Below are 57,671 nucleotides of genomic sequence, written 5' to 3'. Positions count from 1 at the left end.
TTCCCCCGCAAGGAGGCGCTGCGGCCCGACGTCCTCGCCGAGGAGATCGCGGCGAGGCGGTGGCCCGGGATGTCCACCGTCGACGTCACCCCGCTGCTCTGCCCGGGTGACGGGGAGCGCTGCCCCGCCGTGCTCGACGGCGTGGTGCTCTACCGCGACGACGCGCACATCACCGACCACCTCGCCGAACGGCTGGCGCCGCGCGTCGAGCGCGACCTTGAGGACCTCGACCTGATCCCCACGGTCCTGTGAGGGTGCTCGCCGCCCTCACCACTGTGATCGTCCTGCTCGCCGGGTGCTCGGGGCCCGGCGGGCAGGGGGCGGGAGGGTTCGACGAGATCTTCCGGGACGACTTCGACGGCGCCGCGGGCACTCCGGTGGCCGTCGAGCGGTGGGTGCACGACGTCGGGACGTGTTATCCGGGCTGTCCCGCCCCTCAGTGGGGCACCGGCGAGATCGAGACCATGACCGACTCGGTGGACAACGTGGCGCTGGACGGCAAGGGCAACCTCGCCATCACCCCGCGCCTGCGCGACGGCGCGTGGACGTCGGGGCGCATCGCGACCCGCCGGTCCAACTTCCGCTACCCACCTGGCGGCACGATGCGGGTCGAGGCGCGCATCGCGCTACCGGCTGTGACCAGGGGGGACGGCGCGGGTTACTGGCCGGCGTTCTGGATGCTGGGCGAACGGCTCCGCGACGGCTACACGGGCTGGCCGGGCGTCGGGGAGATCGACATCCTGGAGGCGGTCAACGGGTTGCCGCAGATCTACGGCGCGATGCACTGCGGGGTCTTCCCCGGCGGCCCGTGCGGCGAGCCGATGGGGCTCACCTCGCCTGGGCAGGCGTGTGAAAGCTGCCACGGGACGTTCCACACCTACGCGGTGGAGGTGAGCGCGGCCGAGGTGCGCTGGTATCTCGACGGCAGGCACTTCTTCACCGTGGCGTCTACCCGGGTCGATCCGCACACGTGGCGGGAGGCGGTGGACCACGGCTTCTTCCTGATCCTCAACGTGGCGATCGGCGGCGGCTATCCGGCGGCGTACGGCGGAGGCCCGAACGCCGGCACCGTGCCCGGCCGGCCGATGCTGGTGGACTACGTGAGCGTGCGGGTCAAATCCACTGCTTAGTATCGCTCTGTTCAACAAGCAGCCCAAAAAGTAACTCACTGCAATTGCCCATATCTCCTATGGATATCCCTCCAAATCATGTCTATCATCAGGGTGCACAACAAATCACCGAACACCGAAAGGAGATAATTAATGGGCCGCGTCAGGAAGTTCGGCGCTTCGGCGGCCGTAGTGGTCGCGATCACCGCCGCGACCACCCTGATGTCACCGATCGCCTCAGCTCAGGCGCCGGTTTGCAGCACCGGCGCGCAGTACGGCACATATGGCGGCTCCGGCTGGGCGCGATGCAGCGGCACCGGAGTTACGCAAACGCGTGTGGTGCTCTTCTGCCAGCAGAGTAACGGCAGCTACACCACTCATTACGGGCCTTGGGTCGAAAACAGCGTCAGATCATTCGCCTGGTGCAGCAGTAGTGCATTCCCGATTTCGGTCGGGTACCAGACGCAGTGACGGGCGGCACTCCCCTCCGGCCGTGATGAAGCGTTTTCGCCCACTCTGAAAGAGACGGCCGGGCGCCCGCACGAAAAGCCACACCAAAAGCCTTTCCGCCGTCACCCGTCCGATGAATGCAGCGGAGCACCGTGACGGCGTCGCCCGCTGCCGGGTGGCCCCACCACTAGGGGGGGTCACCCGGACAGCCCCCTGATCGGTGCGAACGAGCACGCCATGCCGCACATCGGAACGGCCGGCTCCAGCTCGCCACACGATCGTTATCGAAACAGATGTTTTCTCGCCCCACCTCACACCCGCCGGGCAGGCGATCGGGGCAGAATCGACATCATGCAGCCGGAGAAGTACGAGCGCCTCGAGGCCGATGAGGTGCAGGCCGCCTTCGCGGCGAACAGGTCCCTTGGCCACACGTTCGAAGAACAGATCGCCGAAGGGCTCGTCGACCGAATCAACTCGGTGATCGACGCCCGACTCGCCACGCAGAAGGCGCGGCAGGCGCCGCTGGACTGGGCTCAGATGACCCTGGGCATCGTGTCGATCGTGTTGACCATCCCCATGCTGGCGATCGTCCAGGACGAGGGGGTCCTGGTGGTGTTCGCGGTGCTCGGCCTGATCGCCGTCGTCAACCTGGCCTACGCGCTGACCCGTGCGCTCCACAACCGCCGCGACTGAGCGGGCGACGCCGCACATCCAGGCTGTGCCGTACGGCTCTCGCCCAGGTGGGCGGCGCCGTACCGTATGGGAGTCGCTTGGCACGCCATCGCGTCAGGAGTGCACCGTGACGGGCAGGCGGCGTGTGCGCACCGCGCCGCGTACGGCTGCCGCGAGCTGAGCGTATTCCGCCGCGCGGGCCGAGCTCGCGCGATAGGCCAGGCCGATGGTGCGCCTCGGGGCGGGGCTCGCGAAACGGCGCAGGCCGAGGCGTATCTTCCTGCCGGTCTCCACCGGCACGGCCGACTCGGGCACGAGGGTGACGCCGAGGCCACCCGCCACCAGTTGCATGAGGGTCGGCAGACTCGTGGCGTATGTCGCGGCGGTGGCCTTGGCCCCGACTTCGCGGCACACGTCGATGGCCTGCTCGCGCAGGCAGTGCCCCTGGTTGAGCAGCACGATGTCGAGGTCTTTGAGCACATCGCGGGAGATCGGGTCGGTGCCGCCCGCCAGCGGGTGGTCGCCCGGCAGCGCCAGCAGGAACTCCTCGTCGTAGACCGGGACCTCCACCAGGCCGCCCGAATCGGTCGGCAGCGCGAGCAGCACCATGTCGAGCCTGCCCTCGCGCACCTCCTCCAAAATGGTCTCGGTCTTGGCCTCGTGGACCATCAGCCGCAGCCGGGGGAAACGGCGGGCGAACATCGGAAGAAGCGCGGGCAAAAGATAAGGCGCCACGGTGGGAATCACGCCGAGCTGGGCGGTGCCGGTGAAAGGCTGGCGCGAGTGGGCCACCTCGTGCATGAGGTCGTCGACAGACGCGAGCACCCGGGCCGCCCGCACCGCGACACGCTCACCCTCCGGAGTCAGCAGCACCTTCCTCGTCGTGCGTTCGAGAAGCCGGGTGCCGAGGATCTCCTCCAGTGCCGACACCGCGCTGGACAGGGCGGGCTGGCTCATCTTCAGGGTCGCCGCGGCCTCCCGGAAGTGGAGATGGTCGGCGACCGCGAGAAAAGCCCGCAGTTGAGAGAGGGTGGGGGTGGGGTCATTGATAAGGATCACCTCTCAGATTGGTTCGACTACTCGATTTCTCGAATCAATGCCTGATCAGGCAGTCTAGGGGTCCGACAACGACGTCTTGCAAGGAGATCCATGCTCACCGTTGGTGACCGTTTCCCGGCCTATGAGCTCACCGCCTGCGTCGCGCTCGACGCCGACAATGCCTTCGCCACCATCGACCACAAGACCTACGAAGGAAAGTGGAGAGTCCTGTTCGCCTGGCCCAAGGACTTCACCTTCGTCTGTCCCACCGAGATCGCGGAGTTCGGCAGGCTCAACGGCGAGTTCGCCGACCGCGACGCGCAGGTGCTCGGCTGGTCGGTCGACTCGGAATACGTGCACCACGCGTGGCGCAAGGACCACCCGGACCTCCGCGACCTGCCCTTCCCGATGCTCTCGGACATCAAACGGGAGCTGTCCGAGGCCGCCGGGGTGCTCGGCGAGGACGGCGTCGCCCGCCGCGCCACCTTCATCGTCGACCCGGGCAACGAGATTCAGTTCTCGATGGTGACCGCCGGGTCGGTCGGCCGCAACGTCAAGGAGGTCCTGCGGGTCCTCGACGCCCTCCAGTCCGACGAGCTGTGCCCGTGCAACTGGAACAAGGGCGAGAGCGGCCTCGACGCCAAGGCGCTGATGGCCCAGTGAGCGTCGACGCGCTCAAGGAGGCCCTCCCGGCCTACGCCAAGGACATCAAGCTCAACCTGGGCTCGGTCACGACGACGTCGTCCCTGACCGACCAGCAGCTCTGGGGCACGGTCCTGGCGTGCGCCCTCGCCACCAGGTCACGCCAGGTCATCGCCGAACTGTCGGCCGAGGCCGCCGGCCACCTGTCGCCCGAGGCGTTCACCGCTGCCAAGGCCGCCGCCGCGATCATGGCGATGAACAACGTCTACTACCGGTCGACGCACCTCATCGGCGACGAGACCTACACCACGATTCCCGCGCGGCTGCGCATGACGGTCATCGGCAACCCCGGTGTCGACAAGCTCGACTTCGAGGTGTGGAGCCTGGCCGTGTCCGCGATCAACGGGTGCGGGCGCTGCCTGGAGTCCCACGAGCAGGTGCTCCGCAAGTCGGGCATGCCACGCGAGCAGATCCAGGAGGCCCTGCGCATCGCCGCCGTCGTCAACGCGGTGGCCGTCACGCTTGAGGGCGAGGCGGCACTGGCGACCGTGTGAAGTTCGCAGGTTGAAGGGGCGCCGCGATGTCGCGGCGCCCCTTCAATGTGTCTTACGACCGGTACGGCACAGCTCTTACGACCGGTACGGCACAGCCGGTCGCCCCTTGCTCGCCGCCCGGCGCGTATGGGCGGCCTCGGTCACCGTTGACGTCTTGGGGACCATGCGTCGCAGCGCGGCGAGTTCGACCGGCCCAACGGCGCGGGGCCGACCGAGGCGCTTGGTGCCCGGCAGCATCCGCCCCCCTCGGCCTGGGGCACGCGCGGAACCGCGCGTGCCCCAGTAGATCAAGTTCGGCGAATCGGTCTCATGGGCGGGCCTGGTCACCGGCTTCTACAAGTAAAGAAGCTCAGCAGCCCGAATCTGCCGTAATCCGGTCGCACTCGCTGTGGTACGCGTGCAGTGAGTTCAGCAGATCCGGAAAACGAATGCTGCCTGATCGTTCGCCGCGTTCCCGACATAAGCGATTGGTCCAGGATTGTAGTTGGTGAAGAGGTAAAGGTAGGATATGTCGTAGTAGTGGACCGAGCTGGTAGTGCTGTTGTCGACCGAGGATACGCGGTAATTCCAGCCATAGTCTCCGAGATACTGCTGGCCGCAGTCCGAGAGCCTGCCTCGCGGGTAGCCGAAATTGATGTGCTCGTAGAAGCAGAACCAGCCGGACGGGCAGTCAGGGACGCCGAGGGCACGCTGCCCGGGAAGAGCATAGGTCACTACGAACTTACCGTTGTCATATGAGACCTCGTTGCGGCTCGTCTGTTTGCCCCCTGGGGCGATCTTCAGCTGAAGTGCGATCTGTTCCCGCAACTCTGCATCCGAGCGGGCCTGCCGGCTCAGGAGGGACGGCAGGTCCGTTGAGCTGGTCGATGCCGAGGACGTGGCCACTGGGGCAGGAGCAGGGGCCATCGATGGAGCCGTTGCCGCTGTGGCCGGCGCCGCGAACGCGACCGCCGCTGCGGCGATGAGTGCCATACCCGCCGATAGGGCGATACGCGCGACTTGCTTACCGAGCTGCATTTACAAAGCGTCCCTTCCGTAAGAATGATCCGCATCTTCTCTGCGCGAATTCCGGTCGATACCTCACCGGACCGGCCGTCGCCGTATGTCAGTAGATGTTCCAGCGCTGGTTCCAGTCACCGTGGCACTGCCAGACCTGGAGCATGTTGCCGTCGGTGTAGCTGTAGTTCGGGACGTCGAGGCAGAGTCCGCTCCGCTGATTGACGAGCGAGACCCAGTTGTTCCCGGCCACGACCGGCCTTGCTATCCAGCGCTGGTTTGTGGCGCCGGTGCAGGTCCATTGCTGCACGCGGGTGCCGTTACCGATCGTTCCGTCAATGGCCATGTCGAGGCACTTGCCGCTGTGCCGGCTGGTCAATTGGTAGACGCCCAGGGAATTCGAGGTTCCCGTCCGCTCGATGGTCCAGTACTGCTGGGCGTAGCCGTTCCTCTGCCATATCTGAACCCGGGCTCCGTTCGCCTGGGAACCGTCCCTCACGTCCAGCACCTTCGTGCCGGTCGCACCGTTCGGCCTCTGCACGCTGACCCAGGTGGTGATAAACGCTGCGCCCGCATTTGCGGGGTTGAAAAACCCGCCGGCTAACACGACGATGCCGGCAATTGCGATCGCGAAGAGCTTCTTGGTGCGCATCGGTCTCCTATTCCTCTGCGGACGTCGGGGTATCCGGCCTGGCGCCGATTCGGCAGCCGCGCGATTACCTTCGTTCAATATCGAGCCATTGCAAGACCTGCTGGAGTAAGGCATTCCAGTCACGAACGCTGCTGGCGGTGGTCGCAGAAGTGCACTGCACGTTGCCCCCAAAGGCCTGCCCGGGCCATCCAGCGAGGCAGATACAGCCGGGATTGGTTAGACGGCGCCAGCGATGGCTACCGTCATAGCCGAGAGCCCATAAAAACGCTTCACTCCTCTAAATCCCCGCGAATCAGATGATTCCGGATTTGGTCACATATGTCGTTGACAATGAGCGCCACGTGCTTGACTTTGCCTGCCAAGCGGCACAGCTCCAAGGAACGCGTTGATCGGCAGGCAGGCCGGGACGGACCCGGCAGTCATGCAGAGCACAGGAGCCCGGCCCGCCTCTCTGCGACGCGTGTCACAAGACCGCCCGGCGACTCGACGACTGTGCGAGGGGCTCGGCCGAACTGGGGCCGGGAAGGACCCCGGAGGGCCATGCCGCCCGCAACGTGCCCCTTGACGAGAATCTCGATTTTTGAAATAAGCAGGGCGTAGACGCGTTTTGTCCATCATCCAGTGCAACAACGAAAGTGCCCTGCCGGGCTTCATCATGTCCGGCCCCGCTACGTCGCGGTTAAGGGGATCCACCTTGCATACGGTGATTTCGACGGAAGATGTCGCGCCGCCCGATGGGCTGGCCTACCTCCGGGAGGCGGCACTACGTGAGATCGTGCCGACGGAACTTTACGGCGACAGGAACACCGGTTTCTGGGGAAAGATAGCCGTAGGAGACCTAGGCGTGGTGACCATAGAGCGGACGGCCACAGGCAGTACGGCTCGCCGGGGAGTGTCTCGCGGTGCCGAGCTGATCCGCCGTTCGGATCCGGAGCTCTATCATGTGGTGTTCCACGAGCGCGCCTCCACAATGCTGATGTGCGATCAGCGTCAGACCCGATTCCGTCCCGGGGATATCTGCTTGGGCAACAGCTCGGTCCCCTATGAGGCATGGTGGGAATCAGGCGTCGGCCGTTATCTGGCGCTTCATATCCCGCGAAAGCTGCTCCCCGCCGCGCCGGCCGTTACCCGCGACCTCTTCGGAGCCCGCCTGTCCGGGCGCAGCGGGGTCGGCGCGCTGCTGCGGAGTTTCGCCACTCAGACCGCCCGCGATCTCAGCGGCTATACGCCGTCTGATGCCATCCGCGTGTCGACCATGCTGGTCGACCTGACGGCGGCTCTCATCGCCCACGAAATGGAGACGACGGACGCGCTGCCGACGGAGTCCGGCCGGCAGGTTCTGTACCTGCAGATCCAGGGATTCATTCAACAGCGGCTCGGGGAACCGGGCCTGGCACCGGCGATGATCGCCGAAGCACATCACATCTCCGTCCGCACCTTGCACAGGCTCTTCGAAGCCAGAGGGTGCACCGTCATGGACTGGATTCGCACACGTCGCCTGGATCGCTGCCGACATGACCTGGCCGACCCTGCCCTGGCTGATCGGCCCATCCGCGCCATCGCCGCCCGTTGGGGCTTCGCCGTACAACCGCACTTTTCTCGTGCGTTCCAGTCCGCGTACGGCATGTCCCCCTCCGAGTATCGGCGCTTCTTCTTCCCTCGCCATGGAGTTCTCTCCCAAGGCAGGGCCCCTGAGTCGGACTGAGGAGTCTCATCCCAGGACGGGCTCGGGATGCATGTACCTAGAGGGAAGTCCGTGCAAGCCCATAAATCCCCAGCACGGGGTCTGGACCTTTGGTGTCTACGAGTGGACGCCCGCCCGACTCGGCGATCGACCCACCCGCCGTCAAAGCGTTCCCTTCCATCGCGGGCTACCGGCCACTTTCCGCCAAGACCGGTGCGTGGCCTCAGGACTCCGAGGTGACCGTGCGAGTGCCAGCCGACCGGACGATCGGCACCGATGCGCTCTGCGCGGGCGCCCTGGCCTCGCGCCTCAGCTACACCGTGCTGATCCACGGACGGGACGCAGGCATACGCAGCAGCTGCGCGGTCTGGAACAAGGGTTCCTTTCCCATGGCCATCAGACTCCACAAGATCCCGGCGGGGAAGAATGCTCGTATCACCATCCGCTGGTCCATCTCGGGGCCGACGGGCAACCGCCCCGTCCGCTGATCGGTGGGGTTCTGGGAGAAGACCAAGTAGAGGGCGGCCGATGTTCGCCGTCTGCCTCGGCCGACCTCAAGTGAGGTCGGCCAACCCCTTCAACGCGAGGACAGCGAGATCCGTACGGCACAGCTACCCCTGAGCTCCTGCATGCAAGGCAGGCCTCGCGGGCCCCGGAACAAGATGGGCACCGGCTCTCACCTGTGCATACAGTCCATATTGATCTGTAGCCATCCGCCCATGTCCATGGCCGTTGTCACTCACGTAGTCACTCAAGAACCCATTCCATACCAGCCTGTGGCGAGGCTCGCTCTTCCATCGCGCAGCGTGTGAGGGTGTGAGGGCTTCGCCGTCACGGCCGAGGGCGCCTGGAAGTGGTGGCTCGCGCCGCCCTCGTACGAGAGTGGCGCCATGTGGGACATGGAACCACCCGAGGACGGGAACTTCAGCTCTCCGTCGTTCGATGAGATCGTCGCCGCTGGCGAGAACGACGATCTCAAAGCGATCAGGCAGATCGACCACAGGGTTTGGTGGAATGCGGGAATGATCGGCTCTTGGAGAGCTGAGAGTGAACGAATCTCGGAACGGCTTTGTCAGGACGGCGAAGCCAAGCGGACTTCTGGCGATCATGAGGCAGAGGGCGAGAGGTAGCCGCCGCCTTAAGAGGCTCTGGGATAAGGCCGTCGGAGATCTCCGTCGAGACCACCAAGGGACGTCTCTCCGGAGAGGAGAACAGCCTTTGAAGTGGAGCCGGCCAAAGGGTTCGGCCCTCGGCAGGGAACCACATCAGGTGGATCAGCAGCTGACGGAGTATACCGCTGAGAGGGCACCCAAACTGCTGGGCGTGTGCTCGGAGCGCTGTCCGGGGTTCACACACGGGCCGTACTCCCACCAGGAGAAGCCACCAACATGGGGGTTGGCGAAGGTGAACCAGACGGCGACGCGGTGCTGTCTGGTGCCGTAGTCGCAGTAGGACCAGGAGCGGACGCTCGGCGTGTAATCCGTGCCGCTCGAGCAGGCGTAGGGATCGGCCTGTGCGGGCGAGGCCCCGCCCAGAAGGGCGGCGATGGTGAAGAGGGTTCCGGCGAGCAAGGTGGCGGCGTGCTTTCTCATGCGCATCTGCTGACCTCCAGCGGGTCGACTTACTGCGGACAGGCGGTCCCGGGATGGTGAACTGTTAAGAAAGCTTCCTAAAAAGGACTATAGACGGGCATCCCCCGCCGTCAAGCCCGACGTTTCCCGCCGCCCTTTCCCTTGAGCTCCCGGCGGCCCGTGCGTTCCGCCCCCCGGCTCAAGGACAGAGAGCGAGCGAACAGCCACAGCAGTCTCGTGGCCGCGCGAAACTGCTGCACTAGATCAAAAAAGGCCTCCAGGGTCCCCGAGCGGGCGCTTGCGGTGAAGCTGCCTAAGGCATCGACCCCTTTGGCTCTTGGTACGGCAGGCCTCTATGGCGGCGCACGCTTGAGGCGGCAAAGCCTTCCAGACCCTCGGCCCCACCTGCTGGCGAGCACTGGATTAGGTGTGAGAAACCCGGTCGGTCGAAAGTACGGCAGAGACAGCGGTAACAGGTCCTTCGGTCGAAGTCGGCACCGAGAATCAAGCCGCAAGATCAACCCATGCCACATGACAACACCCTCCCCGCACGGAAAAAGCTGGCCACCGTCGCAGGGCTGCTCGCCCTCATGGCCTCCACCTTCTCGGCGCCGGCCCCCGCCGCGGCGGCCGGCACGCCCTTCCTGCCCAAGCCGACCGGCCCCCACCAGGTCGGCACGACATCCCTGCACCTGACCGACACCTCCCGCCCCGACCCGTGGGTGCCCACGGCCAAGGCGAGGGAGCTCATGGTGTCCCTGTGGTACCCGACGGCGGCACGTGAAGGGCGGCGTGCGCCGTACGTCACGCCCAAGGAGTCGGAGCTGCTTTTGAAAGGGGCGCGGATAAAGGAACTGGAGAAAATACCGACAGACGCGCTGAGCCGGACACGGACGAACGCCTTCATCGACGCCAAACCGGCGGGACGCCCGCGCAGTCTGCCGCTTGTGGTGATGTCGCCCGGCTTCACCTGGCTTCGCAGTTCGCTCACAGGGCTGGCCGAGGACCTGGCGAGCAGAGGGTACGTGGTGGCGAGCATCGACCACACCTACGAGAACTTCGCCACCACCTTCCCCGGCAGGCGGGTCGCCACCTGTGCCGCCTGCGAGATCGAACCCGATGACAACGCCGGCGCCGACGACTTCGGCCAGAAGGTGATCCGGAACCGCGCGGTCGACGTCTCCTTCGTGCTCGACCAGCTGACCGGTGCCGGCCCTAAATGGAAGGGCGCTTCTCTGATCAACCCGGCCCGAATCGCGATGGCGGGCCAGTCCATCGGAGGGGCCGCCGCCCCGGAGACCATGCTGAAGGACTCCCGGGTGCGCGCCGGGATCAACATGGACGGCAGCATGTTCCTCCCGATCCCCAAACCCGGACTTGGGCGACCGTTCATGATGATGGGCGCCCCCGCGGGCGACAGCACGTGGAAACGCGACTGGGAGCAGCTGACCGGGTGGAAGCGCTGGCTGGTGGTGAAGGGTGCGCTGCACCCGTCCTTCACCGACTACGACATGCTGATCCAGCAACTCGGTGTGAACCTCGGCGGCGACCTGAAGGGAACCCGCTCGCTGGACATCACCCGCAAGTACGTCGGAGCCTTCCTCAGCCTTCACCTCCACGGAAAGCCGCAGCGCTTGCTCGAAAAGCCCTCCCCGCGCTACCCCGAGGTGCAATTCTGCTCGTCCGCGAATAGCTGCCGATGAGCCGGGGTCGTGGTTCTCCGCGAGAGTAACGGGCGCTCCTGAGCAGGGGACGGCGTGCCGGCCGCCGTCCCCTGTGGTCAGCGTGCAGGTCAGTTGGCAGGTGCCTGGAAGTAGCCCTTCGGCACCACGTGGCGCCAGAGTTCCGTGCCCTGCGCGTCGCGGCCGATGAGTGTCGCCGCCTTGTCGCGGTCGAAGTTCTTGGCGAAGGCGCCGGAGAAGACCTTCACCTGCTCCCCCCACGGGTCGTCGAGCGCGGGCGCGAACACAGCTTTGCCGCCCTGCTTCAACTCCACGAGGACCGTCTCCTTCGCCGCCACGCCCGACCAGTTCGGCCCGGACGCCGGTATCAACGCCGGACTCTTAAGCGTGCTCTCCCGGAGAGACCAGAGCGGCAGGCTGAGCGTTGCGCAGAGGTGCCCGGCGGTGACCACCGCCGGGCACTTTTCAAGCACGAGACAGGCGTACGGCGAACGCACCCGGTGGCCTTGCTTCCAGGCTGACCGGCCCCAGGATGAGCCGGACGCGGGGCCTCCACGTCGGCCTGCGGGGGCATTGCCGTACGGCGAAGCCACCCGGCGGTCGTGACCGCGGGTGGCCCGGTGAGCACGCTCAGGCAAAGGGCGAGGTGGCCACCGGGACCCGCTCGACGCGGATGGAGACCACCTCCTCCCGAGGCACGACCACCTCGTATGCCCCGTGGTCCACCATCCAATAACCAAGCGCCTCCGCCTTCACCCCGTTGTGGCCGGTGTAGGCGATGTGGAGCCCGTCGTCGTCCTCGTCGAGGACGACGCACGGCTCGCCGCCGAAGGCGCCGATGGTGCGCACCATGACGAGCCAGGACAGCTCCGAGCGGGTCACCTTACGGCGCCAATAGCCGGAGGCGGCCTCGAAGCCCTTGCGCTCCTCCTCGCTGAACAGCACGACGTCGTCGGGGCCGGGGCCCAGTGCCGCGGGGTGGTTCATGCCTTCGAAGTGGGCCACGAAGCCGGACGCTACGGGGGTGATCTGCTCGCTCATGCGGGTCGCCAGGTCAGCCCGTCGTAGACGGCGAAAACACTCTCGCCGCCCTCGGTGATGTGCACGATTTCGGCTCCGGCGGGGATCGGGATGGGGGTGGTGTGGAACTGGGGCACCACATGCTCGCGCGAGGTGGTGAACCCGTTTCCGGCGAACGGCGGCTGGTCGTTCCAGTCGCCGCCCATGTGCGGGCCGTAGGGCACCGAGTAGGTGTCGACGTCACGCGCCTGCCAGCGCAGCAGATAGAGCTCGGGCACCCCCTCGCTCAGCTCGGACCCCTCAAACCCCAGGTCGAGGCCGCTGACCAGGTAGCGCGGCGAGTCCAGTGGCGCGCAATCCTCAACACGGTAGACGTAGCCGGAGATCACTGTGCGCTTGCCGGAGAGATAGGGGACGAGCAGGCGAGGTGGAATGGCCTTCTGCATCAACGGTCTGCGCCCTGGCTCGATCACGGCCCTTATTTTACGGGCTTGGCGACTCCCAATACGCGGTGTTCAAGGCTGGGGAGCACCACGCGTGTGGTCGCCGTCACCTCTTGGTCGATCTTGGCCACGTGGATCGCGGGGGCGGGGCCGAGATCGACCCGGACGACCCCGAGCGGATCGACGATCATGCTGCGGCCGATGCCGAACGTGTCGCTCGCGGCGAGGTTGGGGGCCTGGCCGACGGCGGCGGTCCACATGGTGTTCTCGATCGCGCGGGCACGCACGAGCGTGGCCCAGTGCTCCTCCTTCATCGGCCCCGCCCCCCAGGCCGCGATCACCGCGAACAGCTCGGCCCCCTCGTCGACCAGAGCCCTGGTCAGCTCGGGGAACCGTACGTCGTAACAGGTGATCAACCCGACCCGCAGCCCGGCGACCTCGACCACGGTCGGGGTGCCGCCGGGGGCCACGAGTTCCGACTCACGGGCGCCGAACGAGTCGAACAGGTGGATCTTGCGGTAGGCCGCGATCCGCGTGCCGGCCTCGTCGAGGACGACGGCGGTGTTGTAGACGAGCGAGTCGGGGCCCGTCTCGAAGATGCCGACGATCACCGCGACGCCCGCGGCCCGGGCGGCGTCGGCCACACCCGTCACGAACGGGCCGTCAAGCGGCTGGGCCAGCTCGGTCACGCGCTTGCCGTACCTCGTCAGGGTGGCCTCGGGGAAGATCGCGAGTTCGGCGCCCGAGGCTCTGGCCGCCACCAGTGCCTCCCTCACACGGTCGAGGTTGGCGGCGGGATCGACGTCGACGGGAATCTGGCACAGCGCGATGCTCGTCATCCGTCCACTTTAAGGGGCCTCTGTACGCGGACGCCGGTTGGGGATCACCTCCCACCACGTCAGGCAGCGCCACACCCATTCGAGTGGACCGTAGTGATATCTCCGCAACCACCACGGGCTGTACACCATGAACACCACGATGAGCGCGCCGGCGAGGGCGAACACCGACATTCGCGTCGTATCGGCGGCGAGCACCGGCGTCAGCAGCAGGAAGACCGGAGTCGCGGTCAGGTAATGCGTGAAGGCCATCCGCCCGACGGGTGCGAGCAGCCGGGACACCGCCTTGACCCTGCGCACGAGCAGGAAGATGCCGAGCGCGTAGGTGACGGCTCCGAGCAGCGCGACCACGGGATTGGTCACGCGATACCAGGTGTCGCCGAATATGTCGTACCACGTGTTCCACGACACCAGGAGGAGCAGCGCCGAGGCCGCGGCACCCACCACGAACACCGGTAAAGCCCACCTCGGGCTCGGCGGGCGCTCGGCGAACGCCATCCCGAGCAGGAACAACCCGGGCATCAGCCAGATCCCGGCGCTGAAGTAGAGGCCGGCCAGCAGCGCTCCCACCCCGGCGTACGGCAGAGCCCGGCCGGGCAGGAACGTCGCGGGCACCAGAACGACAATCGCCGCCACTCCGTAGAAGAACAGGACCTCCCCCGGATTGAAGTAGGCGTGCACGCCGCCCACGGCGGCCAGCGCGCCGAAGCGGCGCAGAAGCACGAGACGGGGTTGCGGCGTCCGCCGCGTGGCCGAACGGAAGAAGAGGGCGAAGCTGATGCCGAAAAGGAAGGCGAAGATCGGGTAGAACCTGCCTTCGAGCACGTTCATCACGAACGGATCCACGCCGGGCACGTTGAACTCCGACTCCCCGCTCGCGTGTTGCCAGATGTTGACCAAGGTGATCCCGCAGAGAGCGAACCCGCGCACCGCGTCGAGCTCGTGGATCCGCGACACGGCGATCTGCGGGATGTCCTGTGCGGGGTTCACCGGAAATCGGGGGGTGAGTGGGACATGGCCTGACGCTAGTGGACGGCTAGGCTGCCCGCGTGAGTGACTTCACCGCTTCGCCCCAGCCGCAGGCCGACCCGCTGATCGCCCGCATGCGCGAGTTCGGCACGACGGTGTTCGCCGAGATGACGGCTCTCGCCGTACGCACCGGGTCGATCAACCTCGGGCAGGGTTTCCCCGACACCGACGGGCCGGCCGCCATGCTGGAGGCCGCCGTGGCGGCGATCCGGTCGGGTGCGAACCAATATCCGCCCGGCCACGGGGTGCCCGTGTTGCGGGAGGCGGTCGCCGAGCACCGGGAGAAGCATTACGGGCTGGTCTACGATCCGGACCACGAGGTCTATGTGACGGTCGGTGCGACCGAGGCGATCTCTGCGACCCTGCTTGCCCTGGTCGAGCGGGGCGACGAGGTGGTGCTTTTCGAGCCTTACTACGACTCCTACGCCGCCGTCATCACGCTGGCGGGAGCCGTACGGCGGGCCGTGCCGTTGCGGCTCACCGATGGACGTTTCACCTTCGACCCCGACGAACTCCGCGCCGCCATCGGTCCCCGCACCCGCGCGATCATCGTCAACTCACCCCACAACCCCACCGGCACCATCTTCAACCGCGACGAACTCTCCCTCATCGCCGACCTGTGCCTCCGGCACGACCTCATCGCCGTGACCGACGAGGTCTACGAGCACCTCACGTTCGACGGCGTCGAGCACATCCCGCTCGCGACCCTGCCCGGCATGCGCGACCGCACCGTGATGATCTCCTCGGCGGGCAAGACCTTCTCCGTCACCGGCTGGAAGACCGGCTGGATCTGCGCCCCCGCACCGCTGGTCGCCGCCGTGCGCACGGTCAAGCAGTTCCTCACCTTCACGATGGGCGCCCCCTGGCAACTCGCCGCGGCGTACGGCTTGCGCCACGAACTCGCCTGGGTCACCACCTTGCGCGACTCCCTGGCCGCCAAACGCGACCGCCTCATCACCGGCCTCACCCAGGCCGGCTTCGAGGTGGTCCGCCCTTCAGGCACCTATTTCGTGCAGACCGACATCCGCCCCCTGGGCTTCACCGACGGCCTCGACCTGGCCCGCACCCTCCCCTCCCTCGCAGGCGTGGTCGCCATCCCCACCCAGGTCTTCTACGACAACCCCGCCTACGGCAAGCACTACGTCCGCTTCGCCTTCTGCAAGAAGGACGAGGTCATCGACGAGGCGGTCCGCCGCTTGGCGGGGCTGGAAAAACGCACTGACACCAGGCCGTGACGCACTGTAGTCTTCATCCCGGGGGTGGTATCACGGTGATACCACCTTCACCTAGGATGGGGGCATGGCCATGACTCTGCGTTTGAGCGATGAGCAGACCGAAGCCCTTCGCCGTCGAGCGGAGAAGGAGGGGCGCAGCATGCAACAGGTCGCGCTCAACGCGATCGATGACTATCTGGCGCGATTGGCCGATGACGATCTCACCGATGAGTTGGCGGCCAAAGGGGCCAAGCGGTTCAGTGAGCTGCTGAGAAGGCTGGGAGAGTGACCCTTTTCGTCGGCCTGGAACAAGCCCTCCGTGTGGCGAGATTCGCCGTCGGGGCGCCGATCCAGGTGCGGGATCTCGGCTTGCTCGAGGCAGCGCTTCTCCGGCCGCAGACGTCGGTTTTTGGTCAGGACGCCTATCCGGACGTGCTGACCAAGGCGGCGGCTCTTCTCCACTCGATCGTCACGAACCATCCTCTGGTGGATGGCAACAAGCGGGCCGCCTGGCTCACAACGTATGTCTTCTGCGCCAAAAATGGCGTGGAGATCGATCCATACGATGACGATGTCGCCTACGACCTAGTGGTGGCGATCGCATCGGGAAAGATCTCTGACGTAGATGAGATCGCACAGTCCCTTCGAGGTTTCGTGGTCTAGGAGGGAAGTCGGGCCCGCTCGCCTGGGAGGAGTCCGACTCTGTTATCTCTGGGCGGCTTCATCCGCTAGATCCTCGCAGGCCCTCTCCCGTTCAGGGAGGGGGCCTACTGTCGTTGGAGTAGGTCGGCAAGAGGTGAGACATCGCCCACTTGGACGCCGTTGACCTCCTATTTCGCGATAACTTAGGACAACCTAACCTAAGCCCCTTGTGCGCCCGGGAATGGACTGGCTAACATCTGAGCATCTGTTCAGTTGTTCAGGAAGTGATTATGGAAGTCGTTGCCGGATTAGCCATTCGCCTGCGCAAAACGCGCGATCGGGGCAGAGTGGCGGACGGGCGTGTGAGCTGTGGCCGGGTGGCCGGTGCCCATGTCCGGAGGCTCCTCGATCTCAGCCGTGAGCACCTCAGGGGGAACGCCTAAATGGGACACGGTCATGGACATGGCCACGGGCATGGGCACGCGCCCAGCGCGAACGCCGATCGTCGATATCTGACCGCGGCGCTGGTCATCCTGGTCACCTTCATGGCCGCCGAGGTCGTGATCGGAGTGATCGCTAACTCGATCGCCCTGATCTCCGACGCCGGCCACATGCTGACCGACGCGGCCTCGATCGTCTTCGCGCTCATCGCGATCAGCCTGGCGGCGCGGCCCGCCAAGGGGGCCTACACGTTCGGCTGGAAGCGGGCCGAGATCATCTCGGCCGCGATCAACGGCCTGACGTTCGTGTTGCTCGTGGTCTACTTCGTCTACGAGGCGATCCACCGGCTGATCGAGCCGCCCGAGGTCAAGGGCCCGCTCGTGTTCGTGACGGCCCTGGTGGGCATCGCGGTCAACGCCGTCTGCACCTGGCTCATCGCCAAGGCCGACCGCACGAGCCTCAACGTCGAGGGCGCCTTCCAGCATCTCCTCAACGACATGTACGCCTTTATCGCCACCGCCGTCGCCGGCGCCGTCGTGTGGATCACCGGCTGGGGCCGGGCCGACGCCGTCGCGGCGCTCGTGGTCGCGGCGCTCATGGCCAAGGCCGCTTACAGCCTGCTGCGCGAGGCCGGGCGCATCCTCTTCGAGGCCGCCCCGCACGGGGTCAACCCGGCCGAGGTCAAGGAGGCCATCGCCGGCCACGAGGACGTCACCGAGGTGGGCGATCTGCACGTCTGGACCGTCACGAGCGGCTATCCCGCCTTGTCGGCCCATGTCACCGTGCACGTCGGCGGCGACTGCCACCGCGTGCGCCGGGAGCTCGCCGAGCTCCTGCACGAGCGTTTCCAGATCGACCACACCACCCTCCAGGTCGACCATGTGCCGTCCTCGGGCTGCGCGATCGCCCCGGCCGCGAAGGCCGCGACCCACGCCTGACGACACCCGCGCCACGGAGTACGGCGAAGGCTTGCATGGCCTTCGCCGTACTTTTATCCCTTAGTTTGGCGTGCCGAGGCAGGTGGCGAAGACCGCAGTCAGGTGGTCGACGACCGCCGCGCGGGAGCCGGCCTCCAGGTGGTGGGGGCCGAGAAGGCGGTGGACGGTGCCGCTGCCCATGATGAGCGCGGCGGCGACCGTGGCGCGCAGGTGGGCGTCGGGGCCGGGGAGACGGGCGGCGAGCGGGTCGAGGATCGCGGTGATCATGCGCTCGCGGAGGATCTCCTGCACCTCAGGGCTGGCGCCGGTGCGGTTGACGGCGGATATGACGGGATTGTCGTCGCGCTCGGCGAAGAGCCGTTCGGCCACGAACTCGGCGAGGTGGCGGGGCAGGTCGTCGTGGGCCTTGTCCAGCATGCCCGGGAACTTGCCCTGCTGTTCCAGGACCTCGGCGAACAATTCACGTTTTGACCCGAAATATCGGTTGATCAGGGCGACGTTGGCCTCGGCCTCGGCGGCGAGGAGACGCATGGTCACCTGGTCGTAGCCGAGCTCGGAGAACAACCGAATGGCGGCGTCGAGGATGCGACGCCGCGTGGCATCCCGATCACGGGGCCGTACCTCTTCCACGCCCGCCATCCTTCCAGATTGACATGTAAACAAGCGTCTACTAACTTCGCATGTACCATACATGTATTCGGGGAGGATCATGCTCGCGGAGGCCACGATCAAGGCGGACTTACGTCTCGATCCCCCGCAATACACACGCTCACAGGTGCACAAGATCCTCGCGGCACTCATGCTCGCGATGCTCACCTCACTGATCTCGACCTCCGTGGTGGCCACAGCCCTCCCGGTGATCGTCGGCACCCTCGGCGGGCAGGAGCAGCTCGCCTGGGTGGCGAGCGCCACATTGCTGACAATGACCGTCTCCCTGCCGCTCTGGGGCAAGCTCTCCGACCTCTACGGGCGCAAGCGCATGTTCCAGCTCGCCGTGCTCGTGTTCACCCTGTCGTCGGTGGCCGCCGGATTCGCGCAGGACATGGGACAACTGGTGGCCGCCCGCGCCATCCAGGGCATCGGCGTGGGCGGCTTGCAGGCGCTCCCGCAGATCGTGCTCGGCGACGTCGTCGAACCGCGCGAGCGCGGCCGCTACGGCGGTTACATGGGTGCGGTGTTCGGCGTGTCGACGGTGGCGGGACCGCTGCTGGGCGGGTTCATCGTGGACCACCTGTCATGGCGATGGTGCTTCTGGGTGAGTGTCCCGCTCGCGGTGGTGGCGTTTACCGTCATCCACTTCGTCCTGAAACTCCCGCCGACCCGGCGGCAGGCCAGAATCGACTGGTGGGGCGCGGGATTCATCAGCTTCTCGGCGAGCGCGGCGATCCTGCTCCTGTCGTTCGGCGGCTCGGTCTTCCCCTGGCATTCGATATGGACATACGGCCTGGGCACGCTAAGCCTGCTCGCCCTCGCCGGCGCGGTCCTGGCCGCGCGGCGGGCGAGCGAGCCGATCCTGCCGCCGAGGCTGTTCCGCGACCGCACATTCGTGTTCGCCGCGACGGCCTCACTGCTTGTGGGCATGGCGATGTTCGGCGCCCTGATGTTCCTGCCGCAATATCTCCAGGTCGTCAAGGGCATGAGCCCGATGAACTCCGGGCTCATGACACTGCCGATGGTGACCGGGCTGTTCGGCGCGTCGGTGCTGACGGGCCGGCTGGTCAGCCGCACCGGCAGATGGAAAATCTTCCCCCTGGTAGGCATGGTCACGGTAGCGGTGGGGCTCTACCTGCTGTCGCGGCTGCGCGTCGACACCCCACTGCCGGTCGTGGGCCTGAACATGGCGGTGCTCGGCCTCGGGCTCGGCGCGTCGATGCAGACCCTGATCCTGGCGGCCCAGAACGCCGCCCGCCGCGAGGACCTCGCGGTGTCGACCACCGGCGTGGCCTTCTTCCGGGCACTCGGCGGCTCGATGGGCGTCGCCGCCTTCGGCGCCATCCTGTCGACCCGGCTCGCCGGAGAGCTCACGTCGTTGTCCAAGGCGGCGGGCCTGCCGCTCCCGGCGGGGGAGCGCCTGGCACTGGGGGCACCGGCGGACATCCGCTTGCTGCCCGCGCCGATGGTCGAGGTGGTGCTGGAGTCGTTCAACCGGGCGGTGCACACGGTGTTCCTGTTCGGCGTGCCACTTGGCCTGCTCGGGGCCCTCGCCGTACTGGCCCTGAAGGAACTCCCCCTCCGCTCCGCCCGGACACGAAAGGAAGACCTGGCGCGCGTCGCGTCGGGTAGCTGACACGGCACCCCTTTCCGGAATGTCGACTGTGTATTTCGCCCCATAAACCGGACGCGCCAAGCGTTTGACGTGGCATGGCATGTCCGGGCCACCGACATGGCGCCGAATAAGCGCCTGGAGATTGCCGTTCCTCCCCCTTAACATCGACCTGTCTTTCAGGTGGATTTCACAAACAGAGGCACAGTGCGGCGTGCCCTGACGACCGGGCTCGCCTTGCCGCGACAGCGGCATTATTACCGGGTACGGCTGTCGCCGATCGTTACAACGGCGGAACGCCGAATGCACGGTTTCAAGTTCGCCCGTACACCGTGAACGCGGTCTGGCAAGGCCCTATGGACCAGGCTCTGACCCACTGGACTGCTTCTCGCGTGCTGCGACGCCGTACGCTGATCTTCCTGTTCGCCACTACTGTCATGGCAGGAGCAGCGGCCATTTTCTGGCCGCGTGATACGCCAGCCGCAGACACACTGATAGGTGTGACCAGGGCAGCCATGGGCTTCGCGTGGCTGTGCCTAACTTCGACCCCAGGCGTGTGGGTTACGAAGGCCGCTCGGGTTTGGGTGGCCGGGTCGTTGGATCCCGTTAGAGCCGCGCCATGCGAGACAACCTCCGCCTTGCGAGGTGTCCTGAACGCCGAAGTCACCCCAGGCGGCGATAGCGGGCCAGTCTGGCGGCTATGCGGGCGCCTCTGGGGCGGGTGAGCAGGGCGGCAATTTCGTACTCCAGGGCTTGGGCTACGCGGGTGCAGAACTCCGCCGGTTCGTCGGCGGCGTCCGGCAACTCGGGGATTACGCGGTCGACGATGCCGTCCCGCTTGAGGTCGGCGGAGCGTACTCCCTGGGCGGAGGCCACCTCCGGGGCGAATTCGGTGCTGCGGTGCAGCAGGGCCGAGGCGCCCTCGGGGGGTAGGGGGGACAGCCAGGCGTGCTGGGCGCAGAGTACGCGGTCGGCGGGGAGCAGGGCCAGGGCGGCGCCGCCGGCGCCTTCGCCTAGGAGGAGGCATACGGTTGGGGCGTCGAGCATGACCAGGTCGGCCAGGGAGCGGGCGATCTCGGCGGCCAGGCCGCCTTCCTCGGACTCCTTGGACAGGGCCGCCCCGCTGGTGTCGATCACGCTGACTAGAGGGAGGCCGAGTTCGGCGGCCAGGCGGACCCCGCGGCGGGCCACCCGCAACCCGGCGGGGCCTAGGGGGGCGACGGCGCGCTGGCCGCGGCGGTCCTGGCCGAGGACTACGGCGGGGGCCGTACCGAATCTGGCCAGGGCGAGGAGCAGGCCGGGGTCGTTTTCGCCGGTTCCGGTGCCGTTGAGGGGGGTGACGTCGGTGGCGGCGAGTTTGAGCAGGGCACGTACGCCGGGGCGGTCGGCGCGGCGTGACCGGGTGATCGACTCCCATGCCTCGACCGGTTCGGGTTCGCCCGCCGGTTCGGGCACGGAGCGGGTGGCCTCGCGTGGTGCGCAGAGTACGGCGAGAGCCCGGATGGCGATGTCGCGGGCCTCGCCGGCGGAGACGACGGCGTCGATGAGGCCGTGGGCGTAGAGGTTTTCTGCGCGTTGGACGCCTTCGGGGAAGGGTTGTCCGTGGAGGGCTTCGAAGACGCGGGGGCCGAGGAAGCCGATGAGGGCGCCGGGTTCGGCGGCGGTGACGTGGCCGAGGGAGCCCCACGAGGCGAAGACGCCGCCGGTGGTGGGGTGCCTGAGGTAGACGACGTACGGCAGGCCCGCGGCGCGGTGGGCCGCGACCGCTGCGGTGATCTTGACCATCTGCACGAAGGCGAGGGCGCCTTCCTGCATGCGGGTGCCGCCGGAGGCGGGGGCGGCCAGGAGCGGAAGTTCTTCCTGTGTGGCACGTTCCACGGCGCGAACCAGCCGCTCGGCGGCGGCCACGCCGATGGATCCGGCGAGGAAGGAGAACTCACACACCACGACGGCGACCCTGCGGCCGTCGAGCAGGCCCTCGCCGGTCAGCACGGACTCGTCGTATCCGCTGCGCTCCCGCGCCGCTTCGAGTTCCCGCGCGTAGCGTGAGCCGGGCACGGCGGGGTCGGCGGGCGGCTCGTCCCACGACTTCCAGGAACCGGGGTCTAGCACCTCGCCGATCAGGGTGCGCGCATCGGGTCCGCGTGTCACAGCTCCACCCACGATCCGCCGCCGCTCTCCGCCATTGCCACCGTCCTGCGTCTCGGCATTATGGACATACCCGATCCCATCTCCCGCCGCACCTCAATCTCCTGACACTTATGCCACACCCCCGCAGACGACCTTCACCCACCCCCGCAGGAGCGCGTTTCCCCAGGTGCAATCGGCGGGTCACCTGGCCCGTTCCGGTTCCGGTTCAGGACAGGGAAACGACCGCTATCGCGGACAAGGACAAGGACAAGCGGCGGCGGCTCACCGGTCAAGGCCGGCCCTCAAGTTCTGCGGAGGTCACCGGCACTTCCGGGATAGCGGCAGGCCGGGCGGTCGATGTCGAGTACGGCGGTGCCGTACTCGACCGACCGGCCCGACCGGCACCTACTACTAGCCGTGCGAAGACGTGTCGCCCTTCTCCGCCTCCGTCAGCCAATCGAGGACGGTGTCGTTGTCCTGCCCGAGGGCCGGGGGTGGGGTGTGCTCCCTGGCGGGGGTGCCGTCGAAGCGGAGTGCGGGGCCGGGGAGTTCGATCGATCCAAGGACAGGGTGGTCGACCGTGACGACGAGGCCCTGGGAGCGGGTCTGGTCCCACTCGTAGACCTCGTCGAGGGAGCGGATGGCGCCGGCGGGCACACCGAGGTTGCCGAGGGCGGCCAGCCAGTGGCCGCGGTCGGCGGTGGTGAGGACCTTCTCCATCTCGGCGATGAGTTCGTCGCGGTGGGCGAAGCGCTGGCGGTTGGTGGCGTATTCGGGGCGTTCGGCGTCGATGCCGAGCAGTTCGGCGACCTTGCGCCACTGGACCTCGTTGGCGACGGCGATCTGGATCATGCCGTCGGCGCAGTGGAAGGCGCCGTAGGGGGCGATGGAGGCGTGGTGGTTGCCGCCCGCCGTCGGCACCTTGCCGGCGACGGTCCAGGCGGTGCCGTGGTAGGAGTGCACGCCGGTGACCGAGGCGAGCAGGGAGGTGCGCACGACCTTGCCCTTCCCGGTGCGGCCGCGCTCGTAGAGAGCGGCGACGATGCCGTAGGCGCCGTGGATGCCGGCGAGCAGGTCGGCGATGGAGGCGCCGACGCGGTAGGGCTCGTCGGCGGAGGGGCCGGTGAGGCTCATGAGGCCGGCCTCGCCCTGGGCGATCTGGTCGTAGCCGGGCCGCCCGCCTTCGGGGCCGTCGTGGCCGAAGCCGGTGATGGACAGGACGACGAGGGCGGGGTTGAGCTCGTGGAGCCGCTCCACGGTGAAGCCGAGGCGATCGAGCACGCCGGTGCGGAAGTTCTCGATGAGGACGTCGCTGTGCCGGACGAGCCGCTCGATGAGGGCCTTGCCCTCGTCGGACTTGAGGTCGACGGTGATGGACTGCTTGTTGCGGTTCGCCGCCAGGAAGTAAGTGGAAATATCGTGGTCGGGCCCCACGAACGGCGGCCCCCAGCCGCGTGACTCGTCGCCGCCCTTCGGATGCTCGACCTTGATCACCTTCGCGCCGAGGTCGCCCAGCATCTGCGCGGCGTGCGGCCCCGCGAGGGCCCGCGACAGATCCAGTACGACGATGTCATCGAGGGGTCCTTGCACTTTCTTCTCCTCTGTCGCGAACGGCATTGTCGGCGAGGTGTCCAAGCCCAGCCTGCCAGGTGCCCCTGCAGCGGCATCTTCCAGGTGCCCTAGTGCGGCCACACACCACGCAAACCTCACGGCAGGATGTCTACGTCCGCCTCGGTCCGTCCGCCCGACAAGGTGGGAAACCCCGGCCCCCGATCGAAGAACGCCGTGTCCTCCGGCAATCCGGCCCGGAAGCGCCGGGTGGCCGCGTGATCGGCTGTGCCGTCGGGGTTGAGGACGACCCCGTAGTCCTCACTCGCCCCGCGAGCCGACACCTTCCCGTCGCGCACGTCGGCCGCCACCAGGTCGGGGTCGCGGTCCAGCGGCGACCCCCACCCCCCGCCGCCCGTGGTGCGCACCCGGACGATCTCCCCGGCGCGCACCGGCTCCGCGTCGACCAGGCCTTCCATGGCCCGTGCCGTACCGTCCTCGCCGATGATCTCCACGAGGAACGGGCGTCCGGCGTGGCCGCCGTTGACGCCCCAGCACGACAGGATGGACCGGTCGGCGATCGACATGAACGACGCGTCGCGCAACATCCGCAGATGCTTGTCATAGCCGAGCCCGCCGCGGAAGAGCCCGGGCCCGCCGGAGTCCTGGGCGAGGCCGAGGCGTTCGACCCGGAACGGCCAGCGCGACTCGGCGAACTCGACGGGAATGTTGCGCGAGTCGGGCACGACGTGGATGGTGTCCTCGCCGTCGGCGTACCATCTGCCGCCGGAGCCGCCGCCGAGCACCTCGCGCATCAGATAGGGCACGCCGTCGGCGTCGGTGCCGTGGACGCCGGTGTAGCGGATGGTCTCCTGGTCGGCGGGCATGCGCCCGCCGGTGGCCTTGGCCAGCGCGCCGGCGAGCACGCCGAGCAGGCGCAGGATCACGAAGGTGCGGGCGTTGGTGGGGGCGGGGAAGATCGGGGTGAGCAGGGTGCCCTTCTCAGGAAAAATCATCTTGATGAGGGGCACGACGCCTTCGTTGACGTCGAGTTCGGCCATCCGCTCGGGGGTGTCGGCGAGGTTGCGCAGGATCGGCGCGAGCCACTTCTTCAGGAAAACGCCGTCGGCATAGTCGCCCGCGTGGTTGATCGGCCCCTTGGCCTGCGGCGACGTGCCGGTGAAGTCGATGGTGAGCGGCTCTGGCGCGTTGTGGTCGACGGTGAGGGTGATGCGCTGGGCGTGCAGGCGCGGCTCGTCCACGCCGTCGTGTTCGGCGTAGTCCTCCCAGACGTGCACCCCCTCGGGGATCTTGGCGAGGAGTTCGCGGCGGAAGGTCTCGGTGGTCTTGCCGATGATCGCGTCGAAGCAGGCCTCGACGGCGGCTCTGCCGTACCTGTCGAAGAGTTCGGTGAGGCGGCGGGCGCCCATGAGGCAGGCCGAACACTCGGCGTCGAGGTCGCCGGCGAGCGAGTCGGGCATGCGCGAGTTGCGGGTCATGATGCGCAGTGCCGCCTGGTTGGGGACCCCTTGGTCCCAGAGGCGGATCGGCGGCACCATCAGCCCCTCTTCGAACACGCTGCGGGCGTCTGATGGCATCGATCCCGGTACGGCGCCGCCGATGTCGTCGTGGTGCCCGAAAGCCTGGACGAACGCCACGACCTCTCCCTCGTGGAAGACCGGGACGGTCACACACAGGTCGGGCAGATGCCCGATGCCGCCCTCGGACAAGTAGACGTCGTTGTGGAAGAACACGTCCCCCGGCCGCATCGTGCCGATCGGGAAGTCGCGCACGATGGGCTGGACCAGCGCCGAATAGGAGCGGCCGGTCAGCTTGCGCAGCCGTGCGTCGTGGATGCCTGCGCGGAAGTCGTGCGCGTCCCTGATCATCGGTGAGCGGGCGGTGCGCGCGATGGCGGTCTCGACCTCCTTCTCGACGGAGGCGAGGGTGCCCTCGACGATCTCGATCAGCACCGGGTCGGCGACGGTCATGAGGTCCCCCTGGTGATGACGAGGTTGCCGTGCCGGTCGACCTCGGCGGTGAAGAACGGATGAACCGGCACGGTCGAGCCGTATTCCTCGATGACGGCGGGCCCGGTGATCCGGTCCCCCGGGCTGAGGTCGGCCCGCCGGTGGACCGGCGCGTGCCACCACTGGCCCTCCCCCGGTCCCTCGTAGTGCACGTCGCGGTGCACGGGGTCACGAGGCGGCACGGCGTCGCGTACGGCTATCGCCGGGCGGGTGATGGGCCCGATGCCGGACACGCGCAGGTTGACCCATTCGACGTCGTGGCGAGGATCGTCGCGATAGCCATATCCGTAGAGCCGCTCATGAGCCAGGTGGAAACGGTCGAGCACCTCGGCCCTCCACCCCTCGTCGATCCGGCCCGCCGGGGCGGCGACCCGCACCTCGTAGGCCTGGCCGTAATAGCGCAGGTCGGCACTGCGGGCGTGCACATGCCGCTCGGCGGGGAAACCCTCGCGGTCCAGCGCGTCCGCCGCCTGAACCTCCAGCTCCTCGTAGACGGCGTGCACCTTGCTGAGTGACAGGGCGCTGTCGCGGGCGACGTGGGTGCGCACGTAGTCGTTCTTGACGTCGACCGTGAGCAGCCCGAACGCCGACACGTTGCCCGGGTCGGGCGGCACGATCACCGAGGTGAGGCCGAGCACGTCGATGAGGCGGCAGGCGAGCAGCGGGCCCGACCCGCCGAAGGCCACCAGCGGGAAGTCGCGTACGTCGAGGCCGCGTTTGACGGTGATCTGGCGGATGGCGTTCGACTGGTTGAAGGCGCTGATCTCCAGGATGCCGGTCGCGCACCGCTCGGGGCTCAGCCCCAGTTTGCCCGCCAGCGACACGATGCCCTCCTTGGCGGCCTGCGCGTCGAGCGGGATCTCGCCGCCGAGCAGGTGCGGCGGCACCCGGCCGAGGAAGACGTGGGCGTCGGTGACGGTCACGTCGGTGCCGCCTTTGCCGTAACAAAGAGGGCCGGGATCGGCACCGGCGGACTTCGGGCCGACCTTGAGTGTGCCCTCGGGCGACACCCAGGCGATCGAGCCGCCGCCCGCGCCCACGGTCACGATGTCGATCATGGGGATCTTGCACGGGTAGCGGCCGATGGTGCCCTCGGTCGTCAGGCTCGGCTCTCCGTCGATCACGACGGCGACGTCGGTCGACGTGCCGCCGCCGTCCAGGGTGATCACGGAGGGGTGTCCGGCGGTGGAGGCCACCAGGGCGGCGCCCAGCGCGCCGGCCGCCGGTCCCGACAGCACGGTGGTGATCGGCTGGTGCACGACCTCGGCGGCGGACAACACGCCGCCGTTGCTCTTCATGACGGAGAAGGGGCGGTGCAGGCGGTCCGCCAGGTTCGCGATGTAGCGGCGCATGGTCGGCTTGACCGCGGCGTCCACCAGGGTGGTGACGGAGCGCTCATACTCGCGGTATTCGCGCAGCACCTCGCTGGAGATCGACACCACCGCTTCCGGGTGTTCCCGCTCCAGCACCTCCAGCATGCGCAGCTCGTGATCCGGGTTGGCATAGGCGTGCAGGAAGCACACGCCGATCGCGGTGATCCCCTGCTCCTTGAACCACCGCGCCACCTGTACGGCTGCCGCCTCGTCGAACGGGCGCACCTCGGCGCCGAGGTGGTCGAGCCTGCCGCCCACCGTCTTCACCCGGTGCACCGGCACGATCCTCGGGGGTTTGACCCAGAAGTAGGAGTTGCCGTAGCCGTCGGGCACACTCTGCCGGGCGATCTCCAGGATGAACTCGAAGCCCTCTGTCGTCACGAAGCCGAGATCGGCGATCCGGTCCTCAAGGAGCTGGTTCGTGGCCACGGTCGTGCCGTGCACGATGCCTGTGACGTCGGACAGGTCGCCGAGGCCGCCGCCGAGGATCTTCTCGATGCCCGCCATGAACCCGTCCGCGGGGTTGGCCGGGGTGGACGGGGTCTTGGTCGTGACGATCTCGCCGGTGCTCTCGTCCACCGCCACCACGTCGGTGAACGTGCCGCCGGTGTCGACACCGATCCGGAAACTGCGCATGTCCCCGTGTCTACCCATTCGGCGAGGTTCCAGAATTCGGCGTACCTTGCCGAAGGGTGCACAGAATCCTTGTCAGGTGCCCAGGTCAGCCGTGGAACCCCCCGGCAAGCCCTATGGACTCGGGATCCACGGCTCCCGACCGGCTCCGCCCTCGCGCTGTACGGCGGAGCCGGACTCGGATGGCCTACCGCTTGCGGCGGCCCATCGTCGAATTGATCACCTCGTCGGCGTCATGGGCGTGGATCTTGGCGGCCAGGCGCATCGCCATCTCGCTGGTGCGGCGCAACTCGGCCTCCACCCGGTCCTTGCCCGATTGGCCGACCTGAACGCCGAAGTAGGCGCCGATGATCGTGCCGACCAGCCCCACCAGACCGGCGTAGGTCGCCTCGGGCGCGCCGCTTCTGAACACCACGACCACAAAACCGAGCAGGACCACGATCAGACCGGCGACGACCACGAGGAAGCCATAGCGCCAGCGGGACGCTTCGGCCCTCACGGCTGCGGCCTCTTCGTCGGTCATCATGGCCGCGAGTGCGGGGGGCATCTCGCTTGTCTCAGTGGTCACGTGTACTCCCACATCTATCGATTCAGCGGTACTCAGCCTGCCCGACCTCACGACCCCGATCGACGCCGCTCTCCCGGGTCACTTTTCGTCCCGATCAGAGCATGTCAAAGCGGGGCGCAACAGACTGATCCCGAAACCCTAGTGGTTTTCTGTCCCGTTCAGGCTCGATTCGGTCACGTCTGATCACATCAGGTCAGGCAATATCACCATAAGTCGTGCACCCCGACGGGAGAACCGTTCGATTCCACCGCCACACGGGGTATAGCCGCCGGGCTGACAGTTCATGCGAAATCCCCGCCCCACCCCCCGGAGGACCGTGGTGCACCAGGCTCCCGCCGTGCCCGAAAGCCGGCGTCAGGCGCTTGCCAGGGGTTCGGACATGCGCCGCGGATGGCTCTCCTTCAGAAGCAGCGCCGCCACCACCCCGGCCATGAGGAGTGCCGGGATCACCCACAACGCCCGCTGGTAGTCGGCCAGGCCAGGCGCGCCGGGAAGCAGCCGGCCCGGCAGTGCCGTACACAGCCCGCCGATGAGGAAGCAGACCCCGTTGACCACGGCGGACGCGGTGCCGAGCTGGGCCTGGGGCACCGACTCCCCCGCCACGGTGAAGCCGAGCATCAGGGCGCCGGAGAACAGGCCCATCGCCGCCATGAGCACCAGCGACACCCCCCAGGCACCGCCCGGGAGGTAGATCACCCCGGCGACGGCGAGCCCCTGGAAGAGCACGCCCGCCGTGGCGGGCACCCTGCGGCCGCGCAGCCGCTCGGAGAGCACGGCGAACAACGGCGCGCCGGCGGCCAGGCCCACCCAGGCCGCCGCGTTGAGCCAGGCGGCGACGTTCTCCCCCTCGCCACGCGCCTCCAGCAGGCGCGGCCCCCACAGGCTGCCGACCGCGATCATCGTGCCGAACGACGCCCCGGCCACGAGCGCGGCGAGCAGCACCTGGCGGTTGGCGAGGCAGCGGCCGACGTCGCGGAGGATCGCGGTGAAGAGCCCCCTCGCCTGCTCGCCGTTCGGCGCGGCGGCGCGGCGCACCGTCCCGGGGTCGCCGGGATTGCGCACGAACAGCGCGAACAGCACGACGAGCAGGATCCCGAACGCGCCGAACCCGGCGAGCAGCGCCTGCCAGCTCACCCCCTCAAGCGCGAACGACAAGGACGGCTGCGCGGCGGCCGAGCCGAGCGACGACAACGACTGGACCAGGCCGAACATCAACCCGAACCGCGCCGGCCCGAACCAGTGCCCGCCGAGGTAGCCCGCGCCCACGAACCCGAACGACGAGCCGAGCGCGAGCACCGCCTGGGCGAGCACGAGCATGGCCATGCTGGAGGTGGCGGAGTACAGGAACGCTCCCACCGTGACGAACGCCACGGCGATCGTCATCAGCGGCCACGAGCCGAACCGGTCCAGCAGCGCCCCGGAGAAGAACTGGCACAACGCGAAGGCCCACGTGTAGACGGTCGCGGCCAGCCCCACCTCGGCGACTGTGAGCCCCGCGGTGGCCTGGATCTCCGGGGAGACGATGCCGTAGCCCGTCTGGATGGAGAACAGCCACACCACGAAGACGGCTGCCAGCGTCCAGACCAGCCAGGCTTTGCCGGTCGCACGGGGTTCTGGGGGTGGCCATAACGTTGACATGGGCAATTTCATATCGTGCCGTGCCGGTACCTGTCGCGTTCCGGTCTGACCTACCCGTGTCGTGGAGGTTCGCGGTGCTTCGTAGGGGTTTAACGGACCTTGCGGGCCTTCTACCTGGTGAAACATCGGTAGGATCCAGCAAATGTGCGTGGTGCGGTGGGTTGTGGCGGTGTTGTCGGCGGCCGTCGTCCTGGCGTTCCCGATCGTCCCTCCGGCCGCGGCGACCGCTCCCCACACCCCCGTGGTGCTCGTCGGGGTGCCCGGGCTGAGCTGGGGCGACGTCACCCCTGAACGCACGCCCCACCTGTGGCGGCTGGCGGAGCGGAGTGCCGCCGGCTCGTTGTCGGTCCGCACGGCGGGGCCGTCCACCTGCCCCTACGAGGGCTGGCTGTCGGTTTCCGCGGGTGACCGGGTGGGCGCCGGGCCCGGCTGCGGCATGCCCGCCGAGCCCGTACGCCAGAGCCAGGCGGCCGTCGTGCCCCGCTTCGCGAAGGCCAAGGGGGCCGGCACGCTGGGGCAGGCCATGCACGACGCAGGCCGCTGTGCCCTGGCCGTGGGCCCGGGCGCGGCGCTCGCGCTGGCCGATCGGGATGGGCGGGTGGACCGTTACTTCGCGGATCTCGGCGAGGTGCCCGAGGCCGCGTGGCGGGAGTGCCAGGTGATCGCGATCGACGTGGACGACCTGGCGGTGCCGTACTTCACGAGGGCCCGGGCGGCGGGCGACCGCGCGGTGGGGCTGAGCGCGGTGGACGCGCAGGTGGGCCGGGTTGTCGAGCGCGCGCCCGAGGGGGCGGCGCTGGTGCTCGCCGGGCTGTCCGATCTCGGCGCGTCGCCGGGGCTGCGGGTCGTCATGGTGCGTACGGCCGACGCCGCGGGCCGGTCGGCCGGGTCGGGCTCGACGCGGCGGGACGACATGGCGATCGTGCCCGATCTGACGGCCACGGTGCTGAACGCGGCGGGCGCCGGCGTCCCCCCGGAGGTGTCGGGAGTCCCGATCACGACGGGTGGGGCGGCGCCTATGCCGGAGGCCGCCTCGGCGCTGGCCCGGGCGGATGTCGCGGGGCGGACCGCCTTCGGGATGGCGGCGGGATTCTTTGTGGTGCTGGCGGTGCTGCACCTTGTGTTCTACGCGGCGGCCTATGCGCTGCTCAGGGGGAAAGGTCCGGCGCCAAGCGCCGTGCGGGTGGTGGCGCTGGGGCTGGCGGCCCTGCCGGTGGGGGCGGTGCTGGCGAACGCGGTGCCGTGGGAGTGGGCGCCCGCTCCCACGGTCGCGCTGGGGGGCGCGATCGCGGTGTGCACGGCGCTGGTGACCGCCGTGGCGCTGATCGGCCCGTGGCGGGCGCACGCGCTGGGCCCGCCGGCGGCGGTGGCGGCGATCACCGCGGTCACGCTGGGGGCGGACGTGCTGGGCGGCACGTCGTTGCAGTTCGACAGTGTGGCGGGGGTGACCGGCGTGGACGGCTCCCGGTACTACGGGCTGGGTAACATCCCGTTCGCGATGTTCGCGGCGTCGGTGCTCTTCCTCACCGGTGTCGTGGCGCACGGGTTGTCGCGGCGCGGGTGGCGGGGCCGGGCGGCGGTGGTCGTGGTGATGATCGGCGGCGCGGCGATGCTCGTCGGCGGCTGGCCGGGGGCCGGGAGCGATTTCGGCGGGGTGGTGGCGTTCGTGCCCGGGATCGCGGTCACGGCGCTCCTCGTCGCGGGGCGCGGCCTGTCCCCGCTGCGCGTGGCGGTGTTGTGCGGGGCGGGCGGCGCGGCGGTGACGGCGATCGCGTTCCTCGATCATCTGCGGCCGGTGGGCGAGCAGACGCATTTCGGCAGGTTCTTCTCCCTGCTGGTGTCGGGCGAGGCGTGGCCGATCGTGGCGCGCAAACTCGCCGCGATGGCGGCGCCGCTGTCGCATCCGGTGCTGGGTCCGATCGTGGTCGCCGCCGTCGCCGCGGTGGTCTTCGCCCTGCTGCGGCCCGGTGTCGTGAGCGCCGGTGTGCTGCCGGCGTTGTTCCGCCGGGCGCCCGCGCTGAAGGCGGGGCTGGCCGGGGTCGTCGTCAGTGGCGTGGTGGGCACCCTGGTCAACGACTCGGGGTTCGCGGTGCTGGCCATGGCGCTCGGCTCCGCCGTACCTCTGGCGCTGGCGGCGGGTATGCAGACCCTCCGCGGGCAACCCGGCTCCTGAGACCGCCGGGGGCGGGCCCCCGGCGGCACAGCGCCCCTAATGTCCCATCACGGGCCTAGCCTGCTGGGTGGTGCCCATCGGCAGATGCTCGCGCACCAGCAGCCCGCCGGCGATCAGGGTCCACAACCCGGCGAGGAACCACGGCAGATAGCCGACGAGGAAGCTGCCGGGCGCGAACAGCCCGCTCGTGCTGCCGACCGCGAACGCCGCGAGCACGGCCAGCACCGCCACGAGGATGGCGAACCACGCCATCCACACCGGGAAGACCCTGGTCCGCATGATCCCGACCGCCGCCGCGACGAACGGCACGGCCAGCGCGATCCCGCCGAGCGTGCTCATCACCGTCAATGCGGCGTATGGGGCGGCGGCGATGGGCAGGAGCAGCCGATGCACCGACATCGCATATGCCATCCCCGCGAACGCGGTGACCGCCATGAAGGCGATCGCGGTCACGAACACGAAGCCCGCGAGCACCATGGCGCTGATGTCCCCTGACGTCTCTCCTCGGCGGAACGCCCGGGCGAGCGCGACGCCGAACCACAGGAAGAATGCCAGCGCGATGGCGTATAGCAGGCTCGCCAGCAGGATCTGCCAGCGGTGCTGCACCACGTATGTGCTGATCGACATGGCCTGGTCGACGATGCTGGGCGTGCTCCCAAGGATCAGCCGCCCGATGATCGCAAGTATCACGGCGACGATGCCCGCCAGACCACCCCAGCGGAGAACATGGCCCTCTTTGGGGCCATGATGCGCTTTGGGGCCATGCCCCACTCCCACTCCATGGCTCTCTGCCATTGCCTTCACCCCCTCTCATCGTGCGACATCGCTTGGTCACCTAACGGTGGCTATTTGCCCCAAAATTCGCCAAGTGCGGGAATTGATGTGACGCCAGGTGATGCTGCTACCGCTGACACCCAAGGCGCTCGTAGCGGGTGACGGCGAACGGACACACCGGTGCTGCTCCACGTGCTCGCTGCACCCGACGTCGATGATCCTGCCGTGGGACCGCGTGGGCAGGTGCTTCAGCGTCGCGGTGTACTTCCCGATCTCATACGGATCCACGGCGTGCCGCCATGGGTCGGCCCCTCCCCCGCCCTCCCCCGCGCCGCCCCGGGGACCGGGCTCCCGTGACCCGGGTACGGCGAAGCCGGGAATCAGGTGCCGTCGGCCGGCGGGAGCGGGATCGCGGCGAACACCTGGAAGCCCCCCTCAGGCCGCGGTCCCGTCCGCAACTCCCCGCCGCACAGCGACACCCGCTCCGCCATGCCCGCCAGGCCGAGCCCGCCGTCGCCGGCGACGGGCGGCGCCTCGCCGTCGTCGAGCACCTCGACCTCGACGGTTCCTGCCCGGTAGGTCAGCCGTACCGTCGCGGGGGCGCCGCCGCCGTGTTTGCGGGTGTTGGTGAGCGCCTCCTGGACGATGCGGTAGACCGCGTGGTCGACCGCCGAGGGCAGGCCGACCGGGTCGCCGACGACGTCGAGCCGCGCGTTGCCCGATTCCGCGAGGAGCGCGGGCAGCCGCGCCGCGCCGGCCTCGGCCGCGTCATCCTCCGCCTCCCCGTCGGTGCGCAGCACGTCGAGTAGCTTCCGCATCTCGGCCATGGCCCGCTTCGCCGTATCCTCGCCGGTGCGCAGGGCCTCCTGGGCGCGTCCGGGGTCGGCGGGGATGGTCCGCCTCGCCACCCCCATGTAGAGGTTGATGACGCTGACGTGATGGGCGACCACGTCGTGGAGCTCGCGGGCGATGCGCCGCCGTTCGGCCCACACCGCGTCCTTCGCCGCCTGCCGTCTTTCCCGCGCGTCCTCCTCCTCGGCCCAGTGCCTGGCCCGCTCGGCCTCCGCCTCGCGGCGGTCGGCGAGCTCGCGGCGGAGCCGCATGATGTGGCCCGCCGCGACCGCCGCCATGGGAAGCACGATCAGTGTCGCGAACGCGCCGGGCGCACCGAGCTGCTCCGGGCGCAGGGACAGGTCGGCCGCCACCGTGAGCGCGAGCACGAGGGCGGCGACGCGCGGCGCGGTGTGGCGGCCGACGGTGTAGAGGGCGATGGTGATCGCCCCCCTGGGCGGGTCGTAGAGGTCGAGCACGACGTTCGTCATGTCGAGCATGCCCACGAGCGCCACCGTCACCACGGGGTGGCGGCGGCGCAGGAACATCAGCCCCGCCGCCAGCACGGCGATCACCCCGGTCGCCGGGACACCCTCGCCCGTGCGGGCTAGGTGACCCCACTCCGTCTCCAACACGAGCACGGCGAGCGCGGTGTCCTGCACCCAGGGATTCCGCGCCCATCGCCGCCAGACCGCCGTTGACATGCCATTTAACACACCACATGGCGTGGTATCCGGCAAACCATCCAATACCCACCGCGTCAGGCCGTAGATCACTACTATGACCCGCGTGGCTTCGGCACCTCCTTCCCGGGAGGACACCGGCCCCCAATCGGCTGACGCCCGCTTCGACGTGAAACCTCGACGTGAGGGGAGAGCACGTGCTGGCCGTGTCCGTGTTCACCACCGCCGACTGCCTTCCGGCGGACCGTTTCGACTGCTGGCAGGAGCTCATCAGCGAGACGCACTCCCCCGTGCACCTCCACCTCGACGATCGCGGCGACTTCCGGGCGTCGGCCCGGGTGCTCGCCCTCGGCACGGTCTCCCTCTGGCCGACCACCTGCGACAGCATGAGCATGCATCGCACGCCGCGGCTGATCAGGCGCTCCGACCCCGAGCATCTGCACCTGTCCGTGCCGCTCACCATCCCCGTGCATGTGCGGCACGGCGACGAATCCGGCACCTACCGTCCGGGCGACATCTGCGTCTTCGACAGCTCACGCCCCTACGACCTGCGGTTGGACAAGGACGCCGGGAGCTATACGGAACTGGGCATGGAGATCCCCAAGGCCCACCTGCCCCTGCCGTGGGACAAAGTCAAGGACGTCATCCCGCGCGCGCTGCCGGCGCGGGAGGGCTACGGCGCGCTCCTCGCCCACTTCCTCAAGCAGACCGTGAAGGACGCCGCGCACTACGGCCCGGCGGACGCCCCGCGCCTGGAGCTGATCGCCGTCGATCTGGTCTCGGCGCTGCTCACGCACGCGGTGGACGCCGAGTCCGCGCTCGCACCGGAGAGCCGCACCCGGACACTCACGGCCCGTATCGACGACTTCATCGAGCGGCACCTCGGCGACCACGCCCTGACCCCCGCCGCCATCGCGGCTCACCACCACATCTCCGTGCGTTACCTGCAGCGCCTCTTCCAGCAGCAGGACAGAACCGTCATGGGCTGGGTACGGCGACGCCGCCTCGAACTGGCCCGCGAGGACCTCACCCGCTATCCCGCGCGCGCCCTGTCCGTGCGCGCCGCCGCCCTGCGCCGGGGGTTCACCTCCCACTCCGATTTCAGCCGGGCGTTCCGCGCCGCCTACGGCATGTCCCCGTCGGAATACCGCCTGCTCGCACGCCGGGACGGACATGCCGGCCCCTGTGCAGGCATGTAGAGGTCCCGGGCCCCGCCCGGCCACGAGGTTCGCGGCAGTGTTCCCAGTGTGCTGCGCCGTACTCCGCAGGGGCGTTAGCACAGAGCGCACCGTTGCTTTTGTCACTGAGCGCAGGTGATGGGGCGATGAGTACAGGAGTGTCGGGTGTCATGGAAAGCACTAGGCTGATCGCCTGTGACCCCATCGACCGCGTTGTCCGCCGTGCCCGCTCCGGCCTCCGTGGCCCGCCTCAGGTTCTACTACGGCCCCATGGACTGCGGTAAGTCGACGCTGGCCCTGCAGATGAACTACAACCACCGCCGTCAGGGCAGGCGGGGGCTCGTGCTCACCAAGCACGACCGGGCCGGCGCGGGCCGGGTCACCAGCCGGATCGGTCTCCACCTGGACGCCGTCGAGGTCCTCGACGAGCTCGACCTGTTCGCCCTCGCCCAGCAGCACGGGCCGCTCGACTACGTCATCTGCGACGAGGCCTGCTTCTACACCGAGGCCCAGGTCGAGCAGCTCGCCGACCTTGTAGACCGACTCGGAGTCGACGTCTACGCCTTCGGCCTGGCCTCCGACTTCCGCACCCGGCTGTTCCCCGCCACGCAGCGCTTCTTCGAGCTCGCCGACGAGATCACCCGCCTGCAGGTCGAGGTGCTGTGCTGGTGCGGCCGGCCCGGCTTGCTCAACGCGCGTGTCGTCGACGGCCGCCTCATGCGCACCGGTGAGCAGGTCGTCATCGCCGACACCGACGACGTGTCCACCGTGAGATACCAGGTGCTGTGCCGCCGCCACCACCGCACCGGCGACCTCGGCACACCCGCCGCCGAGCCTGAGGCGGCCCTGCCGGGCTGAGCTTTCCTCAGTCGACCGTCTCCGGTCCGGCGAGGCCGCCGCAGGTGTAGCCCTCCTCGCGCTCCGGCTGGAGCTGCATGTGCGCGAGGTGGGTGCCCTCGATGGGGCGGCGGAAGGTCTCCAGCTTGTCGCAGTCGTAGAAGACGTAGGTGCCGACGCTCTCGCCGAGCAGCATCATCCACCTGCCGTTGTAGAGCGGCCGGTCGGTGTCGGCATCCTTCAGGACGACCCACTGGTCCTGGAATCCGAGGAAGTCGAGGAAGGTGTTGCCCTGCCCGGTCGCCTGGATTCCGGCCGCCCCTTTGATCATTTCCAGGATGAGCACGAACCCCAGGCCGATCCCGGTGAGGGTGCCCGTGACGACCTTGACGCCGGCCCGTCCCATCTGTCTTCGGCGCAGTAGCCGGAACGGTACAAGGAAGGCCACCAGGGCCAGAGCCCCGGCGACGGCCGCCATGCCGAGAGCATCGAACGGGCTGAAAACGGCCGCCGCGCCGGCGTAGGTCGCACCGCACCACAACGCCGCGAGGAAGGCGGCCGTCCACGGCCTTCGCCGTACGGTGTCCAGGGCGCGGGCGGCACGGCCAAACGTGATCTTGTTGACGGCCCAGGCCGCGGCGACGATCATGCCCACCAGGGGGATGAGGACGAGCACGAGCAGCACGAGGGTGGTGATGAGCCGGCTGAACAGGACGGACTGGTCGATGCCCACCTGCTGCGGGCTGACGTTGAAGACGGCGTACATCTCCTCGATGCCCATGTAGAGCAGCGCGTACAGCCCCACTCCGAGCGGCACCACCACCGCGCCGATCTGTTCGAGCAGCGGGATGACGCCACCGCGCGCGTCCTCCGGTGGCCGATCGTCGGCCACGACCTGTGGGATGTCGTGTTCAACGACTAATTTGGTCACACCAAAACAGGGTAAAGCAGCCAATCTCTCCCTTGCGCAGACCGGAACCCCGCCTGCGCCCCCCGGGGGGGGCCACGGTCCGCCTGGGCCGCCGGCGGCGCCTCCCTTCCCGTCGGGAGGCCGATCTTCGATCCCCCTTGCTTCCGGTTCTTCACGGGCACCGCTCATCATGCGGCCGTCCGTGCCGGTCGCCGGGCTTCTTGAGGGGAAAACGAGGCAGGACGGCGACTGTTTCTTCCTGTGGGAAGAGGTGGTGTATGAGGTCTTCTGCCGGTGTTTGAGCAGGAGGTTTCCCGAATACTCTCTTTCGAGTGCCCGGTATTAGAACGCAGCACAGAGCGACCCCGTATACCGTGCCTTCAATCCGGCCGATAGCCGCGCGCCGGAAGGAGACTATGACCTGGAAGGTTATGTGTGCCGACCGGTCCTGGACGTTGCGTGGTCTCCTGATTTCAGGTCGCATGAATTTACATCGGTCCACGAGTTGAAATGCGTTCAAGAGCAGTTCACGATTCTCCCACACGGTTTTGCGGAGATTGTCAGCTCCATCTCAGAAATCACTCCGCCTGGCATGAAGGAGATCGTGTGTTCAACTCCTCCGGGCGATGGCGGGCGGCCCTGACGGCCACCGCCGCGTTCGCGCTCTTACTTCCCGCGGGTGTGGCACATGCGGCGCCCGAGTCGGCCAAAATCAATAAGGCCGTTCTTGCGGACGGCAAGACAAGCTCATTCCTGGTGCGGCTCAAGGACCAGGCCGATCTCACGACGGCGCTCAAGGCGACGAGCAAGCCGGAGAAGACCAGGGAGGTCTACCAGGCCAAGGTTGAGTTCGCGGCCTCGTCGCAGGCGGGTCTCCAGCGGATGCTCACCGAGCAAAAGGTGGAGTTCACGCCGTTCTGGGCGGTCAACGCGCTGAAGGTGGTCGGCGACGCCGATCTGGCCAGGCAGATCGCGAAGCTGCCCGAGGTGGAGAGCATCGAACCCAACGTCGCCGTCAATCCGCCCCCGACCTTCCCCGCCACGGCGCACCCGAAGGTCAACGGGGTCGAGTGGAACCTTGACCGGATCGGTGCCCCCAGGGTCTGGAACGAGTTCGGCACACGGGGCGAAGGCATCGTGGTGGGGAACATCGGCTTGGGTGTGAAGTTCGACCACCCTGCGCTGGCCACCCAATATCGCGGGCGGAAGGCCGACGGGAGCGTCGACCACAACTACAGCTGGGGTGACGTCGCGCGAATCTGCCCCTCCGCCGACCCCTGCGATGTCCGCGGCGGCAACGACACCAGGTACACAAGCGTCATGGTGGGCGAAGAGGGCGCGGATACCATCGGGGTCGCTCCTGGAGCCAAATGGATCGCTGCTTCGGGGTGCAGGTTCAACCCGTGCGATTTCGCTTCCGTGCTCGCAGCCGGAGAGTGGATGCTCGCGCCCACCGATCTGGGCGGCCGGAATCCCCGTCCCGACCTCGCTCCCGACATCCTCACCACCAACCTGATCTACTCTCCGTCCGCGGGGGGAGAAGGTTTTCGCGCGCTGCAGAAACAGCTTCTCGACGCGTGGGTGACTGCGGGCATCCTTCCCGTTCTCGGCAGCACCTCGTGGCTCGGCTATGACTTCTGCGCCACCACCTCCGGCCTGAACCGGGACGACAACAGCTACACCGTGGGCATGTTCGGGCCCAACAACGCGATCAGCCCGTACTCCGGACGCGGCCCCGGCGCGAACGGCGAGGTGAAGCCCAACATCACCGCACCCGGCGCCACTATCCGCACAGCCGCCGCCGACGGCGGTTACAGCACGGTGTTCGGCGGCGACTACGGCGCCGCTCACGTGGCGGGTACGGTGGCGCTGCTCTGGTCCGCCGCACCCAGCCTGCGACGGGACATCGCGGCCACACGCGCCCTTCTCGACCGCACGGCGATCGACGTCAACGACACCAGTTGCGGTGGCACTGCGGAAAAGAACAACGTCTGGGGCGAGGGCCGGCTCGACGCCTACGCGGCGGTCCGCGACGCACCCCGCGAGGCCGTCGGCGGATTGACCGGCAAGATCACCTCGCAGGACGGCACGCCGCTCGCCAAGGCGGTCGTCACCGTCTCGGGCGCCCAGACGCGTACCGTCGTCACCGATGCGGGCGGAAACTATGAGCTTGTGCGCTTGGCGGCCGGCGACCACCGGGTCAGGGTGAAAAAGCTCGGCTATCGCACCGCCACCGCCACCGCCAACGTCCCGGCGAGCTCCACCGTCACGCGCGACGTGCTGCTCCGGCCGCTGCCGGCGCACACCGTGTCGGGAACCGTCACCATCGACGGTGCTCCGCAGAAGGGCGCCCATGTGGCCGTGGCGGGCACATTGGAGAGCGTGGAAACCGACGCGGCCGGCCGCTACCGCATCACTCTGCCCCGAGGTGAGCACGAACTCGCGGTCACCTCGGTCCCGGAGAGCTGTGCGGGTGGAAGGACCGTGTCGATCGAGGTGGACGCGGACCTCGCGAAGGACATCGCGTTGCCCCGCCGTACGGACTCGTTCGGCTACAGCTGCGCCGTCGGCACCGAACCTTATGTCGCGGGCACCGAGGTCAGGCCGGTGGGCCGGCAATTTATCCAGCTTCCGTTCGCCTTCCCTTTCTACGGGGAATCGCATAGGGAGATCTTTATCACCAAGGATGGTTATTTGACCCTGGATCGAACGTCTCGCAGCAACACGAACTATCCACTTCCCAGCTACCTCTCGCAGGTAGGCGCGATCTACCCCTTCTGGGAAGCGGGCACTTCACCGGACTTCTCCAACCCCTGGCTCTACACAGCCACGCTGGGAACCGCGCCCAACCGCACTTTCGTCCTTGAATGGCGTAATGTCGCGCCAATGAGGGATCCGGAAAGCCGCCTCTCCTATTCAGTGCTCCTTGGGGAAGACGGCACCATCGGGTTCCGTTACCGAGGCATCTCCAATGACCTCACCGCCGGAAGCAGCGCCACTGTCGGCATCGAGGGGAAGCGGGACAAAGCCGAAGCTCTCCTCTTCTCTTATGACCGGCCCGTGCTGACCGACGGCATGAGCCTGACCTTCACGCCGCAGCGGCATGGGCTGGTGAGCGGCACCATCGTCGACGCCGGCGACGGCCGGCCGCTGGCCAACGCCACCGTGAAGATCGGTGATGAGGTGACCATCACGGCCGCGGACGGCACCTTCGTCAAGCAGATACTCTCCGACGACCATCGCATCACGGTCTCCAAGGAGAACTACGGCACCGTCACCCGAGAGGTCGACGTCGAGGCCGGTAAGCGCACGACAGTCGACCTCGCCCTGACCACCGGCAGGTGAAGGCACCCGAAGGCCCGTCCTGAAGGTATCCGTCACCCGCCAATAGGCGGTCAAGGCGGTTGACGACCTCGGCTTCGCCCCACACATCGGGAGGCTCCTCGTCGACTCCATCTGAGTCATCGAGCGGCCGACGAGGCCGTGCCGTAAGAATTGTGAGCAGGGGGTGCCTGTTGCGACAGGCACCCCCTAGCGCACGATGGTCTTCTCCCGAAGGGCCTCGGTGGATTCGTCCATGTCCACCGGATGCAGGCCCTCCGGCGGGTCTGTCATGAAATTTCCTTTTCCGGGTAGGGGGTGCAGCCCGCCGCTGAATCGATCGGCTCCGCTCGCCATCCCACCCCGGCCCGGGTGCCGTCCGGACCGATGTCACATTCTGGAGGGGTGTCTCGTCCTCCAGGTGTGAACGGTGATGTGGCGGCGGCCGAGGCTCTCGCTGCCGAGTTCGAGGCCATACGGCCCCGCCTTGTCGGCGTGGCCTATGGGCTGCTCGGCAGCCTCGGGGAAGCCGAGGACGTGGTGCAGGAGGCGTGGCTGCGGCTCTGCCGTACGGCATATGCCGACATCGAGGATGTCACCGGCTGGCTGGTCGTGACGGTCTCGCGGCTGGCGCTCGACGTGCTGCGCTCGGCGCGGGTGCGGCGCGAGGAGTACGTCGGGCCGTGGTTGCCGGAACCGGTGCTTGAGGACGGCGACCCGGCGGACCGGGTCACGCTCGACGAGTCGATGAGCATGGCCATGCTGGTGGTGCTTGAGTCGCTGAGCCCGGCCGAGCGCACCGCGTTCGTCCTGCACGACGTCTTCGGGCTGACGTTCGCCGAGGTGGGGCAGGTGGTGGGGCGCACCCCCGCCGCCTGCCGCCAGCTCGCCGCGCGGGCACGGGGCCATGTGCGGGGGCGGGCGCCGAGGTTCGCCGTCGATCAGGACGAGCACCGCAAAGTGGTCGACGCGTTCGCGGGGGCGTGCGCGGGAGAGGACCTCCGCGCCCTGCTGTCGCTGCTCGACCCCGACGTGGTGCTGCGGAGCGACGGCGGCGGCCTGGCCAAGGCCGCCCGCCGCCCGCTGCACGGCCCGGACCGCGTGTCGCGGTTCCTCGTCGGCGTTGTCCGGCGGTATACCTCGCGTCAGCTTGTGCTGGCGCCCACGTCGGTCAACGGCTGGGCCGGGCTGTGCGGGACACGCGACGGGCGGCTCAAGTTCGTGATCGGCCTGGCGGTCGCCGACGGGCGCATCACCGAGATCTACATGGTGACCAATCCCGAAAAGTTGGGGAATCTCACGTGACGGCACGCTTGAATGTCTTCGCCGCCGACAACACACCCTTCCAGGCCCTGGCATCCCTGGATGCCTTCCTGGCCGGCTGTGGAGTGCCGGCGTCCACGCTCAACCTCGTCAAGATGCGGGTGAGCCAGATCAACGGCTGCTCCCCGTGCCTGGACCGATATGCCCACAAGCTCCACACGGCAGGCGAGAGCGACGAACGGCTGTTCTCCGTGGCCACCTGGCGCGAGGCGCCATGGTTCACCGACGCGGAACGCGCCGCCCTCGGCCTGGCCGAGGAGGCCACCCGCCTCGCCGACCGGCCCGGCGCGGTGCCCGACCAGGTGTGGCGGAAGGCCGGCGAACACTACGACGACGCCGACCTGTCCGCCCTGGTGATGGCGATCGCCCAGATCAACGTCTGGAACCGGATCCTCACGATGACCCGGGTCCCCCCGAGCGCCGCCTCCCGCGACGCCTGACACCGAGCCTGGAGTTCCCATGAAGACACGCCTGAACGCCGCCGCCCACGCCAAGGACGCCTACGCGGCCTTCGTCTCCCTTGACCGTTTCGTCCGGCAAAGCGGCCTGCCGGACAGCACCTACGAACTCGTGAAACTGCGCGTCAGCCAGATCAACGGCTGCGGCTATTGCGTGGACCTGCACTCCCACGAGATGCGCAACGCCGGCGAGACCCACCAGCGCCTGTTCTCCGTGGGCGCCTGGCGCGAGGCGCCGTGGTTCACCGACGCCGAACGTGCCGCCCTCGCCCTGGCCGAGGAGGGCACCCGCCTTGCCGACCGGGGCGAGACCACCCCCGACGAGGTGTGGCAGGAGGCCGCCAAGCACTACGACAGGGCCACCCTGTCCGCCTTGGTCATCGCGATCGCCACCATCAACGGCCTCAACCGCATCGGCGTGACCACCCGCATGACCCCGGGCTCCCACCGCACCCGCTAGCCCCGGGGCGGCCCGGTCTCCGCCGCAGGTGTCGCCCCCTACCTCCACACGCTCGGCCATAGGCCTGCAGCACCGCACGGCCTTGCTTCCGCGGGATGCCTGGAGATTGGACCGGAGCGATCAACGGAGGACGGCCGACGGAGGTTCACGGATCGGGGCGGAGGTCCCCGTCCGTGAGGCCCGCGAGGATCAGGCGGCGGAGAAGGTCGCCCGTCTCCCCAGTCCGGCGCAGCACGTCTTCGAAGTGTTCCAGTTGACGGAATGCTGTGCCGTATCTGACCTGTTCGGACAAGGGGAGGCGGGGGATCTGCGCGCGGCGGACGTCGACGCGGTGCGAGCCGGTCGCGGTGCCGGAGGCGCGCAGGGTGGCGGCGCGCAGGAAGCCGGCCACGAAGTACGGGTCGAAGACCTCGGGGTCGACCCGGATCAGGGAGACGTTGGGGCCGAGGGCCACCTCGTCGTCGAGCACGCGGGCGGTGACCTGGCGGGAGGCCGACGGCACGACGACATCCCCGGGGCGGCCGAGCACGGCGGCGGCGCCCGCGGCTCCGCTGCCGCTGGCGGGACAGCCGGCGGCGATGTCCTCGGCCGTGAGGAGCGGGAGGTCTCCCGCCTTAGTCTCCATGCGCATCGGCGTCTGCTCGACCTGGAGCACACCGGCCTTGGCGAGGTCGGCGACGGTCACCATGGCGAGCGGCGTGCCGTCGGGCACGGCGCCGGGGATCGACGTGGCGAGCTCGCCGGCCAGAGTGAGGAGCCCGTCGCGGATGCGGTGCAGGTTGACCGCCCGCACGGAGGCCGCCTTGGGGAGGTGGCGGGCGGGGGTGAGGTCGACCTCGTCGTCGAGGAGGTCGATGATGGGCACCGTACGGCAGGCGTCGGAGTCGACCTCCTCCCCGCGCCGGAAGGACCACCAGGCGCTCAGCGTCGTGCCGGGTGACAGGCCTTCGGACGAGTCGACCATGAGCACGTGGGACGGCAGGGTGTCGCCCGTGTGGGGGCGGCGCAGAAGCCAGAGGTGGGGCGGCATCGCCGACTGGGGCGCGGACCCCGCGGGCAGCGACACAACGGCCTGCAACGCTCCTGCCCGCAGGAGGTGGGAGCGGATACGGCGGCCCGATCGCCGGTCGGCGACCGCAGGGGGCATGAGGACGATCGCCTGTCCCCCGGACCGGACCCGCGCGAGGCAGTGCTGCACCCACGCGAGCTCGGACTCACCGCGCGGCGGCAGGCCGAACTCCCAGCGGGTGTCGTTGGCGAGCTCCTCGTATCCCCAGCCGCGTTCGTTGAACGGCGGAGCACACACGGCGGCGTCGGCCCGCAGGCCGGGGAAGGCGTCGTGGCGGAGGGCGTCGCCGGACCTGATGTCGGCGGTGATGCCGCGGACGGCGAGCCGGGCGCCGGCCAGGCGTCCCGCGTCGTCGCCGCGCTCCTGCCCGCTCACGGCGGTGACGCCGGTGTCTTCGCGGGCCGCGAGCGCGAGGAGCAGCCCGCCGAAGCCGCACGAGGGGTCGAACACCTCGGTGGCGCCGGGTTCCACGAAGGCCGCCATGAGCTTGGCGACCTCGGGCGGCAGCACCTGCACGCGGCGCGAGTGCGCCTCGGTGTAGCGGGTGTAGAGGAACTCCACCGTCTCCGCTGTGCCCTTGGCCTTGGCGAGGGCCGAGGTGGCCCGGATCAGCGCCGTGTCGCCTTCGTCCACGATCAGGCCCGGCAGGGCCTCGGCGATGCCTTCGTCGTCCATACGCAGCAGCGACCGTGGTTTTCCGTGCGCCATAGCGGCGGCGAGCCTGCTGACGAGGGAGAGGAGTTGCAGGTCGTCGACCGAGTTGCGGATCTGCTGCCAGAGCAGCTCGTCCTCGGGCAGCTCACGCAGCTTTCCCTGGCCGCGCAGCCACGCGTGGACCTCGTCGAGCGAGAACAGCGGGCTCGCGGTGGTGCCGCCGACCGGCTGGGGAAAGTCGCCGAACCTCCGCCGCCAGTTGCTCACCGCCGCGCGGCCGACCCCCGCCAACCTGGCGATGTCGCCCGCGGCCACCGTCGCGCTCTCCCCCGGCTTCACGCCCGTGCCTCCCTGGCAGTGTGCTCGCTAACTCCTCCAAACATGGCCATCGGCCCATAATCGCGCACGAATGCCCCGCCCGTGTCGTGGCACCGCCACACCGCCTCCGATGCGCACTCCGGCCTCCATTTGCGTGCAGATGCCCCGGCTGGGTCGAGTCAGGTCCGCCGTCGGCCAGTGCCACTAGTTCTACACCCCGCACCGCCCGGCGGCATCGCCTGCTTAAGGCGACGACGACCCCTGACTTCCCCGCTCGCTACGAGTCATAACATTTCGAGTCAACGACAGAGAGTTGTTGTGCACTCGATTCACATTCTGCTTTACTCGTTGGCGATTCACGAGGCGCCGAGAGAACGCTGTGCGGATTGCGCGTCGCGCCCGTTCGTGAAGAGGAACCGCAGTTTCATCCCCCCGTAGGAGATCTATGTTCCGCCGCCTGCTCGCCACCTTGACCGTCGCCGCCACCGTGCTCGCCACCGGCGGCGTCACCGCGCCCGCCCAAGCCGCCGAGACCGTGACGGTGGCGGCGGGCAAGACCTACCGGGGCACCGGTGACCAGGTCCTCCGGGTCCGCGCCGGAAAGGCGATGGGCATCATCAGCTTCACCCACGACGGCGAGTCCAACTTCATCGTCACCGCGGTCAATTCACGCGGCAAGCAGGTGGACCTCCTGGCCAACGAGATCGGCCCGTACAAGGGGACCGCGCTCTACAACGCGTCCTACGGGAGCCGGGGCTTCGCAGCCCTGGAGATCAAGGCCGACGGCGCCTGGACGGCCACCTTCAAGCCGCTGTCGGCCGCCCGCTGCTGGTGCGCCGGCACCATCGCCGGTGAAGGCGCCCAGGTGCTGAAGCTCAGCCCCACGCGCGGCCTGCGCACCGTGAGAGCCGCGCACAGCGGGGAGGGCAACTTCATCGTCCAGGGCTACACGAGCACCACGTCGTACGGTGACCTGCTGTTCAACGAGATCGGCCGCTACAAGGGCAAGGCCGTGCTGCCCGCGGGCACCCGCCTGGTCGCGGTCAAGGCCGACGGCCGCTGGACCTTGACCCGGCGCTGATCCCGGCTTCGCCTCGCATCCTGAACCAGAATGTGGCTCAAAAAGCTGGACTAATCGTGCGATCAGCGTGACAGTGAGTTAGGCGGTATCGTCACCCGACTTTGTGGGCGTGGCTCTTTCATGCCCGCGAAGAGCGCGCCGCCGTGGCCGGTTCGAGGGCCGGACCGGCCGCGGTGGCGCCTACCCCGTGTCCGCGGGCGGGCGGGTGCGCCGGTCCGGTTTCCCGGACCGGCCACGCTTTCCCGGACCGGCCTTGCTTTCCCGGACCGGCCTTGCTTTCCCGGACCGGCCGCGCGCGGGTCACCGTACGGTCATCAGGTCGCGCTCGGAGCCGGGCTCGCCCGGCTGGTCGAACTGCGTGCGGTAGAGCTCCTCGTAACGCCCGCCGGCCGCGAGCAGCTCGGCGTGGGTGCCGCGTTCCACGACGTGGCCGGCCTCCAGGACGAGGATGAGGTCGGCGGCCCGCACGGTGGACAGCCGGTGGGCGATCACCAGCGAGGTGCGCCCGGCGAGGGCCTCGCCGAGGGCCTCCTGCACCGCGGCCTCGGAGGTGGAGTCGAGGTGAGCGGTGGCCTCGTCGAGGATCACGACGCGGGGGCGGGCCAGCAGCAGGCGGGCGATCGTCAGGCGTTGCCGTTCACCGCCTGAGAGGCGGTAGCCGCGCTCACCGACCACCGTGTCCAGCTTGTCGGGAAGGGACCTGACCAGGGTGTCGAGCCTGGCGCGGTAGAGCGCGTCCCACAGCTCGTCCTCGTCCGCCTCCGGCCGGGCCAGCAGGAGATTCTCCCGGATCGTGTCGTGGAACAGGTGGCCGTCCTGGGTGACGACGCCGAGGCTGTGGCGGATCGACTCCATCGACAGATCCCGCAGGTCGATCCCGGCCAGGCGTACGGCACCGCCGTCGACGTCGTAGAGCCGGGCCGCGAGCTGGGCGATGGTCGACTTGCCGGCCCCCGAGGAGCCGACCAGCGCCACCATCTGCCCCGGCCGGGCCTCGAACGACACCTTGTGCAACACCTGCTCTCCCCCGCGCGTGTCGAGCGTCGCGACCTCCTCCAAGGAGGCGAGGGACACCTTGTCCGCCGACGGGTAGGCGAAGTCGACCCCGTCGAACTCCAGCGACACCGGCCCGTCCGGCACCGTCTTCGGGTCGGGACGCTCGGCGATCAGCGGCTTCAGGTCGAGCACCTCGAACACCCGCTCAAAGCTCACCAGGGCGCTCATCACCTCGACTCGGGCACTTGCGAGGGCCGTGAGCGGCGCGTAGAGCCGCGTCAGCAGCAGCGCCAGCGACACGACGGCGCCGGCGTCGAGCTGGCCGCTCAGCGAGTAGAAGCCGCCCACGCCGTAGACGACGGCGAGCGCCAGCGCCGACACCAGGGTCAGCGCGGTGACGAACACCGCCTGCACCATCGCCGTGCGCACCCCGATGTCGCGCACCCGCCGCGCCCGCGCCGCGAACTCCGCCGACTCGCGCACCGGCCGCCCGAACAGCTTCACCAGGGTCGCGCCGGGCGCGGAGAAACGTTCGGTCATCTGGGTGCTCATCACCGCGTTGTGGTTCGCCGCCTCGCGCTGGAGCCGCGCCAGCCGGTTGCCCATGCGGCGGGCCGGGAGCACGAAGACCGGGAGCAGCAGCAGGGCCAGCAGGGTGATCTGCCAGGAGATGCCGATCATCACGACGAGGGTCAGGACCAGGGTCACGAGGTTGCCGACCACACCCGACAACACCTGGGTGAAGGCCCGCTGGGCGCCGATGACGTCGTTGTTCAGGCGGCTGACCAGGGCGCCCGTGCGTGTGCGGGTGAAGAACGCCACCGGCATGCGCTGCACGTGGTCGAACACCGCGGTGCGCATGTTGAGGATGAGCCCCTCACCGATCCGCGACGACATCCACCGCGACACCAGGCCCAGCCCCGCCTCGGCGATCGCGAGCACCGCGACGAGCACGGCCAGCTGCACCACGAGCGACAGCGGCTCGGTCTTCACGATCGCGTCGACCACCTGGCCGGCCAGCACAGGGGTTAAGACGGCGAGTACGGCGAGAACCACGCTGAGCAGCATGAACCACCAGAGCTGGGCCCGGTGGGGGCGCACGAAGGCCCCGATCCTGCGCAGGACCGCCCGGGAGAAGGGGCGTTTCTCGTCCTTCGCGTGCATGGCTGTGTACAGCTGGTGCCATGCGGTCACTTCCATGTCCATCTCACACCACCGGTCTTTCTTAGTCGTGGCAGGCCGCTCCCGGGCCGCGTCCGGGGTACGGCGGCGCCGGTTCCCTCACCGGCGGGTACAGATGGACTGTAAAACCTCAACTTAGCTTGACTTCAAGGGCCGGAGCGCGGGGGCAATGACGCCGTACGTCGCGATTTTTCGCTTACATACGGTCTATCAGGCTGCTCCGACATTTCCGGACACGCGAAGCTCAGGTGGGCCGCGACGCCGCACCTACTCGCTGCGGTGGCCGTGCCTACTTGCGGCGGTAGCCGTGCCTACTTGCGGCGGTAGCCGTGTCCCAGAAGCCAGCCGATCGCGGCGCTGCCGAGCGCGACGCCCGCCCCCATGCCGAAGGCGGCCAGCAGAGTCCACGGCGGCACGGTGGTGCGCTCCGCCGCCACCAGCGGGCGCTCGTAGACCTGGCCGGCCGGGGCCGGCTGGGCTTGCGCCGGGCGGTCACCCGCCTCCGCCGCGGCCACCACCTCGGCGGCGGGGACTTCGAGCAAGTGGGACTCGACGGCGGAGAAGAACTCCCCCGCCGTCTTCTTCGCCACCGACGACAACATGCGCTGACCCACCCCGCCGATCATGCCACCCACCACGGCCTCGGCGTCGTAGTCGACACGGGTGCCCCCGTCGGCCTCGGTGAGCCGCACCTCCACCGTCGCGTCGACCGTGCCCGGAGCCCCCTGCCCACGCGCCTTCAGCACGAAACGCTCGGGAGGCTCGGGACTGGAGAGGGAGACCTCCCCCTGGTAGACACCCTTGACGGAGGCCACACCGGCACTGACCGTCATGGTGTAGGAATCGGCTCCCTGCGCCTCCAGACGCTGGCAGCCGGGGATGGTTCGCACCAGCACAGCCGGATCCTGAAGCGCGGCCCAGACCTTCTCCCTGTCAACAGCGATAAGCGCGTTTCCCATGACCTTCACCCGAACACCTCCAGATCGGCCGAGCCTAGACGACCTCCCCCGAACCGATAATGGCAACTTATGCCCGCTCCCTCACAAGCTTTTCAGCCCCGATCCCCGTACCTTGAGCTGGGCACTTGCCAGATGACCACCGGGCAGGCCGTTTGCATGCCGGCGGGAGTGCCGATAATCGGCTCTCCAATCATCCGGCATACCCGGTGCGCAAGACGCCCGTCCCATGCCCCAGAACGTAGTCCCACTCACCCCACGCTCCTCTGGCCGCCCCTCGCACAGGCGGTCCTCCCGGGAGCGGAGAAAAGTATGCCCAGGATCTGGTCGACCGCCTGGGTGCGGGCCTTGACCGCGCTGCAGCGGGCGACCCGCACGACTCGGATGGCCTTTAGCACACTGTCGCGGCTTGGGACCCGGGCGGACGGGACCGGCTTTCTCAAGACGCCATCGGCCGCGATGCTCGGATCCTTCATAAGCTCGGGCAGGTGACGATCACCATCCGACCGGCCGCTGAGACGGACCTGCCGACGCTGCCGGCGCTCTACGGTGAACTGAACCCTGACGATGCGCCATTGCCGGGGGAGTCCGCACGAGACATTTGGGCGGCCATCCGCCTTCAGCAAGGCCGGACCGTGCTGATCGCGCCCCTGAACGGCGTGTCGGTGTGAAATCCTAAAAGGATGTCTCTTTTTCCGGATTTCTGCCAGAAGATGTCCTCGACGCCCTTTTTCGGCGATTACCTTTCGACTTAGGAAACTTAGGCCCGGGGCCATATCGAACAGCCGTGCCACGCTTCTGTTCAGACGTCCGCATGAGAAGCTCTCTACCAACAAGGTCCCTCAGGATATCTCGGGCCTGATAGACATCTATATCAAACAAGCGCTGGATGGTTCGATTATTTACTTCACCATAGTCCTGCACGTGCTCAATGATCTTCTTGTCGATATCGTCTACAGCTCGACTGTGATAGTCAACGGCACTTCCCAAACGGGCCACCACTTCGGCCCTGAGACGATAGATCGGGTACCGGTGCTGCATAGTGGCTCGCGTTGGCTCCAGTACATTCACGGGATCGACCGCCAGCCGCCGCAGAGCGGCTTGAGCCTCGTCTTGCGACCTTTGTATAGCCGGCGCAACATCAGAGGAACGAGCCGTACGTTTCGTGCATAGCATTCGGATGATAATCATCGCATCGGTATCGTCTTGTTCCTCCTCTGGAAGGGAAGCTACGAATTTTGCTATACGAGTATTAGGCGGCTCGCCACGAAAGAGCACAGACACGCGATCGGCGTCTTCCTCGATCACGGGCACATCCCGCCCAGATTTGATCATCTCACGATACATTCGATCGACACCTTGACCGACCTCCTCGGCCAGGCCGAGGAGCCGAAATCCAGCAGCTAGTGCTGGATAGCGCGCCCGAGATCCTCGGGTCAGAATGTTGCTCGTATTTACTCCGGAAACAAGCGGCCCTGGAGACTCAATACGTAGGTATTGCGGAGAGTGCTCAATCTGTACCGAAGCCCGCAGCCGCCAATCTCCATGGATAAACGCGTTTACCAGCGCCTCGCGTATAGCAGCAGACGGATAATCCTCAATCTGCAGCTGGCGACCATCAGCTAGTGTCACAGGTGTGATTCCCTGCCGGGCCCGGATAGCTTGAAGTACCTCATCGAAGGCGAGTACGAGTGGGGCACTCAGTCGCAGCACTGCGTCAGCCTCACCCGATTGAGTCCGTCTGTGCTGGTAGACGGCAGCACTGGGCCCGATTGTAGATGGATCCTGGCAGAACATTAGCTCGCCAGAGCGCGAGAGACTCCCATCATTCGCAATCGCTTGAAGCGTGTTAAGCAGATCAGCATCCCCAAATCGCGCATATCGCTGTCGCACCGGGTCCGCCGAACCGGAAAGAAGTCTTCTACAATACCGCAGAGCAAGCGGATCAACGTCGTCCAGGGGTCTTCCGCTTGCAGTAGCCGACCAGTCAAAACCGCGACGCTCCTCAGATAGTCGAGTTATGTCTAGCGGGCGCATCGGCAAGCAGTCTGCATTGATTCGCTGGTAGGCGTAACCTTTTGTCGTGGAGTAAACCTCCAGCCCTTCTGGAACGATAATCTCCAGAAGCCGCCTCCCAGAAAATTCTAGCGTTTTTACTTCAACAAGCAGTGAAGGAGTTGTAAGTTGGTGAATCTTGCCCCTGAGGATTCCCGCCTCTATTTCGCAGCCAACAAAGGCTTCTTCGCCCGCTTTGTTGTCAATAACTCCGACAATCACGGTCCCACCACTGGCATTGGCGAAGCACACGCATGCCTCGGCAAGATCTTGGAACGCCTCCTTCAGGACAGGCTTCGCCTGCTTGAAGTCAAGATTCTCGGTCTCGCACTTAGCAGCGGTTGTGCCAGACAAGATCTTCTCGAGTGCTTCCAGCGACGCTGTCACCTTTGAGAGCTCCTTTGGGGATGCCGTTGGGCCAACAGTAGTCCCAAAGGAGCCTCAAAGGCCATCACCAAGCTCAGTCCATCTTCCCTGTGTCGGCCCTGACAGGAGGGCGACAACGTCGGACATACTTCCTCTCGCCAGTTGGCGCGCCATGGCCCGCTGCGTCAAGGAACAGGTCGATCGACCACATGACCGCCCCCCACATCGACCAGCACCGTAACGTAGGCATGGCCTGCGCCAGGCGAACTCATCGACCCCCAGCACCTGTGGTGCGTCCCAGCACCAACGCCGGCCCGCACCGGCCTCAATCTGATCGTGATCTCGAAAGTGTCCGGTGCCCGCCGACCCGACGGCGCAGTAGCTCTCCACACCTCCCCCATGCATGTAGCGATGCAAGCTAGGCGAGGGCGGGAGAAGTTCTGGAGGTCCACCCCTTCCAAAGAGCATGAGGACGACATGCCCGCAGCCAAGTCAGGACGGAACAGCATCCAAACAGGTTGTGAGGACTGATCGTGGTTCGGTCTTCCCGGCTCACGTACGGACCGGAGTGAGGGGTTAAGGTCGGCCCGAAATCCGGATCCCCGTAACGATCTGCGACAATCGGCCTCCCCCTGCATATCGAGAATGCACAATGCATAACGCGTCGGCGCGTGAATTCCCCGCCCGTGGATTGGAGTCTTGTGGAGAACCCCTGCCTGGTGTTGTCGGATGCGCCTGTCGGTCTGAAATCGGACGGGCTCGGCTTCCAGCGATATGTCAGACCGCTGGTGTCGATAATCACCGGCGAGACCACCGAGACGCCGTTCACGATCGGCGTCTTCGGGCCCTGGGGAAGCGGAAAGTCCAGCCTGCTGCGAATGATCGACGAGAGCCTGGCCGGCGATTATGCCGACCGCACCGTCAGAGTGCATTTCAACCCGTGGGTGCACCGCAAGGAGCCGACGATGCTCCTGCCGCTCCTGCACACCCTGCAGGACACGTTGAAGGAGGACGGGAAACAGCGGTTTCGCGAGGTGGTCGGCAGGCTCGGACATGTCATCGCCACCCTGACCTCCGACGTGCTGCTCAGGAAGGCCTCTGGCGGCAATGTCAGCATCGAAAAGATCAAGGAGGTCTCCAAGCAATATGCCGAACAGCGGGGTATGGTCGAGAGCGAGATTCGCAATCTACGCAAAACCCTGCAGGCTCAAGCGGATGTGGTGGCGGAAAACGGCTCGCGTCTGGTGATCTTCATTGACGACCTGGATCGATGCGAACCCCACGAGATCATCGACCTGCTGGAGTCGGTAAAGCTGTTTTTGGACCTGCGCAACGTCATCGTGGTCATGGCCATCGCGAAGAATGTCGTCGACCGCGGCGTCGCCGTAAAGTATCGCGACTTCGGCTTCGAGGCCGCAAAGGTCGTCGAGATCGGCGACGAATATCTCGACAAGATGATTCAGCTTCCGCTGACCCTCATGCCGATAGACACCGGCGCCTTTCTCGGCCACCTGACCCTGCCGCAGGAGCTGGAGGCACACGCCCACCTCCTGGAGGAGATGGTCGCCCCCAACCCGCGCCGCATCAAACGGGTGCTGAACGCCTACTCGGTCATGCGCACCATCGCCCAGGCCGACCCCGAGCTGCACAGGCTGCGGCCGGACGTCGTGCTCCGGCTGCTCGTGCTGCGGATCCAGAGCCCCGAACTCTACGAGGCCGTCATCGTGCGCCCGGAACTCGCAGCGGCTCTGGAGGACGCCTACGGCGGACGCCTCTCCCCCGAGGCCGCCGACCACCGCTTCGTGGAACGCTACGGCACGACCTCGGCCACCCCCATGAAAGAGGCGCTCAAACGATTCCACCGGTCCCAGGAGTATCTCGGAGCGGTCTTCGGCGGAACGGCGTTCGCCGAGGAGAAGGAGCAGCTCCCGCGCTATCTAACGATGCTCGGCAGCTGATGACGCCACTGATCCCACCCCACATCCTTGCCCCGGAGGAGTGGGACAGGCATGTGCCGGAAGGGAATGTGGAAGAAGTCCGGGCCTGCCCCTGACCGGAGGCGGGCTAAAGGAAACGCTCGAAGAGCCGGCGTTGCCGGTCCATGTGCTCGGCATCCGCTAGATAGTGGAGGTGGTGGCCGGCCGCCAAGTGGCCGGTGAAAGCGGGGTGGCCGACTGCCGCCTGGGCCTTCATGAAGGCCACCAGTGCGTGCAGGCGGGCGATCACGGTGTCGACCAGGCCGGCTCTGTCGTCCTCGTCCAGTCCGTAGTGGTCGCAGAAGAGACGGGCCCGTTCGGCCTGTTCCTCCGGCGTGCCGAAACCGTCGGGGTTGGCCGGGGAGGTCGTCGGCGCCCACCGGTAAACCGCATAGGCGATGTCCCACAGCCGGGTTCCCGGGTGCGCGGTGTCGAAGTCGATGACGCCCACCACGGTGTCGCCGTCCAGCACGCAGTTGTATGGCGCGTAATCCCCGTGGCATATGACCTCGGCGGGGCTGAGCGCCAGAAGCATCCATCCTTCCGACGGCGCTTCGGCCACGAAGTCCACCGTGCAGTCGTGGTAGGCCCGCAACAGCGCCGCCGCGCTCTCCAGCGCCTTCCGGGTGGTGGCGGCCGGTGGCAGGGGATAGCCCGGCACCTTCCCCGGCAAAAAGTCGAGGATCTCGAATCCGTCCTCGGTCACTCCGTGCAGGGACGGCGCCGCCGTGAAACCCCGCCGCCGCAGGTGCCGCAGCAACTCGTGCACCATCGGCGACCATGTTCCGGTGGGACGCCGTACGGTGGCCCCGATGCGCACGACCTCGTTTACTCCGCCTACCAGCACTTCACGGTCGGGCACCTCGCACATTCCCTTCGAGTGGATCGTTTGCGCATCGTGCATCATGCATTCTGCCGACCTGACAACGGAGGGAACTCAGTGGCCGAATCCGAGCGCGCCGACATGGCCCAATTGGAGACGCTCATCGCCAACGGACGCAAGCACGGTGTGCGCAAGCGCGTCATCCTGCTCCAGGCGGCGCGCCTCTTCGTCGAGCGCGGTTATGCCGCCACGGGAATCGACGACATCGGTGCGGCGGCGGGGGTCACCGGGCCGGCGGTGTATCGGCACTTCCGCAGCAAGCAGGCCATTCTCATCGCGCTGATCGAACTGTCGATCGATCGCATGCGGGATGGAATGAACGCCGTCCTTGAAGCGCAGACCGGCGGACCGGAGGAGACGGTGGTCGCGGTCGTGGACTGGTTCGTGGAGGCGTCTCTGGAGAACCAGGCGTTGACATTGGTGCTCCAGGGAGAGTTGCCGCGGCTCCCGGACGAGGATCGGCGGCGTTTCAACGACGAGATGCAGACGCTGCGCGACACGTGGGTGAACGTGGTCACCGGCGCGCGGCCCGAGATGGCCGGTCTGCCGGCTCAGATGGCGGTCGTATGCGTGATGGGGATGGCGACCTCGGTGATCGCCGCGGGGCTGAGCCGTGACACCGAACTGATCCGGAGGAACCTGCGCTCGCAGATGCTCGCACTGATGTGGCCGCCCGCCGCCGATCACCCAGTTGAGGCAAAACGTTAACCATCGTAAACTTTTCACGACTCTCAAAGAGTGATGCACGGGGGTCTGTTTCGCTATGCGCAAAGGAGTGTCACGTTCGATGGAGCATTTGGTGGAAAGCAACGGCGTACAGCTGTGGTGCGAGACGTTCGGCGACCCGAAAGACCCGGCAGTGCTCCTGATCATGGGCCTGGGCGCGACGGGCACCGCCTGGCCGGACGCCCTCTGCACAGCGCTCAGCGACGGCGGGCGCTACGTGATCCGCTACGACAACCGGGACACCGGCCTGTCGGGCAAGGTCGACTTCGCGGCTCAGCCGTACACCTCGCTCGACCTGGCGGCGGACGCGGTGGGGCTGCTCGACGGCCTTGGGGTGTCCACGGCGCATGTGGTCGGGGCGTCGATGGGCGGCATGATCGCGCAGGAGATCGCCCTGGAGCACCCCGGGCGCCTGCAGACCCTGACTGTGATCATGTCCAGCGCCAATCCGCTCGATCCCACCACCGGCACCTTCCGGGGCGCCACGGTGGACCCGCGCGTGGCCGCCTGGATGCAAAGGGGGCAGACCGATCCCCCGCTCACGGAGGAAGCACGCATCGCTCATCAGCTCGAGCTCGCCCGCATCCTGACCGGCTCGGCGACCGAGTTCGACGAGGCGGCGACACGCCAGATCATCGCCCGCGACGCCGCCCGCGCCGGCGCCTCGGCGGCCCACGCCATGCAGAACCACACCGCCGCCGCCTTCGCCTCCCGCGACCGCTCCGGCCTGATCGCCTCGATCACCACCCCCACCCTGGTGATCCACGGCACGGAAGACCCCATGGCCCCCTTCGAACACGGCAAGGAAATAGCCGACAAGATTCCCGGCGCCGTCTTCCTCCCCCTCGAGGGAATGGGCCACGTAATGCCGTCCGCCTTCATCCCCACCATCTCCGAAGCCATCCTCAAACACACAAACTGACGACCCACTGAACTCAACCGCATTTACATGAAGAACCCGGCTTGAGCGAGGACCATCCAAGGCTCCGGAAGCGCCCCGCGCCCCGGAGCCCTTCATCTGCGGGAGAATGCGACGGTGACCGGTTGTCAGGTCGGAACCACAATGCCATCCCGATGGTCTGAGGTGCCTCACACCCTGCCCGACTCCCTGGCCTCACTACGTGGGCCGAGGGATGGCCTTGTCATGCTCCCTCCTGACCTGGCTTGGTCGGGCCGTACCGCCTTCGATCTCGGTGACCTCACCCAGCGCTACCTTTTCCATATGACGGTGATCACAGCCGCGGTGACTACCGAGCACTACACCTGCTGGCTTAACGCCGATCTCCTGCACGGGCAATGGAGCGGACTACGACTCCCGCGGGCCCTACGCCAAATCTGGGAAGACCAGCACGCGAGAGCCGCCAGGAGGCGGTCGATTTATTGGGCTTCGACAATCATCAGGAATGTTTCCTGGTGCTGGAGGGGCTGCGGTATATCGGTGATATTAGGGGCGCGAAGGCGTGGAACAGTTGGGCGCACTGTGAAGACAACCTGGATCTGCACGTCGAGAGCACGGTGGAAGCGTTGCGCTGGCAGGGAGGCGAAGTGGGCACCCAGGCTGCGCTGGCATTGGCAAAGGTGATATGGGAATGCGACCCGGGTAAAGTTACATGGAAACTCCTCGCTGAAGCGTTCGCCTATGCCGGATTGGAGGTATCTCAGGACCTCCAGGAAAAGCGACGCAAACTGCAGCGACTATGGCGGGAATATGGTCTGACGTGGTAGGGAATAATCCCTTATATATGGTGTGACCGGCGGGGATGTTCCACGACGCCTTAACGTGGAAGTGCGCCTGATGGGTGAACGCGAACACTAACGAGCGTGATCGGTCTCCAGAGGGCTGAGGTCCGCCGGAGACCGGGTTTCGTTCGTCAGCCTCGTGTCAGTGTGACGAACTGGGCGTAGACCGATAAGGCGACTTCGCCAGGGGTTCGGGCGCCGAGGTTGAGGCCGGCGGGGCTGTGGACTCGGTCGCCGCCGGGGAGGTTGGTGAGGACGCTCGCGGCGCGTTTGCGGCTGGCGATGAGGCCAACGTACGGCACCGCCGCGTCGAGGGCGGCGCGCAGGGCCGGGAGTTCGTCGACGCCGTGGGAGGCGACGACGACGGCGGAGGTGTCGGGGGCCAGGGGGTCGCCCGCGCCTTCTACCTGGTAACCGAGGGCGGCGCCGACGTCGGCCAAAGCTCGGGCTATGGGGCCTTGGCCGTGGACGCGGACCAGGACGGGTGGGATGACGGGTTCCAGGAAGATTTCCAGGGTGCCGCCGGACAGGCAGGGCTGGCCGACATTGACGAAGCCCTCTTCTTCCACTTGTTCGGTGGTTTCAGGGGATATGCGGAGGAGGGCGGCTGAGCCGGTTTCCAGGAGGCGCAGGCTTTGGGTGCGCACGGTGTGGGTGGCGCAGTGGCCGCCGACGAAGCCCTCGATGGTGCCGTCGGCGCGCACCAGGGCGCGGTCGCCGGCTTTGGCGCTGGTGGGGCGCTGGGCTCGGACGACGGTGGCCATGACGTACGGCTCCCGCCGTACGTCCAGGTGGCGGGCGGTGGCGTGGAGGTCGGCGCGGCCGATGAGGGACGGATCGCCCACGAGGTCGATACCGGATTCGTGGTCAAAAGAGGGGTGGTCAAAAGAGGGAAGGCCGGAGGCGGGCCCGCCCGCCCCCGCCG

General features: G+C 67.7%; 53 protein-coding genes (1 of these 53 running past the window's edge). 28 read left to right on the top strand and 25 right to left on the bottom strand.

The annotated features are described in order from the left end of the window. The 4 genes from Ssi02_RS11865 to Ssi02_RS11850 all read left to right on the top strand — a co-directional run. Window positions 1-252, top strand: partial view of an acyltransferase family protein gene (locus tag Ssi02_RS11865; RefSeq protein ID WP_204024790.1) — the end only. The gene continues 1,728 nt to the left of window position 1, outside the view; only the last 252 of its 1,980 coding nucleotides appear in the window; its start codon lies off the left edge, out of view; its stop codon occupies window positions 250-252. Beyond that, the gene (locus tag Ssi02_RS11860) at window positions 249-1,130 is read left to right on the top strand and encodes a family 16 glycosylhydrolase (RefSeq protein WP_204024789.1); all 882 of its coding nucleotides are present in this window, start codon (window positions 249-251) and stop codon (window positions 1,128-1,130) included. Before Ssi02_RS11865 ends, Ssi02_RS11860 begins: the two co-directional genes overlap by 4 nt. A gap of 132 nt (window positions 1,131-1,262) precedes the next feature. Continuing rightward, the gene (locus tag Ssi02_RS11855) at window positions 1,263-1,580 is read left to right on the top strand and encodes a hypothetical protein (RefSeq protein ID WP_204024788.1); all 318 of its coding nucleotides are present in this window, start codon (window positions 1,263-1,265) and stop codon (window positions 1,578-1,580) included. Between the two features lie 330 nt (window positions 1,581-1,910). Further along, a complete protein-coding gene (locus tag Ssi02_RS11850; RefSeq protein WP_204024787.1) occupies window positions 1,911-2,252 on the top strand; it encodes a hypothetical protein in 342 nt (113 codons plus the stop codon). A 93-nt stretch (window positions 2,253-2,345) separates the two neighbouring features. Here the strand turns inward: Ssi02_RS11850 and Ssi02_RS11845 are convergent, their stop codons facing one another. Then, window positions 2,346-3,290 (bottom strand): LysR substrate-binding domain-containing protein, encoded by a 945-nt coding sequence (locus Ssi02_RS11845; RefSeq protein WP_204024786.1) that lies wholly within the window; start codon window positions 3,288-3,290, stop codon window positions 2,346-2,348. Between the two features lie 90 nt (window positions 3,291-3,380). Here Ssi02_RS11845 and Ssi02_RS11840 point away from each other — a divergent pair, with 90 nt between their 5' ends. Both Ssi02_RS11840 and ahpD read left to right on the top strand, forming a co-directional pair. Then, window positions 3,381-3,932 (top strand): peroxiredoxin, encoded by a 552-nt coding sequence (locus Ssi02_RS11840; protein ID WP_204024785.1) that lies wholly within the window; start codon window positions 3,381-3,383, stop codon window positions 3,930-3,932. Further along, window positions 3,929-4,465 carry an alkylhydroperoxidase, AhpD family gene (gene ahpD / locus Ssi02_RS11835; RefSeq protein ID WP_204024784.1) on the top strand — a complete coding sequence of 179 codons (537 nt, stop codon included), beginning with the start codon at window positions 3,929-3,931 and terminating at the stop codon, window positions 4,463-4,465. Before Ssi02_RS11840 ends, ahpD begins: the two co-directional genes overlap by 4 nt. Before the next feature lie 408 nt (window positions 4,466-4,873). Here ahpD and Ssi02_RS11830 read toward each other — a convergent pair whose 3' ends face one another. Together Ssi02_RS11830 and Ssi02_RS11825 are read right to left on the bottom strand one after the other, a co-directional pair. Next, window positions 4,874-5,482: a peptidase inhibitor family I36 protein gene (locus Ssi02_RS11830; RefSeq protein WP_204024782.1), complete on the bottom strand. Its 609-nt coding sequence runs from the start codon at window positions 5,480-5,482 to the stop codon at window positions 4,874-4,876. Between the two features lie 88 nt (window positions 5,483-5,570). Next, window positions 5,571-6,113: an RICIN domain-containing protein gene (locus tag Ssi02_RS11825; protein ID WP_204024780.1), complete on the bottom strand. Its 543-nt coding sequence runs from the start codon at window positions 6,111-6,113 to the stop codon at window positions 5,571-5,573. A 607-nt stretch (window positions 6,114-6,720) separates the two neighbouring features. Between Ssi02_RS11825 and Ssi02_RS11820 the strand changes: the two genes are divergently transcribed. The 3 genes from Ssi02_RS11820 to Ssi02_RS11810 all read left to right on the top strand — a co-directional run bounded on the left by Ssi02_RS11820 (window position 6,721) and on the right by Ssi02_RS11810 (window position 8,927). After that, the gene (locus Ssi02_RS11820; protein ID WP_204024778.1) at window positions 6,721-7,818 is read left to right on the top strand and encodes a helix-turn-helix domain-containing protein; all 1,098 of its coding nucleotides are present in this window, start codon (window positions 6,721-6,723) and stop codon (window positions 7,816-7,818) included. Between the two features lie 92 nt (window positions 7,819-7,910). Then, window positions 7,911-8,285 (top strand): hypothetical protein, encoded by a 375-nt coding sequence (locus Ssi02_RS11815; protein ID WP_204024776.1) that lies wholly within the window; start codon window positions 7,911-7,913, stop codon window positions 8,283-8,285. A 402-nt stretch (window positions 8,286-8,687) separates the two neighbouring features. Next, window positions 8,688-8,927 carry a hypothetical protein gene (locus tag Ssi02_RS11810; protein ID WP_204024774.1) on the top strand — a complete coding sequence of 80 codons (240 nt, stop codon included), beginning with the start codon at window positions 8,688-8,690 and terminating at the stop codon, window positions 8,925-8,927. Between the two features lie 144 nt (window positions 8,928-9,071). On the opposite strand, the gene Ssi02_RS11805 is transcribed toward Ssi02_RS11810, so the two are convergent. Continuing rightward, window positions 9,072-9,389, bottom strand: a complete 318-nt coding sequence (locus Ssi02_RS11805) for a hypothetical protein (RefSeq protein ID WP_204024772.1) — start codon at window positions 9,387-9,389, stop codon at window positions 9,072-9,074. A 503-nt stretch (window positions 9,390-9,892) separates the two neighbouring features. Here Ssi02_RS11805 and Ssi02_RS11800 point away from each other — a divergent pair. Next, complete coding sequence (locus Ssi02_RS11800; RefSeq protein WP_204024770.1) at window positions 9,893-11,071, top strand: alpha/beta hydrolase family protein; 1,179 nt, start codon at window positions 9,893-9,895, stop codon at window positions 11,069-11,071. A gap of 89 nt (window positions 11,072-11,160) precedes the next feature. On the opposite strand, the gene Ssi02_RS11795 is transcribed toward Ssi02_RS11800, so the two are convergent. The 5 genes from Ssi02_RS11795 to Ssi02_RS11775 all read right to left on the bottom strand — a co-directional run bounded on the left by Ssi02_RS11795 (window position 11,161) and on the right by Ssi02_RS11775 (window position 14,339). Further along, window positions 11,161-11,547, bottom strand: a complete 387-nt coding sequence (locus Ssi02_RS11795; RefSeq protein ID WP_204024769.1) for a hypothetical protein — start codon at window positions 11,545-11,547, stop codon at window positions 11,161-11,163. Window positions 11,548-11,680: 133 nt separating this feature from the next. Then, window positions 11,681-12,091, bottom strand: a complete 411-nt coding sequence (locus Ssi02_RS11790) for a UCP033725 family protein (RefSeq protein ID WP_204024768.1) — start codon at window positions 12,089-12,091, stop codon at window positions 11,681-11,683. Then, entirely contained in the window at window positions 12,088-12,543 is a 456-nt protein-coding gene (locus Ssi02_RS11785; RefSeq protein ID WP_239128825.1) for a hypothetical protein, read from the bottom strand. Before Ssi02_RS11785 ends, Ssi02_RS11790 begins: the two co-directional genes overlap by 4 nt. A gap of 5 nt (window positions 12,544-12,548) precedes the next feature. Further along, complete coding sequence (locus Ssi02_RS11780; protein WP_204024767.1) at window positions 12,549-13,352, bottom strand: carbon-nitrogen hydrolase family protein; 804 nt, start codon at window positions 13,350-13,352, stop codon at window positions 12,549-12,551. 9 nt (window positions 13,353-13,361) lie between these two features. After that, entirely contained in the window at window positions 13,362-14,339 is a 978-nt protein-coding gene (locus tag Ssi02_RS11775; protein WP_204024766.1) for a DUF418 domain-containing protein, read from the bottom strand. Between the two features lie 59 nt (window positions 14,340-14,398). Here Ssi02_RS11775 and Ssi02_RS11770 point away from each other — a divergent pair, with 59 nt between their 5' ends. The 4 genes from Ssi02_RS11770 (at window position 14,399) to Ssi02_RS11755 (ending at window position 17,613) form a co-directional block, all read left to right on the top strand. Next, on the top strand, window positions 14,399-15,613 hold the full coding sequence (locus Ssi02_RS11770; protein WP_275410655.1) for a pyridoxal phosphate-dependent aminotransferase: 1,215 nt from the start codon (window positions 14,399-14,401) through the stop codon (window positions 15,611-15,613). Between the two features lie 64 nt (window positions 15,614-15,677). Continuing rightward, complete coding sequence (locus Ssi02_RS11765; RefSeq protein WP_239128824.1) at window positions 15,678-15,881, top strand: CopG family transcriptional regulator; 204 nt, start codon at window positions 15,678-15,680, stop codon at window positions 15,879-15,881. Then, a complete protein-coding gene (locus tag Ssi02_RS11760) occupies window positions 15,878-16,255 on the top strand; it encodes a type II toxin-antitoxin system death-on-curing family toxin (protein ID WP_204024765.1) in 378 nt (125 codons plus the stop codon). Before Ssi02_RS11765 ends, Ssi02_RS11760 begins: the two co-directional genes overlap by 4 nt. Before the next feature lie 422 nt (window positions 16,256-16,677). After that, window positions 16,678-17,613 carry a cation diffusion facilitator family transporter gene (locus tag Ssi02_RS11755; RefSeq protein WP_204024764.1) on the top strand — a complete coding sequence of 312 codons (936 nt, stop codon included), beginning with the start codon at window positions 16,678-16,680 and terminating at the stop codon, window positions 17,611-17,613. Window positions 17,614-17,673: 60 nt separating this feature from the next. Here Ssi02_RS11755 and Ssi02_RS11750 read toward each other — a convergent pair whose 3' ends face one another. Then, entirely contained in the window at window positions 17,674-18,243 is a 570-nt protein-coding gene (locus Ssi02_RS11750; protein WP_239128823.1) for a TetR/AcrR family transcriptional regulator, read from the bottom strand. Between the two features lie 79 nt (window positions 18,244-18,322). Here Ssi02_RS11750 and Ssi02_RS11745 point away from each other — a divergent pair, with 79 nt between their 5' ends. Then, window positions 18,323-19,900 (top strand): MDR family MFS transporter, encoded by a 1,578-nt coding sequence (locus tag Ssi02_RS11745; RefSeq protein ID WP_204024761.1) that lies wholly within the window; start codon window positions 18,323-18,325, stop codon window positions 19,898-19,900. Window positions 19,901-20,539: 639 nt separating this feature from the next. Here the strand turns inward: Ssi02_RS11745 and Ssi02_RS11740 are convergent. From Ssi02_RS11740 to Ssi02_RS11715, 6 genes are all read right to left on the bottom strand, one after another. Then, window positions 20,540-22,027 carry a carboxyl transferase domain-containing protein gene (locus Ssi02_RS11740; protein WP_204024759.1) on the bottom strand — a complete coding sequence of 496 codons (1,488 nt, stop codon included), beginning with the start codon at window positions 22,025-22,027 and terminating at the stop codon, window positions 20,540-20,542. Window positions 22,028-22,417: 390 nt separating this feature from the next. Further along, window positions 22,418-23,596 carry a CaiB/BaiF CoA transferase family protein gene (locus Ssi02_RS11735; protein WP_239128822.1) on the bottom strand — a complete coding sequence of 393 codons (1,179 nt, stop codon included), beginning with the start codon at window positions 23,594-23,596 and terminating at the stop codon, window positions 22,418-22,420. Between the two features lie 116 nt (window positions 23,597-23,712). After that, complete coding sequence (locus Ssi02_RS11730; RefSeq protein WP_204024756.1) at window positions 23,713-25,545, bottom strand: hydantoinase B/oxoprolinase family protein; 1,833 nt, start codon at window positions 25,543-25,545, stop codon at window positions 23,713-23,715. Next, entirely contained in the window at window positions 25,542-27,593 is a 2,052-nt protein-coding gene (locus tag Ssi02_RS11725; protein WP_204024754.1) for a hydantoinase/oxoprolinase family protein, read from the bottom strand. Before Ssi02_RS11725 ends, Ssi02_RS11730 begins: the two co-directional genes overlap by 4 nt. Window positions 27,594-27,777: 184 nt before the next feature. Then, a complete protein-coding gene (locus tag Ssi02_RS11720) occupies window positions 27,778-28,158 on the bottom strand; it encodes a hypothetical protein (protein ID WP_239128821.1) in 381 nt (126 codons plus the stop codon). 354 nt (window positions 28,159-28,512) lie between these two features. After that, window positions 28,513-29,796 carry an MFS transporter gene (locus tag Ssi02_RS11715; RefSeq protein WP_204024752.1) on the bottom strand — a complete coding sequence of 428 codons (1,284 nt, stop codon included), beginning with the start codon at window positions 29,794-29,796 and terminating at the stop codon, window positions 28,513-28,515. A gap of 142 nt (window positions 29,797-29,938) precedes the next feature. On the opposite strand from Ssi02_RS11715, the gene Ssi02_RS11710 reads away from it, so the two are divergent. Further along, window positions 29,939-31,969 carry a hypothetical protein gene (locus Ssi02_RS11710; protein WP_204024750.1) on the top strand — a complete coding sequence of 677 codons (2,031 nt, stop codon included), beginning with the start codon at window positions 29,939-29,941 and terminating at the stop codon, window positions 31,967-31,969. 36 nt (window positions 31,970-32,005) lie between these two features. Here the strand turns inward: Ssi02_RS11710 and Ssi02_RS11705 are convergent, their stop codons facing one another. Then, a complete protein-coding gene (locus Ssi02_RS11705) occupies window positions 32,006-32,740 on the bottom strand; it encodes a hypothetical protein (protein ID WP_239128820.1) in 735 nt (244 codons plus the stop codon). A gap of 383 nt (window positions 32,741-33,123) precedes the next feature. Further along, window positions 33,124-34,278 (bottom strand): sensor histidine kinase, encoded by a 1,155-nt coding sequence (locus tag Ssi02_RS11700; protein ID WP_204024746.1) that lies wholly within the window; start codon window positions 34,276-34,278, stop codon window positions 33,124-33,126. A 176-nt stretch (window positions 34,279-34,454) separates the two neighbouring features. On the opposite strand from Ssi02_RS11700, the gene Ssi02_RS11695 reads away from it, so the two are divergent. Together Ssi02_RS11695 and Ssi02_RS11690 are read left to right on the top strand one after the other, a co-directional pair. Next, window positions 34,455-35,456: an AraC-like ligand-binding domain-containing protein gene (locus Ssi02_RS11695; RefSeq protein ID WP_204024744.1), complete on the top strand. Its 1,002-nt coding sequence runs from the start codon at window positions 34,455-34,457 to the stop codon at window positions 35,454-35,456. Between the two features lie 174 nt (window positions 35,457-35,630). Next, window positions 35,631-36,293, top strand: coding sequence for a thymidine kinase (locus Ssi02_RS11690; protein ID WP_239128819.1), 663 nt, complete (start codon window positions 35,631-35,633; stop codon window positions 36,291-36,293). 7 nt (window positions 36,294-36,300) lie between these two features. Here the strand turns inward: Ssi02_RS11690 and Ssi02_RS11685 are convergent, their stop codons facing one another. After that, window positions 36,301-37,203, bottom strand: coding sequence for a hypothetical protein (locus Ssi02_RS11685; RefSeq protein ID WP_204024742.1), 903 nt, complete (start codon window positions 37,201-37,203; stop codon window positions 36,301-36,303). A gap of 585 nt (window positions 37,204-37,788) precedes the next feature. On the opposite strand from Ssi02_RS11685, the gene Ssi02_RS11680 reads away from it, so the two are divergent. The 4 genes from Ssi02_RS11680 (at window position 37,789) to Ssi02_RS11665 (ending at window position 42,744) form a co-directional block, all read left to right on the top strand. After that, window positions 37,789-40,527: a carboxypeptidase regulatory-like domain-containing protein gene (locus tag Ssi02_RS11680; protein WP_204024740.1), complete on the top strand. Its 2,739-nt coding sequence runs from the start codon at window positions 37,789-37,791 to the stop codon at window positions 40,525-40,527. A gap of 381 nt (window positions 40,528-40,908) precedes the next feature. Continuing rightward, window positions 40,909-41,808, top strand: a complete 900-nt coding sequence (gene sigJ / locus Ssi02_RS11675; RefSeq protein ID WP_239128818.1) for an RNA polymerase sigma factor SigJ — start codon at window positions 40,909-40,911, stop codon at window positions 41,806-41,808. Continuing rightward, the gene (locus Ssi02_RS11670; RefSeq protein ID WP_239128817.1) at window positions 41,805-42,266 is read left to right on the top strand and encodes a carboxymuconolactone decarboxylase family protein; all 462 of its coding nucleotides are present in this window, start codon (window positions 41,805-41,807) and stop codon (window positions 42,264-42,266) included. The genes sigJ and Ssi02_RS11670 overlap by 4 nt, the downstream gene beginning before the upstream one ends. A 19-nt stretch (window positions 42,267-42,285) precedes the next feature. Further along, window positions 42,286-42,744, top strand: a complete 459-nt coding sequence (locus Ssi02_RS11665) for a carboxymuconolactone decarboxylase family protein (protein ID WP_204024737.1) — start codon at window positions 42,286-42,288, stop codon at window positions 42,742-42,744. Between the two features lie 145 nt (window positions 42,745-42,889). On the opposite strand, the gene Ssi02_RS11660 is transcribed toward Ssi02_RS11665, so the two are convergent. Then, entirely contained in the window at window positions 42,890-44,806 is a 1,917-nt protein-coding gene (locus Ssi02_RS11660) for an N-6 DNA methylase (protein ID WP_204024735.1), read from the bottom strand. A 424-nt stretch (window positions 44,807-45,230) separates the two neighbouring features. On the opposite strand from Ssi02_RS11660, the gene Ssi02_RS11655 reads away from it, so the two are divergent. Further along, window positions 45,231-45,866 (top strand): hypothetical protein, encoded by a 636-nt coding sequence (locus tag Ssi02_RS11655; RefSeq protein ID WP_204024733.1) that lies wholly within the window; start codon window positions 45,231-45,233, stop codon window positions 45,864-45,866. A gap of 300 nt (window positions 45,867-46,166) precedes the next feature. On the opposite strand, the gene Ssi02_RS11650 is transcribed toward Ssi02_RS11655, so the two are convergent. Beyond that, window positions 46,167-48,068, bottom strand: coding sequence for an ABC transporter ATP-binding protein (locus Ssi02_RS11650; RefSeq protein WP_204024731.1), 1,902 nt, complete (start codon window positions 48,066-48,068; stop codon window positions 46,167-46,169). Window positions 48,069-48,355: 287 nt separating this feature from the next. After that, entirely contained in the window at window positions 48,356-49,003 is a 648-nt protein-coding gene (locus Ssi02_RS11645; protein ID WP_239128836.1) for an SRPBCC family protein, read from the bottom strand. Window positions 49,004-49,488: 485 nt separating this feature from the next. Between Ssi02_RS11645 and Ssi02_RS11640 the strand changes: the two genes are divergently transcribed. After that, window positions 49,489-49,671: a GNAT family N-acetyltransferase gene (locus Ssi02_RS11640; protein ID WP_204024727.1), complete on the top strand. Its 183-nt coding sequence runs from the start codon at window positions 49,489-49,491 to the stop codon at window positions 49,669-49,671. 4 nt (window positions 49,672-49,675) lie between these two features. Here the strand turns inward: Ssi02_RS11640 and Ssi02_RS11635 are convergent, their stop codons facing one another. Then, window positions 49,676-51,442 carry an RNA/DNA-binding domain-containing protein gene (locus tag Ssi02_RS11635; protein WP_204024726.1) on the bottom strand — a complete coding sequence of 589 codons (1,767 nt, stop codon included), beginning with the start codon at window positions 51,440-51,442 and terminating at the stop codon, window positions 49,676-49,678. A 650-nt stretch (window positions 51,443-52,092) separates the two neighbouring features. Between Ssi02_RS11635 and Ssi02_RS11630 the strand changes: the two genes are divergently transcribed. Continuing rightward, a complete protein-coding gene (locus Ssi02_RS11630; protein WP_204024725.1) occupies window positions 52,093-53,379 on the top strand; it encodes a KAP family P-loop NTPase fold protein in 1,287 nt (428 codons plus the stop codon). A 106-nt stretch (window positions 53,380-53,485) separates the two neighbouring features. Here Ssi02_RS11630 and Ssi02_RS11625 read toward each other — a convergent pair whose 3' ends face one another. After that, complete coding sequence (locus tag Ssi02_RS11625; protein ID WP_239128816.1) at window positions 53,486-54,259, bottom strand: phosphotransferase enzyme family protein; 774 nt, start codon at window positions 54,257-54,259, stop codon at window positions 53,486-53,488. A 36-nt stretch (window positions 54,260-54,295) separates the two neighbouring features. Here Ssi02_RS11625 and Ssi02_RS11620 point away from each other — a divergent pair, with 36 nt between their 5' ends. The 3 genes from Ssi02_RS11620 (at window position 54,296) to Ssi02_RS11610 (ending at window position 56,731) form a co-directional block, all read left to right on the top strand. Next, on the top strand, window positions 54,296-54,988 hold the full coding sequence (locus Ssi02_RS11620) for a TetR/AcrR family transcriptional regulator (RefSeq protein WP_239128835.1): 693 nt from the start codon (window positions 54,296-54,298) through the stop codon (window positions 54,986-54,988). Between the two features lie 79 nt (window positions 54,989-55,067). Continuing rightward, complete coding sequence (locus Ssi02_RS11615) at window positions 55,068-55,928, top strand: alpha/beta fold hydrolase (protein ID WP_204024723.1); 861 nt, start codon at window positions 55,068-55,070, stop codon at window positions 55,926-55,928. Between the two features lie 458 nt (window positions 55,929-56,386). After that, window positions 56,387-56,731, top strand: a complete 345-nt coding sequence (locus tag Ssi02_RS11610) for a hypothetical protein (RefSeq protein WP_204024722.1) — start codon at window positions 56,387-56,389, stop codon at window positions 56,729-56,731. A 146-nt stretch (window positions 56,732-56,877) separates the two neighbouring features. Here the strand turns inward: Ssi02_RS11610 and Ssi02_RS11605 are convergent. Then, window positions 56,878-57,671, bottom strand: a 794-nt coding sequence (locus tag Ssi02_RS11605) for an XdhC family protein (RefSeq protein WP_204024721.1), incomplete at its 5' end; no start/stop codon positions are given.

Source organism: Sinosporangium siamense (assembly GCF_016863435.1).
GTDB classification, from domain to species: domain Bacteria; phylum Actinomycetota; class Actinomycetes; order Streptosporangiales; family Streptosporangiaceae; genus Sinosporangium; species Sinosporangium siamense.
The sequence above is the reverse complement of the archived record's forward strand: the minus strand, read 5'-3'. Positions and strand labels throughout refer to the sequence as shown.

Excerpts from the sequence above, each read along its gene's own strand:
- Ssi02_RS11855 (WP_204024788.1), top strand. The coding sequence starts at position 1,263 with ATGGGCCGCGTCAGGAAGTTCGGCGCTTCGGCGGCCGTAGTGGTCGCG.
- Ssi02_RS11850 (WP_204024787.1), top strand. The coding sequence starts at position 1,911 with ATGCAGCCGGAGAAGTACGAGCGCCTCGAGGCCGATGAGGTGCAGGCC.
- Ssi02_RS11840 (WP_204024785.1), top strand. The coding sequence starts at position 3,381 with ATGCTCACCGTTGGTGACCGTTTCCCGGCCTATGAGCTCACCGCCTGC.
- Ssi02_RS11830 (WP_204024782.1), bottom strand. The coding sequence starts at position 5,482 with ATGCAGCTCGGTAAGCAAGTCGCGCGTATCGCCCTATCGGCGGGTATG.
- Ssi02_RS11825 (WP_204024780.1), bottom strand. The coding sequence starts at position 6,113 with ATGCGCACCAAGAAGCTCTTCGCGATCGCAATTGCCGGCATCGTCGTG.
- Ssi02_RS11810 (WP_204024774.1), top strand. The coding sequence starts at position 8,688 with ATGTGGGACATGGAACCACCCGAGGACGGGAACTTCAGCTCTCCGTCG.
- Ssi02_RS11805 (WP_204024772.1), bottom strand. The coding sequence starts at position 9,389 with ATGAGAAAGCACGCCGCCACCTTGCTCGCCGGAACCCTCTTCACCATC.
- Ssi02_RS11800 (WP_204024770.1), top strand. The coding sequence starts at position 9,893 with ATGCCACATGACAACACCCTCCCCGCACGGAAAAAGCTGGCCACCGTC.
- Ssi02_RS11790 (WP_204024768.1), bottom strand. The coding sequence starts at position 12,091 with ATGAGCGAGCAGATCACCCCCGTAGCGTCCGGCTTCGTGGCCCACTTC.
- Ssi02_RS11780 (WP_204024767.1), bottom strand. The coding sequence starts at position 13,352 with ATGACGAGCATCGCGCTGTGCCAGATTCCCGTCGACGTCGATCCCGCC.
- Ssi02_RS11765 (WP_239128824.1), top strand. The coding sequence starts at position 15,678 with ATGGCCATGACTCTGCGTTTGAGCGATGAGCAGACCGAAGCCCTTCGC.
- Ssi02_RS11755 (WP_204024764.1), top strand. The coding sequence starts at position 16,678 with ATGGGACACGGTCATGGACATGGCCACGGGCATGGGCACGCGCCCAGC.
- Ssi02_RS11745 (WP_204024761.1), top strand. The coding sequence starts at position 18,323 with ATGCTCGCGGAGGCCACGATCAAGGCGGACTTACGTCTCGATCCCCCG.
- Ssi02_RS11730 (WP_204024756.1), bottom strand. The coding sequence starts at position 25,545 with ATGACCGTCGCCGACCCGGTGCTGATCGAGATCGTCGAGGGCACCCTC.
- Ssi02_RS11725 (WP_204024754.1), bottom strand. The coding sequence starts at position 27,593 with ATGCGCAGTTTCCGGATCGGTGTCGACACCGGCGGCACGTTCACCGAC.
- Ssi02_RS11715 (WP_204024752.1), bottom strand. The coding sequence starts at position 29,796 with ATGTCAACGTTATGGCCACCCCCAGAACCCCGTGCGACCGGCAAAGCC.
- Ssi02_RS11710 (WP_204024750.1), top strand. The coding sequence starts at position 29,939 with ATGTGCGTGGTGCGGTGGGTTGTGGCGGTGTTGTCGGCGGCCGTCGTC.
- Ssi02_RS11700 (WP_204024746.1), bottom strand. The coding sequence starts at position 34,278 with ATGTCAACGGCGGTCTGGCGGCGATGGGCGCGGAATCCCTGGGTGCAG.
- Ssi02_RS11665 (WP_204024737.1), top strand. The coding sequence starts at position 42,286 with ATGAAGACACGCCTGAACGCCGCCGCCCACGCCAAGGACGCCTACGCG.
- Ssi02_RS11655 (WP_204024733.1), top strand. The coding sequence starts at position 45,231 with ATGTTCCGCCGCCTGCTCGCCACCTTGACCGTCGCCGCCACCGTGCTC.
- Ssi02_RS11650 (WP_204024731.1), bottom strand. The coding sequence starts at position 48,068 with ATGGACATGGAAGTGACCGCATGGCACCAGCTGTACACAGCCATGCAC.
- Ssi02_RS11645 (WP_239128836.1), bottom strand. The coding sequence starts at position 49,003 with ATGGGAAACGCGCTTATCGCTGTTGACAGGGAGAAGGTCTGGGCCGCG.
- Ssi02_RS11615 (WP_204024723.1), top strand. The coding sequence starts at position 55,068 with ATGGAGCATTTGGTGGAAAGCAACGGCGTACAGCTGTGGTGCGAGACG.